Source organism: Nitrosospira sp. Nsp14 (genome assembly GCF_900113575.1).
In the GTDB taxonomy this organism is placed as follows: domain Bacteria; phylum Pseudomonadota; class Gammaproteobacteria; order Burkholderiales; family Nitrosomonadaceae; genus Nitrosospira.
In genome coordinates this window covers 115,343-172,315 of record NZ_FOPV01000005.1, presented here as the reverse complement: position 1 = coordinate 172,315, position 56,973 = coordinate 115,343, and the positions used below count along the sequence as shown (strand labels likewise).

The 56,973-nt window shown below is 57.0% G+C and carries 56 protein-coding genes and 1 pseudogene (2 of these 57 only partly in view); 15 read left to right on the top strand and 42 right to left on the bottom strand.

Going from position 1 to position 56,973, the window contains the following annotated elements:
• From BM022_RS05155 to BM022_RS15110, 20 genes are all read right to left on the bottom strand, one after another.
• Nucleotides 1–263, bottom strand: partial view of a glycoside hydrolase family protein gene (locus BM022_RS05155; protein ID WP_256208946.1) — the 5' portion only. Its footprint begins 301 nt before the window's first position; only the first 263 of its 564 coding nucleotides appear in the window; its start codon is at nt 261–263; its stop codon lies beyond the left edge, outside the window.
• Nucleotides 264–311: 48 nt separating this feature from the next.
• Complete coding sequence (locus BM022_RS05150) at nt 312–590, bottom strand: hypothetical protein (RefSeq protein ID WP_091137418.1); 279 nt, start codon at nt 588–590, stop codon at nt 312–314.
• Nucleotides 587–895, bottom strand: a complete 309-nt coding sequence (locus BM022_RS05145) for a hypothetical protein (RefSeq protein WP_091137416.1) — start codon at nt 893–895, stop codon at nt 587–589. Before BM022_RS05145 ends, BM022_RS05150 begins: the two co-directional genes overlap by 4 nt.
• Before the next feature lies 1 nt (nt 896).
• Nucleotides 897–1,088 (bottom strand): hypothetical protein, encoded by a 192-nt coding sequence (locus tag BM022_RS05140; RefSeq protein WP_091137415.1) that lies wholly within the window; start codon nt 1,086–1,088, stop codon nt 897–899.
• Between the two features lie 92 nt (nt 1,089–1,180).
• Nucleotides 1,181–1,759 carry a hypothetical protein gene (locus BM022_RS15695; protein WP_218146834.1) on the bottom strand — a complete coding sequence of 193 codons (579 nt, stop codon included), beginning with the start codon at nt 1,757–1,759 and terminating at the stop codon, nt 1,181–1,183.
• Nucleotides 1,750–2,097, bottom strand: a complete 348-nt coding sequence (locus BM022_RS05130; RefSeq protein ID WP_256208945.1) for a hypothetical protein — start codon at nt 2,095–2,097, stop codon at nt 1,750–1,752. Before BM022_RS05130 ends, BM022_RS15695 begins: the two co-directional genes overlap by 10 nt.
• Nucleotides 2,097–2,996, bottom strand: a complete 900-nt coding sequence (locus BM022_RS05125) for a hypothetical protein (protein ID WP_091137413.1) — start codon at nt 2,994–2,996, stop codon at nt 2,097–2,099. Before BM022_RS05125 ends, BM022_RS05130 begins: the two co-directional genes overlap by 1 nt.
• A 5-nt stretch (nt 2,997–3,001) precedes the next feature.
• A complete protein-coding gene (locus tag BM022_RS05120; RefSeq protein WP_091137412.1) occupies nt 3,002–3,625 on the bottom strand; it encodes a phage adaptor protein in 624 nt (207 codons plus the stop codon).
• On the bottom strand, nt 3,622–3,954 hold the full coding sequence (locus BM022_RS05115; protein WP_091137411.1) for a DUF6682 family protein: 333 nt from the start codon (nt 3,952–3,954) through the stop codon (nt 3,622–3,624). The genes BM022_RS05120 and BM022_RS05115 overlap by 4 nt, the downstream gene beginning before the upstream one ends.
• Entirely contained in the window at nt 3,954–4,322 is a 369-nt protein-coding gene (locus BM022_RS05110) for a hypothetical protein (RefSeq protein ID WP_091137409.1), read from the bottom strand. The genes BM022_RS05115 and BM022_RS05110 overlap by 1 nt, the downstream gene beginning before the upstream one ends.
• 73 nt (nt 4,323–4,395) lie before the next feature.
• Nucleotides 4,396–4,836 carry a hypothetical protein gene (locus tag BM022_RS05105; protein ID WP_091137407.1) on the bottom strand — a complete coding sequence of 147 codons (441 nt, stop codon included), beginning with the start codon at nt 4,834–4,836 and terminating at the stop codon, nt 4,396–4,398.
• 76 nt (nt 4,837–4,912) lie between these two features.
• A complete protein-coding gene (locus BM022_RS05100; protein WP_091137405.1) occupies nt 4,913–6,184 on the bottom strand; it encodes a phage capsid family protein in 1,272 nt (423 codons plus the stop codon).
• 12 nt (nt 6,185–6,196) lie between these two features.
• The gene (locus tag BM022_RS05095; protein ID WP_256208944.1) at nt 6,197–7,162 is read right to left on the bottom strand and encodes a hypothetical protein; all 966 of its coding nucleotides are present in this window, start codon (nt 7,160–7,162) and stop codon (nt 6,197–6,199) included.
• A 166-nt stretch (nt 7,163–7,328) separates the two neighbouring features.
• On the bottom strand, nt 7,329–8,552 hold the full coding sequence (locus tag BM022_RS05090) for a cellulase family glycosylhydrolase (RefSeq protein WP_091137402.1): 1,224 nt from the start codon (nt 8,550–8,552) through the stop codon (nt 7,329–7,331).
• 11 nt (nt 8,553–8,563) lie between these two features.
• The gene (locus tag BM022_RS05085; protein ID WP_091137401.1) at nt 8,564–9,169 is read right to left on the bottom strand and encodes a hypothetical protein; all 606 of its coding nucleotides are present in this window, start codon (nt 9,167–9,169) and stop codon (nt 8,564–8,566) included.
• Between the two features lie 15 nt (nt 9,170–9,184).
• Complete coding sequence (locus BM022_RS05080) at nt 9,185–10,990, bottom strand: portal protein (RefSeq protein WP_256208943.1); 1,806 nt, start codon at nt 10,988–10,990, stop codon at nt 9,185–9,187.
• Complete coding sequence (locus BM022_RS05075; RefSeq protein ID WP_091137399.1) at nt 10,990–12,243, bottom strand: PBSX family phage terminase large subunit; 1,254 nt, start codon at nt 12,241–12,243, stop codon at nt 10,990–10,992. The genes BM022_RS05080 and BM022_RS05075 overlap by 1 nt, the downstream gene beginning before the upstream one ends.
• Nucleotides 12,244–12,295: 52 nt before the next feature.
• Nucleotides 12,296–12,838 (bottom strand): terminase small subunit-like protein, encoded by a 543-nt coding sequence (locus tag BM022_RS05070; protein WP_091137398.1) that lies wholly within the window; start codon nt 12,836–12,838, stop codon nt 12,296–12,298.
• The gene (locus BM022_RS05065; protein WP_091137396.1) at nt 12,835–13,170 is read right to left on the bottom strand and encodes a hypothetical protein; all 336 of its coding nucleotides are present in this window, start codon (nt 13,168–13,170) and stop codon (nt 12,835–12,837) included. Before BM022_RS05065 ends, BM022_RS05070 begins: the two co-directional genes overlap by 4 nt.
• A 63-nt stretch (nt 13,171–13,233) precedes the next feature.
• A complete protein-coding gene (locus BM022_RS15110; protein WP_143079527.1) occupies nt 13,234–13,620 on the bottom strand; it encodes a hypothetical protein in 387 nt (128 codons plus the stop codon).
• A 702-nt stretch (nt 13,621–14,322) separates the two neighbouring features.
• Between BM022_RS15110 and BM022_RS15105 the strand changes: the two genes are divergently transcribed.
• From BM022_RS15105 to BM022_RS05045, 3 genes are read left to right on the top strand one after another with little or no spacing between them, the layout of a single operon-like run.
• Nucleotides 14,323–14,889, top strand: a complete 567-nt coding sequence (locus BM022_RS15105) for a hypothetical protein (protein ID WP_143079526.1) — start codon at nt 14,323–14,325, stop codon at nt 14,887–14,889.
• Between the two features lie 10 nt (nt 14,890–14,899).
• Nucleotides 14,900–15,307: a Bor/Iss family lipoprotein gene (locus BM022_RS05050; RefSeq protein ID WP_091137391.1), complete on the top strand. Its 408-nt coding sequence runs from the start codon at nt 14,900–14,902 to the stop codon at nt 15,305–15,307.
• 35 nt (nt 15,308–15,342) lie between these two features.
• On the top strand, nt 15,343–16,938 hold the full coding sequence (locus BM022_RS05045; protein ID WP_091137390.1) for an FAD-binding protein: 1,596 nt from the start codon (nt 15,343–15,345) through the stop codon (nt 16,936–16,938).
• Nucleotides 16,939–17,128: 190 nt separating this feature from the next.
• Here BM022_RS05045 and BM022_RS05040 read toward each other — a convergent pair whose 3' ends face one another.
• Entirely contained in the window at nt 17,129–18,895 is a 1,767-nt protein-coding gene (locus tag BM022_RS05040) for a thiamine pyrophosphate-requiring protein (protein ID WP_091137388.1), read from the bottom strand.
• Nucleotides 18,896–19,373: 478 nt separating this feature from the next.
• On the opposite strand from BM022_RS05040, the gene BM022_RS05035 reads away from it, so the two are divergent.
• Entirely contained in the window at nt 19,374–21,578 is a 2,205-nt protein-coding gene (locus BM022_RS05035) for a VTT domain-containing protein (protein WP_091137387.1), read from the top strand.
• On the top strand, nt 21,579–22,280 hold the full coding sequence (locus BM022_RS05030; protein ID WP_256208942.1) for an endonuclease/exonuclease/phosphatase family protein: 702 nt from the start codon (nt 21,579–21,581) through the stop codon (nt 22,278–22,280). It begins immediately after the preceding gene.
• A 54-nt stretch (nt 22,281–22,334) separates the two neighbouring features.
• Here the strand turns inward: BM022_RS05030 and BM022_RS05025 are convergent, their stop codons facing one another.
• The gene (locus tag BM022_RS05025; RefSeq protein ID WP_091137385.1) at nt 22,335–22,640 is read right to left on the bottom strand and encodes a hypothetical protein; all 306 of its coding nucleotides are present in this window, start codon (nt 22,638–22,640) and stop codon (nt 22,335–22,337) included.
• A gap of 103 nt (nt 22,641–22,743) precedes the next feature.
• Between BM022_RS05025 and BM022_RS05020 the strand changes: the two genes are divergently transcribed.
• On the top strand, nt 22,744–23,292 hold the full coding sequence (locus BM022_RS05020) for an SRPBCC family protein (protein WP_091137384.1): 549 nt from the start codon (nt 22,744–22,746) through the stop codon (nt 23,290–23,292).
• 51 nt (nt 23,293–23,343) lie between these two features.
• Here BM022_RS05020 and BM022_RS05015 read toward each other — a convergent pair whose 3' ends face one another.
• The 4 genes and pseudogenes from BM022_RS05015 to BM022_RS16355 all read right to left on the bottom strand — a co-directional run.
• The gene (locus BM022_RS05015) at nt 23,344–23,961 is read right to left on the bottom strand and encodes a hypothetical protein (protein WP_091137382.1); all 618 of its coding nucleotides are present in this window, start codon (nt 23,959–23,961) and stop codon (nt 23,344–23,346) included.
• Between the two features lie 70 nt (nt 23,962–24,031).
• Nucleotides 24,032–24,412 carry a hypothetical protein gene (locus tag BM022_RS05010; protein WP_091137381.1) on the bottom strand — a complete coding sequence of 127 codons (381 nt, stop codon included), beginning with the start codon at nt 24,410–24,412 and terminating at the stop codon, nt 24,032–24,034.
• A gap of 47 nt (nt 24,413–24,459) precedes the next feature.
• Nucleotides 24,460–24,735: an NADPH-dependent FMN reductase gene (locus BM022_RS16360; protein ID WP_371264295.1), complete on the bottom strand. Its 276-nt coding sequence runs from the start codon at nt 24,733–24,735 to the stop codon at nt 24,460–24,462.
• Between the two features lie 76 nt (nt 24,736–24,811).
• Nucleotides 24,812–25,024: pseudogene (locus tag BM022_RS16355) on the bottom strand (NADPH-dependent FMN reductase); the annotation flags it as partial.
• 153 nt (nt 25,025–25,177) lie between these two features.
• On the opposite strand from BM022_RS16355, the gene BM022_RS15420 reads away from it, so the two are divergent.
• The 6 genes from BM022_RS15420 (at nt 25,178) to BM022_RS04980 (ending at nt 32,646) form a co-directional block, all read left to right on the top strand.
• Complete coding sequence (locus BM022_RS15420; RefSeq protein ID WP_177191626.1) at nt 25,178–25,354, top strand: hypothetical protein; 177 nt, start codon at nt 25,178–25,180, stop codon at nt 25,352–25,354.
• A 38-nt stretch (nt 25,355–25,392) separates the two neighbouring features.
• Complete coding sequence (locus tag BM022_RS05000) at nt 25,393–25,797, top strand: DoxX family protein (RefSeq protein WP_091137380.1); 405 nt, start codon at nt 25,393–25,395, stop codon at nt 25,795–25,797.
• A 503-nt stretch (nt 25,798–26,300) separates the two neighbouring features.
• Complete coding sequence (locus BM022_RS04995; RefSeq protein WP_091137378.1) at nt 26,301–27,569, top strand: efflux RND transporter periplasmic adaptor subunit; 1,269 nt, start codon at nt 26,301–26,303, stop codon at nt 27,567–27,569.
• Nucleotides 27,566–30,814, top strand: coding sequence for an efflux RND transporter permease subunit (locus BM022_RS04990; RefSeq protein ID WP_091137377.1), 3,249 nt, complete (start codon nt 27,566–27,568; stop codon nt 30,812–30,814). Before BM022_RS04995 ends, BM022_RS04990 begins: the two co-directional genes overlap by 4 nt.
• Complete coding sequence (locus tag BM022_RS04985; protein WP_256208940.1) at nt 30,815–32,401, top strand: efflux transporter outer membrane subunit; 1,587 nt, start codon at nt 30,815–30,817, stop codon at nt 32,399–32,401.
• Complete coding sequence (locus BM022_RS04980) at nt 32,398–32,646, top strand: FAD-dependent oxidoreductase (RefSeq protein WP_218146833.1); 249 nt, start codon at nt 32,398–32,400, stop codon at nt 32,644–32,646. Before BM022_RS04985 ends, BM022_RS04980 begins: the two co-directional genes overlap by 4 nt.
• Nucleotides 32,647–33,072: 426 nt before the next feature.
• On the opposite strand, the gene BM022_RS04975 is transcribed toward BM022_RS04980, so the two are convergent.
• The 8 genes from BM022_RS04975 to BM022_RS04940 all read right to left on the bottom strand — a co-directional run bounded on the left by BM022_RS04975 (nt 33,073) and on the right by BM022_RS04940 (nt 43,469).
• Entirely contained in the window at nt 33,073–34,182 is a 1,110-nt protein-coding gene (locus BM022_RS04975; protein ID WP_091137375.1) for an NAD(P)-dependent alcohol dehydrogenase, read from the bottom strand.
• A 143-nt stretch (nt 34,183–34,325) separates the two neighbouring features.
• Nucleotides 34,326–35,873: an FAD-binding oxidoreductase gene (locus tag BM022_RS04970; protein WP_256208939.1), complete on the bottom strand. Its 1,548-nt coding sequence runs from the start codon at nt 35,871–35,873 to the stop codon at nt 34,326–34,328.
• Nucleotides 35,874–35,884: 11 nt separating this feature from the next.
• Complete coding sequence (locus BM022_RS04965; protein WP_091137372.1) at nt 35,885–36,925, bottom strand: hypothetical protein; 1,041 nt, start codon at nt 36,923–36,925, stop codon at nt 35,885–35,887.
• Between the two features lie 39 nt (nt 36,926–36,964).
• Nucleotides 36,965–37,306: a c-type cytochrome gene (locus BM022_RS04960; RefSeq protein ID WP_091137371.1), complete on the bottom strand. Its 342-nt coding sequence runs from the start codon at nt 37,304–37,306 to the stop codon at nt 36,965–36,967.
• Nucleotides 37,307–37,784: 478 nt separating this feature from the next.
• Complete coding sequence (locus tag BM022_RS04955; protein ID WP_177191625.1) at nt 37,785–40,145, bottom strand: hybrid sensor histidine kinase/response regulator; 2,361 nt, start codon at nt 40,143–40,145, stop codon at nt 37,785–37,787.
• A gap of 467 nt (nt 40,146–40,612) precedes the next feature.
• Nucleotides 40,613–40,972, bottom strand: a complete 360-nt coding sequence (locus BM022_RS04950; protein WP_091137457.1) for a BON domain-containing protein — start codon at nt 40,970–40,972, stop codon at nt 40,613–40,615.
• Nucleotides 40,973–41,313: 341 nt separating this feature from the next.
• Nucleotides 41,314–43,143: a cobalamin biosynthesis protein CbiX gene (locus tag BM022_RS04945; RefSeq protein ID WP_143079525.1), complete on the bottom strand. Its 1,830-nt coding sequence runs from the start codon at nt 43,141–43,143 to the stop codon at nt 41,314–41,316.
• 26 nt (nt 43,144–43,169) lie between these two features.
• Nucleotides 43,170–43,469, bottom strand: a complete 300-nt coding sequence (locus BM022_RS04940; protein WP_091137366.1) for a hypothetical protein — start codon at nt 43,467–43,469, stop codon at nt 43,170–43,172.
• Nucleotides 43,470–43,806: 337 nt separating this feature from the next.
• Between BM022_RS04940 and BM022_RS04935 the strand changes: the two genes are divergently transcribed.
• Entirely contained in the window at nt 43,807–44,937 is a 1,131-nt protein-coding gene (locus tag BM022_RS04935) for an endonuclease/exonuclease/phosphatase family protein (protein WP_256208948.1), read from the top strand.
• Nucleotides 44,938–45,044: 107 nt separating this feature from the next.
• On the opposite strand, the gene BM022_RS04930 is transcribed toward BM022_RS04935, so the two are convergent.
• Nucleotides 45,045–45,326, bottom strand: coding sequence for a hypothetical protein (locus tag BM022_RS04930; protein WP_143079524.1), 282 nt, complete (start codon nt 45,324–45,326; stop codon nt 45,045–45,047).
• A gap of 258 nt (nt 45,327–45,584) precedes the next feature.
• Between BM022_RS04930 and BM022_RS04925 the strand changes: the two genes are divergently transcribed.
• The gene (locus BM022_RS04925; protein ID WP_091137360.1) at nt 45,585–46,112 is read left to right on the top strand and encodes a DUF4142 domain-containing protein; all 528 of its coding nucleotides are present in this window, start codon (nt 45,585–45,587) and stop codon (nt 46,110–46,112) included.
• 310 nt (nt 46,113–46,422) lie between these two features.
• Here BM022_RS04925 and BM022_RS04915 read toward each other — a convergent pair whose 3' ends face one another.
• Together BM022_RS04915 and BM022_RS04910 are read right to left on the bottom strand one after the other, a co-directional pair.
• Entirely contained in the window at nt 46,423–48,252 is a 1,830-nt protein-coding gene (locus BM022_RS04915; protein ID WP_091137357.1) for an ABC transporter ATP-binding protein, read from the bottom strand.
• A gap of 158 nt (nt 48,253–48,410) precedes the next feature.
• A complete protein-coding gene (locus BM022_RS04910) occupies nt 48,411–50,687 on the bottom strand; it encodes a family 1 glycosylhydrolase (RefSeq protein ID WP_091137356.1) in 2,277 nt (758 codons plus the stop codon).
• Between the two features lie 678 nt (nt 50,688–51,365).
• On the opposite strand from BM022_RS04910, the gene BM022_RS04905 reads away from it, so the two are divergent.
• Nucleotides 51,366–51,857 carry a hemerythrin domain-containing protein gene (locus tag BM022_RS04905; RefSeq protein ID WP_091137354.1) on the top strand — a complete coding sequence of 164 codons (492 nt, stop codon included), beginning with the start codon at nt 51,366–51,368 and terminating at the stop codon, nt 51,855–51,857.
• A 442-nt stretch (nt 51,858–52,299) separates the two neighbouring features.
• Here BM022_RS04905 and BM022_RS04900 read toward each other — a convergent pair whose 3' ends face one another.
• The 5 genes from BM022_RS04900 to BM022_RS04875 form a co-directional block, all read right to left on the bottom strand.
• Nucleotides 52,300–52,668: a hypothetical protein gene (locus BM022_RS04900; RefSeq protein WP_091137353.1), complete on the bottom strand. Its 369-nt coding sequence runs from the start codon at nt 52,666–52,668 to the stop codon at nt 52,300–52,302.
• A gap of 246 nt (nt 52,669–52,914) precedes the next feature.
• Nucleotides 52,915–53,289 carry a KGG domain-containing protein gene (locus BM022_RS04895; protein WP_091137351.1) on the bottom strand — a complete coding sequence of 125 codons (375 nt, stop codon included), beginning with the start codon at nt 53,287–53,289 and terminating at the stop codon, nt 52,915–52,917.
• Between the two features lie 694 nt (nt 53,290–53,983).
• Nucleotides 53,984–54,244, bottom strand: coding sequence for a KGG domain-containing protein (locus BM022_RS04885; RefSeq protein WP_091137348.1), 261 nt, complete (start codon nt 54,242–54,244; stop codon nt 53,984–53,986).
• Between the two features lie 241 nt (nt 54,245–54,485).
• The gene (locus tag BM022_RS04880) at nt 54,486–55,373 is read right to left on the bottom strand and encodes an SDR family oxidoreductase (RefSeq protein ID WP_091137347.1); all 888 of its coding nucleotides are present in this window, start codon (nt 55,371–55,373) and stop codon (nt 54,486–54,488) included.
• Nucleotides 55,374–55,832: 459 nt separating this feature from the next.
• Nucleotides 55,833–56,973, bottom strand: the final stretch of a protein-coding gene (locus tag BM022_RS04875) for a hybrid sensor histidine kinase/response regulator (protein WP_091137345.1). 1,658 nt of this gene lie beyond the right edge of the window; the window shows 1,141 of its 2,799 coding nt (coding positions 1,659–2,799); the start codon falls outside the window, past its right edge — the gene reads right to left on this strand; it ends in the stop codon at nt 55,833–55,835.

Here is a 56,973-nt window from a genome sequence, read left to right as displayed (position 1 = left end):
GCCGTTACGCAACTTTTAACGCCGGCGGCGTAAATATCCTCGATCTCGCCGAGCAGACGGACAAGCGAGCGCTCCGGTGTCGTTCTATCGCCCATTCTGACGCCAGCGGTTGTGCCAAACCCGATGGTCGGTACATCGCCTGGTACCGGGATATAGGCCTGTTCTTTATAACCTTCGTGCAAGGCAATCCCCACCAGGGTTGAAGCAGTCAGCACCAGGGCCGCCAACGCGGAACGCGATTGGGTAACGGATGGTTTAATCACTTGTGCGCTCCTTTTTGTTCAGGGGTTCCCTGCAGCGGCACGCGAATATCATTTTGCGTTTTCGGAAATACAGTCAAGCTTGGCCTTAATGGTCTCCTTCAAATCTTCCATGTTTAGGTTCGCACACGACGATATTTCAGCTGCTGCGGGCGCGGGGGAAACCACCTTTGGTTTGGGCTTGCGTGTTTCCTGTTCTCCCTCCGGTAGCGGTGAAGCGGCGGCAGGGGCAGGCTCAGGGGCAGGCTGTTCGAGCGAGGCGTTTCCGGTTGGCGACGGTGTGAGCGCAGTGCATGAGGCGAGAAATACCGCTCCGAGTAGATATCTCATGGTTTTCTCCCCCGTGCCCACTGGTCGATGATTCGGTCGAGCTTCTCGTTGAACTCCCTCATTGTTTCCCGCTGCTCGACTCTTATCGATTTAATTTCGTCGCTCAGGCGTTCATTTGTCCTTTCCTGATACAACTCACCCCGTTTAAGGCTTGCAATATCGTTTTGCACTGCGTTATAGGTTGCGACACCTGATGCCGCGAGCCCTGCCACAGCAATAATTCCTCCAAAGGACAGCGTATAGGTGGAAGGACCGCGACGCCTCTCAGTCCGTTGCTCTCTATCCTCCCTATCCTCGGTAGACATATCAGAACAAACTCCACACCGCTGCAATCACAAACACGACAGCGACCAACAAGACGGCGGCCGATATCGCCCCGGTCCATTTCGACGCTATGAAGCGCTCGAGCAGGCTGTCCACATCGGCATCGGCTGTCGCGTTTTTCTTATCTATGGCTTCCTTGATCAATTGGATACGTTTGCGCTGGAACATGGTCATGATGATTCCTCCAAAAGTATGTAACGAGTAAAAATCGTGGAGTGGTTAAAAAAAAACGCGGCGAGGCCGCGTTTCGGGTATATGGTGCGTGTTCACCACTGAATCGCATCCAGCTGCTGCTGCGTCGGGTTGTCGCCGAGTGCAATGATTTCATCGCGCAGTTTTTGCCGTTTGCCCGTTAGCTGTCCGTGCGCCGGTGTGAACGAAGCGGCTTTCGCAATGATCTTGTTGATCAGCCCGGCCTTGTCTATGCCTCGCGCAGATGCGGCGGCATCGATAAAGGGCGTGCTTGCCTTCGCATCCGTTAACAAGGCCCGTGCCTCGGCCTCCTGTCGCGGCCAGCTCGCAACCTCGTCGAGCGGGTAATCCTGCGTTATCGACTTGACTTCAGCCGCATAGGCGCTATCGATTCTTGCCAGCGCGGCGGCTTTCATTGGCCCGGCGCTGGGAGAACCGGATGTTTGCATAGCGGCATTCCACAGGTCGACGAAAGGCTGGAAGGCCGCTAAATCATATAAAGTTGTGTTGGCGCCCTCGTCGTACTCGATATGTCCGCCCCCGCCGTTCCACTGCACAGCGCGGATTCCCTCCGGCAACGTCGACAGGTCAACCTGTCTGAATACGCCTTCTACCCCGACAACGCTGTCATCCCGAATAATCGTCACTCGCATATTTCGATCTGCTCCAGTGGTTTGTTGCCTTTTTCCCTGTTTGCCAGTTGCGCCGCAACCAGCAGCATTTGTTGTGTCTGCGCGCCTTGCTTCACGATTTCATTGCGGAAGGATTGAGTAGCGGCGACGCCTTTCCGCGACTCGTTTGCCGTATTGATCATCAGGGTAGGCATCCAGGCGATTGCGCATCCCCATGTGCCTGTCTCCTGGCCGGTATTCGGGTCCATGCCCAGAACTTGCACATACCATGGGCACCGGTAGAGAACAGACTTTCCTGTTTCCATCTTAAGTTCTTCGCACTTGGCCCCGAGGGGACACTCAGCCACGCAAATTTTCATCAGTCTTTGCTCGCTAAAATCATGTCGATATATTGCACTGCAAGGTTAACTGCTGTGCCGGTGAATGAGTGGGAATGTGAATTTCCGCCGCCAATGCTGTTATTTGTGGAGATGACACCTTGAGTATTATTGGTTGTGCCGACGGTATTGCCAGCATCGGCGCCAATAAAGCCGTAGGTAATGGCGTGGCTATGAGCGGGAATTTGTGCCGTTGTTAGGGTGGTGGCTCCGACGATTCCTCGGAGCTCTTGGGAAGCAAATGCAGCCGTAAAGGAAACCGAACCGCCGGAACCGCCGCCCGGGCCACCCACCACGCGCACGGCTTTGTTGTCATGCGTAGTGATCTGGGTCCAGCCAACCGGTGCCGCTGCCTGGAAAAAGGCCATGACGGTACCGGATGGGATGAGGGCTGCGATGGCTGATGGCAACCCAAGGGTTACCCTTGCCGCTGCCGCATCCGCGTCATCGAGCAGTGTCCGCATGAAGGGGGTCAGATCCGTCAGCGCTGCCGTGGAGCCGCCGGTGAAATACGGCAGCTTGCCCGCGGATGACGGCAGCGCCCCTAGCGCAATCAGGTTGGTATTGGAGAGCGATTCCTGCAGGGCGGCATTCGTCAGTCCGGCGACAAAATAATCTCCCGCCGCCCAGGTCCTGGCGATGGTGCCATCCAGTCCCCGGCCCCCCGCCGCAATAGTGAGACTATCGCTGCTGCGCGCCTCGACCTTCACAATTTCCCGATTGCCGGAAGCGTCCTTGAAAATTCCGTAGAAATAATCTCCCGTGCCCAGGACTGGAAAAAGAATTCCTTTCCCCGCCTCCACCGTAAAGCTCAGCCCAGCTGTTCCGCTTGGGGCCGAGGCGACGATAGCCTTGCCAAAATTTGAAAACCGTAGGCCCATGACACTTATCCTCTTCCCAGGATCGCCGTGCGTAACGGGGCGCGCGTGAAACTTCTTGCCGCCCGCGTCGCGGCCATCGCGGTTTCGATCAGGAATTGCTGCTGGTGATATTGCGCCAGCTGCGTATTGGTATATGGCTTCCTGGGCGAGAGCATCAGCCGCGCTAGCGCCCCGTGTATGATCGCTTCCCGATATTCATTGAATAGACGCTCATCGATACCGGCGGCCGATGCTGACGGCTTCAGCGCCACAATCATTGTCAGCATTCCAGCCTCATCAGGCTCCGGCACCAGCCGTAATGATGTAGCTCCTCCAAGTACATATTCGGGCCTGCCTGTCTGGTTGCGCCAATCCCTCGCCGGTATATCGAGTTCGCCGGTATGTGGGCTTATTTCCTTACTGTTGAACGTAGCATGCGTTATCGCATGTACCGCCGCACCAACGGGCGGGATAAACGAGTATTCCGCAGTGCCAGCCGCGACCGCAACCGGCGGGTGCTCATCCTTCCATGCCAGGGATTGTGCGCAAAAAACAATGGCTGACTGGCGCAGGGCGTTATTCACCGCAGCGAACGGACAACCCGGCAAGTCCGGCATTATCAGGTCGTATAGATCGCTCCACAGCTTCACGGTTGAGCCTCCGCGGCGAAAAGCTGCATGAACAATCCGGCGCGCCCAGAGTTTGCGTGCTCATCGTCAGTCATCTCGGCCCTTGCGGTTACGTAATCCGCCACGGTCTGGATATACGGGGCTGGAAGGGGAAAGGCATCGCCCAGCCCGCTTTGTCCCTCAACAGGATTCGCAAGCTGTCCTATGAACAGATCAGGCCGATGCTTGAGAATCTGCAGCAAGCCGTGATTGAGAAAGAGCAACAGGGTGCTGTCGGGATAGCGTGCCTGGTCCGCATCGTTAAGCGGTATTCGGGCCAGATCGACAACCGACTGATAGGTGAATGACATTACTCACCCATCTCGTTTTTGGTGAACAGGGAGATGACCTTGTGCCGGATTGTATCCTCAGTCAGACGCTTATCCAGCCGTTCGTTATACTTATGCTCGGCAAACTCAACCAGTGCCTTCTTGTCCATAGCGTGAAAGTCGATGACCGGGAGAGGTTCTTCAACCGGTTTTTCCGCCACCGCGAGGCCAACTGGGTCGGCATCAGGGGCTTTCCCTGTCTCTTCCCTCGCCCAGGTGTCGGTATAGGCCAGCAGCCGTTCGGCCACTTCCGCTGTCACATTGCGTACTTGGCCGGGTTCCCAGCGAAGACCGATTCCGTTGATGCTGTCGGTCTTGGCGCTCGAGCCGATATATTTCACTTGCGGCATTATTCTTTGACTCCATAAAAAAGAGCGACCCGCCTTTCGGCGAAGGTCGCTCATTTACGTGCAATACTGACTGCTATTTGACGCCGGTGGCGTCACCCGTCACGATGGCGATGATGTCGCCGCTGGTGAATGTGGCGGCTGCCAAGGTAACGGTAAAGTCCACGTAAACATCTTTCTCGAACTTGATTGGGTCGAATCGCAGGTCGGTAAGATTGGCTGCGGAAAGAATCGTCGTTCCGGCCGAGAAATAATCATCATCCCCAACCGGACCGTCAGCTGGACTGACAGGTGAATAGCCAATTTTCACCGCGAACGCCGTACCGCCCGTATCCAGGTCGTCATTGTTGATTTTAAGCCCCGTCACGGTCATGCCAGCCGGGATTCTGACTGGACGATAAACGCTCGCCAAAGCCCCGGAAGTAGGTGTAACCGACCCAAAAACAATTGCGGCATTGCCATACCCGCCCATGGGCAGGGCCTTTGTATTCAAATCGGGTGCGCTATGCGTAGCCATTTAAACTCCTTCAATTAGAGGCTTATTCTAGATATTTAAAGTTCAATATCAATTAAGACACGATTGATTATATGAATTACAGCGGTACGGCCGAATCGACTGCGATGACGCCAAAATCGGTGGGGACCCGGGAGCCAGTGCCGTCATCCATCGAGAAGCGGGTTTTCATGTGCCCACATACGACTTCACCCATGACTTCCAGATTGCTTTCAAAGTTGTACCAGTGCTCCTTCCAGCCATATTGCATGCCGCTGACTTTGGTCTTGCCGTAAGCGATGCCCAGCGCCTGTGCCCCAAGCAGCAGCCCGCGTTCTACCGCAAAGCCGGAGGCTAGCGCGAGGTTCACCATCTGGTCGCTTTCGGTCGCGGTCGCCGCGTTAGACGTAATAACAATCTTGGTGGATTCGCCGGGTTGAAAGCGGATAGCGCGCTCATTCTTGATTACAAGGATGCCATTCCACATCCCGACCTCACCAGCGAATAGCGGATGCCGGATGTCGAGATAAGCGGCGCGGTTAACCGCATTTTGCTGAAATGCACGTAGCGAACCTTCCGACAGCAGGATGGAATACTGGTTGGGCGTAGCCAGGAAGACCCACATTTTCGAGGTCTGGGCCGCCCGGTCCCCAGCCAGTTTCACCGCTTGCAGGGGTTGATCCATGTCGTCGATCTTTTTGCGAAGGAGATCGAGATGCGCCAGCTTAAGCGCATCGGTGGAAACGATCGAGCCGAGCTGCTGCCCCCCTTGCGTCAGGTTGGCTCCATTGACCACGTAATGCCGGTTATAGGTTGGCGCCTTGACAGGATTCACCATCACCGAGGAGAAATTTGTGGCCGATTGCAGCGGAATCACCCAGTCGCTTCCAGTCTGCGAACCCCGGGCGCCGGCAAGGTGTACCAGCGCGGTTTGGGCGCTTAGCCTGGGAAAATAGCCGGATAGCTGGGCCAGGGCAATCTCGCGCAATTGATGTTTAGTGCGTTGCTGCGACATGCTCCCGCCTGCGTCGATGACCTTACTCGACAGATCGATCTTGATTTCCATCGAGGAAAACGAGAGCGCGCTACCGCGGCCTTCACGGTTGACATCGCCCATCAGTGGTTCGCCGCCGATGGTATCCACCAGATCGAGGGAGACAGCGTCGCCCGCGCCTTTCATCAAATTGTCGATCCTGACCAGCGGCATGCCGGGTTGTGTCTGGCCCGCGATATTTTGCATTGCCGCGTTGGGCTCGACCGGCCCCACCAGATTTTCCATTGCGGAGGCGCCCTTCAGCGTGTTGGCGAAGAGGGCGGCACTGTAATGCTTCACTGCCAGCGAATTGCCGCTTGCTACGTTTGTTTCAGCCATTGCAAAAAATCCTTATTCAAGTTCGGCTCTCAGGGCTGCCGACTGGTGCGGGGGCATTTTCATGAGTCTTTGAGTCAATTCAAATGGACTTAAATTCTCGAGCCGCTCCCGTTCAGAGGCTGGATTAGCTCCACCCTGGATATCCGATAGGGTTGTGGGTTTCCTCACCGGAGCAGCGTCAAGCTTTGCTTTCGCATCGGCCTTGATCTTTTCCGGATCGACTGCTTTCTTTGGGGGTGACGCTTCGGGCATGATGGCTCTGACGCGACGGACGACCTCATCGAACCGTTCAGCGTAAGGCTTGTTTATCCACCTGCTATTGGTTCGCAGAATTTCGTCCTGCTTCAAGGCTTCATCCCAGGCTTCGGGGTCGTTGATCTCCCAGTGCACCAGATCGGGGTTGTTGTCCTTGGCTTCGGCGACCTGCTCGGCGACGCTTAATTCACTCGCACGTTCGGATTCCTCCTTTTCGCGTTTGAGTTCTTCAAGCGTTTTTTCGAGCTTTTCGCTTTGCTTGCGGTTTCCTTCGAGAACGGTGTTGATTACCTGGTGGAGTTCAGGCATATCCTGTTTCAACATTTCGAGGTGCTTTGCAATCGCATCATCCGCTGCCGCAATTTCTTCTCCTTTCGCTTTGTCCTTTTGGCCCAGAAGCGTTTCGAGCTTGCCTTGCGCAGCCTGTAGCTGTTCGCGGAGCGTTGAATTTTCCACCCTCAGTTGCTTGTGCTTCTCATAAGGAATTACTCCCTTCCCGCTCTTGTTGAGGACAACCGGTTCATGTTCCCCTTCCTTGTCGCTGGAAACCTCAAGTTCGCTTCCTTCCTCTCCCCGCTCAGGTTTTTCGTTGCCGGTTTCTCCTGATGCAGGTTTTGAGCCGAGAATCTCAATGAGCTGGTCTGGATCATTCTCGAGCAGTTCGATCTGTTCCCGCGTAAGGTTTGCGATTTGTTCATCCGTAAGCTGTTCAACTTCCATCATTCCTCCTACTGCTTAACCCAGTGAGCGGGCCCTGCCGGAGCAGGGGGTTGATAAAACTGCGGTCTCGCCGTGAGCGCGTCTCAGTTGTACGAAAATCCGTAAACCGGATCTGGAATAAAAAAAGCCGCTCGAAAGCGGCTTCGCATATCAAGTCTCTCCGTATAGATTAAATAATTTTAAGTCCAGAACGTGTGTAATATCCGACCCGTCCATCTGTGAATCGCGAAGCCGTGAGAATAGTTCCGCTCATTAACAGCGTGCGTATTGCTTCGCGGTAGGCGGCAACAACCGGTCTATCTTTAAAGCCATAGCCGTCCGCACGGTCCCACTGGTACCAGTTGCTGCGTGCTATACCCTTTGCTGCCGCTGTTATCATAAAACGTGCCATATGGGCGCAGACTTGTGCGTCGATTTTGGAGCCTGCCGAGGGAGACTCCATTGAACTTTCCGTGTCCCACGTCGGCAAGACGGATACGCCAGCGGCGGTCTTGGATGCATTAATGCGATCGATCATTCCGGCTAAGTCCTGTACCCGGTTGGATGTGGGTAGGTACAGATGGACCCCGATGATGTCTACCCAATCTTTCATGGTGGTTGACCCATCGCCGGTCGAGGCCGACATCATCCCGGCGAAATAGGTATCGGTCGCGCCTGATGAAGTCGTCCATCCTTGAGTATTGGGGCAGATAATTTTAGCGGCAGGGTCGACGGCTTTGATCGCTTGATTCGCACGCCGCACCATTTCCGCCAGCTTCGCATAAGTACCGGAGAAATAACACGCAGTCCCGACCGTGCCGGCTCCATCACTTTGGTGATTGACCTCGTTCCAGACCTCGTAATAACGAATCTTACCTGTGTAGCGGACAGCCACCGCCCTGCAAAAATCGTCCCACTTTGTCATATCTGAAGGTTCCGCGCCGATTCCGCGGTTGAACTCGATCGCGCTACCCGGCTGATCAGAGTACGCATTCCGCTCTGTTGGTCTAGCAGAGGCCCATTGAGGCGTACCGAATAACTGGAATATCATATCCCGTCCGGCTGCATGATGCGTGTTCACCAACGCGTCAAGATCAGCCCAATCCCAGGTTGTTGGTGTTGGTTGAATGAATTGCCACCGCGCTTTTCCACCTTGCATATCATGGATACGCAGGGTTTTATACGATGTGCCAAGCGATGAATCATTGGCGCGGTAATAAACATGCGTTCCGAAAAACTCTTCAGCGACCGAAACCGGCGAAGCTGATAAAACAGTTATGGGCAAATTCGGTATTGCCAATATGTTGGAACTCAGTCCTGCAAAATCGGAGGTTTCGCAGAAGGTTGCACGACTCCCGATAATGTGACCGCCATAATGTGCTAACGGGTAAGCGGAGCTGCGCCCATTGGTCATTATATAATCCGTCATAGCGCTGGGTAGTGCCAAATGGAATAACCAAGCAAGGTTATGGTTTCCGTGCCTGCGCTATTCGCTGACCACTTGCATTTGAAATCTATCGCGACATCGATTGATGTATCAATTGACGTGGCAAGCCGTGGTACCGCTTGCGTTTGATATGAGCTTCCGTTAAGGGTTTTTTGTGAGGATAGGCTATTAAGGTTCTGGATCTCAGCTAACCCCTTAAAAGTGATCATTGTGCCCGATAGCGCCGCCCCAAACACGTTTGAACCGCCAAAATCGACAGCCACCGTCTTGGTATTCCCCGTAGTCAGCACATCCCAGTCAGTGACAATTACCAGTTTGCTGTTCGGTCCCATAGTCCCGCCTCGAAGCGGGACGGAAGTCAGGACGGCGTATACCCCATCCGTAGAGTTGTTAGATGAGCGTGTTACCGGCGCGAAAGACTGAGCGATACACTGCGGAAGCAAGCCACTTGACGCAAAATTTATTGCCCTGGTGGCATCGCCTTCTGCGATTAGCCCATCCTCCAGCGCCGAATCAAGTTCGACAAGTGCGCCCTGCCCAAACCTCACGCCGCCAATAGTCGTGTCATACAGTAATCGAATCATCGTGTAGCCATCCCGTTAGTTTGTGATTGCCTTTGCTTCCGCATCACTGCCTTGCGGATTTGGTTCCGTTACACCCGCCACCTGTCGCAACTGATCCGCCAACTCATGCCGGTTGGGCACATCGGATAATTCGAGCATTGCGGGATACAGAACCTTCTGATAAGCCGGCGGGGCCGACTGGACCACCTGGCTGAACGCCTGCAGTTGCTGCGCCCTGAAGCTGGGCGTGGCCGGAATATCCTCCAGCACCACCTTCACCTGTGCGGTGGTGACATCGTTGTCCAGTGCCGGCCCGGCATCCGTCATCACCTGCCGGTTGAAGTACACCAGCTTTCGGCTTGCCCCCTGGTTTATGGCGATCGCGGAGGTCTTGCCCGCCAGGTCGGCAATAAGGATAGCCAGGAGCTGTTGCCCGACCAACCGCCGCGCGTAGCGGAAATTATCGTTGGGCTCCGCCAACACTGTCGATCCCTGCTCAACCAGATTGCTGATGGCAATCCCGCTGCTCGCCTCGGTCGAAGCCCCGAGCATGGCGCGGTAGACGCCACCGACCTCTTCAATGCGCCGCTTGCGTTCTTGAACAAGCTGAAACACTTGCGATGCCAGCGCGTGTTCGCGCGTTACCCTGAACCCGTTCGCGTTGCGGCGGTTTGCATTCAATACCGTCATTGAACGCAGGCTGCTGATGTTCCGCGCCACTTCCTGATAGGTGTTCTGGCTCAAATCCAGGGCGTCGTTATCGATCTCCACCTTGACCGAGTTGAGAATCTCGTAGAGGAGAATGTCCAGATCGATGATTTGATCCTGGGGCCCACGCATGTCGCGGATCAGACCATAAGGGGCGCGGCTTCTATCCTTGCGGAAGCACCAGAAGGGAACATAGGGAAAATTCCCGTGAGGAAAGGGCGAAGGAGCATCCATCAGCTTATGCGGTCCCAGCCAGATCGACACCCTCACTCTTTGCAATAACGCTTTTTGCACCTGCACCAGACCTTGTGTCAGCGCCGCCGCGTGGTAGGGATTGTCCTCGCGATATTCCAGCGCGCGTCCATCCGGCAGCGCCAGCACATGTGCATCCTCATAGTGCCGGTACCATAACTCTGAAAGCTGCACCATGCCCGCATTGCGGTTCAGGTAGTCGTCCTGGTTCCGCCCCCAGGCTTGCTCGACTTCGTATGCGCGCGCCATGTGGGTATCGCTGCCGTCGTAAACGTCGGTGTTTGCCCATCCGTTCCATGAGTTTTCCAACAGCGCGGACTGATCGGGAAACATCATCGCCGCCTGAACCCGGTCCACCCACTTATCCCGGCGGAGGTAGCGTGCATCGGACAAGTCCGGTTCCCGTGACGTCCAGTCCCAGTAGATATCGTTGCGGTGCACCTCGCGTACCCGGAACGGGTATTTAAGCGGGTCAAACTCGCGTGACACCTCAACCCAGCCGATACCGGCGCGAATCATGCTCGAATAGGCATCGGACATGGCCCGGTCCGCGCGCGATTCAGTCTCAACCTCCTTGATTTTGGCAGAGAGCGCTTGCGCTATTTCAGCTTGGCTCTCGTCATCGGAGGTGATGCGGTAGTCGGTGCGGCTACGGGCTTCAAGGCCCAGCACTGCGTTAACCGTTGGCTTGATCAGGTTTGAATCCTGCTGCGGGATGCTGGCATTCTTCAGCCGCTGCATGACTTCCGCACTGATTTGCGCACCATCGTAATAATCGCAATCCATATCCGCGTCCGCACGCCACTTGGGTTGCTCGCGAATGTCGCGGCAAATCGCGCCATATGCTTCGACCGATATGTCCCTGGTAATCTGCGCTCCCATCAGCCGCGCCATCCTGTCATGCGCAGGCCACGGATATTGAGCGCGGGCCGGTCCTCTTCGATCGATAGCGCAAAGTAGCGGAAAGCATCGGCCGCATGGCTGTGATAGTCGTGCAACGGGCGCCCGCTAAACTGTTTCGTGTCGCCGTCAACCTCATAGCGGTAATGCCTCAAGCTCTGCAATCCTTCAGCGCATCGCTGCTCGTCGAAATAACAACGATTAAATATCGTTCTTGCCGCGTTTATTCCATCCGCCACGGAAAGGTTCGGCGCTATCCTCACCTTGCGGCCCGCGGCAAGCATGATTTCCTCGACACTTCGTCCCGTCGCGAGCGTTTTGGCTTTCGCATCGTGTGGCAGCCAGTCTGTACCGTACATATATCCCTTGTTTTGCAGCACGTTGATGTAATGTTGTATCGGCATTTGATTATTGCTGTAATAATCGATCAGCCTGAGTTCATTTCCGACTGTCTGGGCGAACCATATGGTTGTGTTGTCAGCCCAGCCCAAGTCAAAGAAGGTATGAACGGGCCTCGCTGCATCATGCGGCACGTTCCTGATGCGTCCTTCCTCCTGAGCCAGTCTCAGCTCCCGTGCGTAGATGGCGCCGTCGAGCGTTACCCGGCAGTTGCCTTCCCATATGTTTAGGTAGGCATCCGGATCGCGCGCCTTGAGTTCATCCTTTTCCCGTCGCAAGGTTTCGGGGAACCATGGGTTGTCGCTCCAATTGATCTTGACCACTATGGCGCCAGCTGGAGGATAAATGACGAACCGCTGATGTGTTTCGTCCGTGGCCAGTTCCGGGTTATACGTGACCCAGATTTCAGAGTGTTCCTTCCGGACGGTGGGAATGAGTGTTTCCCAACTCGGCTTGCTCACGCTCTGGGCCTCTTCCACCCACACCCGGTCCACACCCTCGAACGATTTTATTTTTGTCACGTTGTTGCGCAGCCCGGCGAACACGAATTCGGAGCCATTGGCTCCGCGTATCATGCTGTTCTGCACCTCATAAAAGGAGGTCAGATTGAGTGCCTTGATCTGGGCCTGCAACAAATGATGTACGGATTCGATAATCGAACTCTGATACTCCCGTGCGCATAGGATACGCAGCGGCGTTGCCGCAGCCTGTATCAATAATGCCCGTGCAACCCCCCAACTTTTTGCCCCCCCTCTTCCCCCATATAAAACCTTGTAACGTGCAGGTTGGAACAAAAACCTGAGCTTTTCCGGAAACTCCGCTCTATTCACGGCCATGCACGGACAAAACGCAACATCGGATAAGCGAGGGTAGTCATGATTTGCGGGATTATGGAGTAGTACTATTGCTGGCGTTGGCCGGCGCCACGAAGGTCACCTCCACGCTGTGCACCACGGTCTTCTTTGCATCGGCGGCGTCAAGCGTTACCGGCAATTTATCGCCATATTTTTTTGGCGCCAGGCGCGCCGCGTACCACTTCCGTGCATCGATCCGCAATTGGGCGCGCGCGATTACCTCGCGGTTGACGACCTCCCTCCCTTTTTCGTCGAGGTAGGTATCGCGTGAGCCGTTGTCGGAAATCTCAATGATCTCCTCGGCATAGGCATCCACGCATAATTCCTTGGCACGCAGATAATTACGCATGAGGTCCTGGTCATTCGCCAGCCAGTTCCACAAAACCCTTTGGCTGATGCCGACTTCAATGCACATTATACGAGCCGATTTTCCGAGGGAGATGCCGGCCAGGATTGCCTCCAGTATCTCCGGCGTTTTTATTGTCGGGGCGCCTTTTCTGCCTGCTGGCCTGCTGGCTGTGTTTACGAAATTTTTAAGCGGTTTTTTTGCAGGCGCTTCGTTTTCCCGTTCGCTCATAGTCCGCTGTGTTCAATCTCTGGCGCGGTTTGTATTCCCCTGTTGCATCCTCTGACTGCTGCGAGCAGCTTGATTTCGCACGCCCATCGTTCCTCTATCTCGGCGCGCAGCGCCCTGTTTATGGTCAAGGCATCGTCCTTTACCGAAAGTCGGTCTGTTGCATACAATGATTTGCACTCGGACGGGGTTTGCACGGCACAAGGCACGGCCACTGGTCTTTCAACGATTTCGGTTCGTATTATTGGTTTATCCGCGCACCCGCCCAGCAATGCGGCCAACAAAACCGAAACCGCAAGCGCTGGTGTCGAGGCCAGTCTAATGTCGGATTTCATGAATCAAACCTCACGAATAAGCAAGAAAATTCAAAATTGCCATTGGCGCCCTTCCAGTCACTTTCATTGCTCATCCTGACGGCGGGTTTGAATATAGGCTGCTTGTTCCCGCATGATGGCCTCGCACTGGTACTGGGGCGCCACAGGCGGGCGCGAGCGTATATCTTTCGCCCTGTTTGCATGTTTTGCCGCTGCCGCGCCGGCATGCCGCATCGCCACGGCGGCGTTTTTTTCTCTCGTCATGGAGGCCGTCGTTAGCGCATCCATCGCCGCGCGTACCGACTGGATATCCGACGCGCATTTATTGTTCGATGCCGACAGCATGGCGTTATCCGAATTGAGCCGTCGTATCTCCGCTGCCGAACGCCAGTCGCTTACCGCAAATCCGCCGGTAAAAGCAACGGCGGCTAGCACCGCGATGATTATTGCTGTGATTGCTGGACTGATCATTTATTGAAATGGTTCGGTAGAGATCCGCTTGCGCAAAAAGCCCGCCCATGCATGCTTGAGGGGTAAGCGTTCACGGGACGTCCTGCGGACGGACATTCGTTTGTTTATATGGTAGAAATAAAAAAACCCGCTCGCGGCGGGTTTTGACAGCTACCAGGTTAATTTTATTTCCTGTTTCCTCCTATCCGAGCCGGAAAGAGCGGCGTCCTAGAGAAGAAGTGACCCAAGGAGGGAATTAACAGGCAATAAAAAACCCGCTGTCGCGGGTTAGGTCTATTATGGCTCGATATGCCTGAATAATGCAATGTGCACAACAATCCACAATATGGAATCGAATTATACAGCGTTACCGAGGAATGTCAAGAGATTCTTACGGGGAAAATCGAACGGAAGGACGGGAATGTTAATACCGTGTAAATTCAAACTCATCCAGTGTCGAAACTACCGTTCCAACCCGTTCATTTCTGTTCGATTACGCAAGAAAGAGCGATTAAAGGCAAGTATTGAGGAACAGCTTTCTTTTTCGCATCGAGCTTATTTCCGCGGAGTTGTGATTTCAATAGTTCAGGCACAACCAAGATTGATTATTTCCACACGAATGCTATAAATAGGATCAATATATAGTCGTTATTTGTATTTGTCTTCCCTATTGCAATCCGGCTTGATTGCGCCATCGTGATAAAAGTTTTCGCACCAGTATTTATGATTGGTCTGGCTTATTCCAGCCAGGCATTTGCGCAGGAAACGGATTCTTTTGTAAGCCCCGCGCTCTCGGCGGATGTCGCGCGCGGAACGATGGGGTCCAGCCCTTATATGGGGCAACTGCCGCCTGGTCAGTTCGTGCCGCCCCCGTCTCAGCCCCATGCCGCCTCCCCCTATGGAATTCATCAAGAGGGGCAATGGTCAGGCAGGCCACTTGTTGTGCTGCCGGTGCCGCTACCCATGAATAATGCGTCCACGCTTAATAATGCCTATGGATTCCAGTATCCCGGAAGTTATATGCCGCGAGAGACGCCTCTTCACAGATTCAACGGTTACGTCGTCTGCGATCCTCCCAACTTGACGGAGGCCGTTACCGCCGGTAAGGCTACGTCTCCACCAGCACGGCGATTGGTCAAGATCACTTCAACACGCTCGCTGGCTGCGCCGGGCTCCTCGCAGCCCTGCCCCATCTATACAATCGATGGCCAGCCGCCGAAGCAGAAGAACCACGTGACGACAAACGTGCCTCCGCCACCAAATTTACCCCCTCCCACAACAAGACCATAAGGAGTGCGGCATGCGATTCCGGAGCAAGCGTGTCCAGGTCATCAAGGAATCTCTTCGCTCGGGTTGGCTGGCGATATGCCTCGCTGGCCTTCTTGTCCTGCCCGGTTGCGCGAGCTATCACGTTACGATCCCGGATTCCGACCCGATCCGGTCCGAGGGTCAGACCGCCGAGTACCAGTCGAAAACCATGCATGCGTTTTTCTGGGGACTGCTGCTCCAGCCCCAGGTCCTTTCCGCCGAGTGTCAGGGTCAGGGCATCAACGACGTAGTTGTCTTCCGTACCTGGCTGCACGATTACGTCGGGGTCATCACACTCGGGATATGGATGCCGACACAGGTGCGTTTCCGCTGCAAAGCGCCTCCTACCCGTCCGGGCATCCTGCCGGGAGCGCGAAAAAGATCACGTGGAATTACATGACATTAACATGACGTTAAGCAAATAAGGGGCCCCTTATGCCAGACGGAAACGGAAACGCAAACGGAAGGGGTGCCGGGAGCGGACGAAGCTTCTTCGTGCAGAGAAATTTGGAAACGGGAAGGCACGAGGCCTACGAACAGGTAATAGACGGGGAATATGTTTTTCGCGTCGACCGGGGCGGCAAGGCGCCTTTTGACACCTATAACGATGCCACTGCGGAATTGCAAGGCATTATCCGGGCATGCGTTGACGACGGCAAGTCGCTCAGAGCGCACGGCGCGCTGTGGTCCCTAAGCACGGTCGCAGTTACACCCGGTCGTCTCCTCGATAATATCGCACTGCGGCTGGCGTTCGAGGTTCCCGCAAATCTTACGAACCCCGCCTATGCTGGCGATGCCTCTAAACTACGTTTCGTCGAGTGCGGAAACTCGGTTGCTGCGCTGAATGATTACCTCTTTGCCGCCGGCTTGTCGATCAAGGGTTGCGGATCCAACAACGGGCAAACACTCGCGGGGGCGCTTTCGACCGGTACCCACGGCGGCGCCTTCAACTTCGGCGCGATGCAGGAGATGGTCGTGGGGCTGCATCTCCTCACCGGTCCCAACCGCTCCGTGTATCTGGAACGCAAGACCTCTCCCGTCATGCGTCCGGATTTTGCCGCCAGCATCGGCGCGGAATTCATCCAGGACGACACATTATTCAATGCCGCGTTGGTGAGTCTCGGCTCTTTCGGAATCATTCACGGCATCATGATCGAGACGCGCGATCTTTTCGCGCTGAACGCCATCCGCTTCCGGCATCCCTATGATGCCACGCTCAAGGCAGCGATCGCGGCGTGCGATCCAACCCTTATTCCCTTGCCAGCAGAGGCGCGCGATATTCCCAGAGACAAGCCCTACCATTTTGAGATTTTCTTCAACCCTAACGAAGGAACGCCCCCTGATGAGGCCATCGTCCTCGTCATGTATGAAACCGCCTACGACCCTGCCTCATACGTTCCGCCACCTTGGAATACCGGGGAGCCGGGCCTTGGCGCTTCGGGCTTGGACGTGATGGGCGCGCTCGTGGGACGTATCCCGAGCCCGCTCAACAAGCTTGCGGTGCCATTGCTGAACAGCCAGGTAAACCAGGAATTTGCGCCCTATTTCAAGAAAGCAATCATCCGCGACCTCTTTCGCGGCGAAAAGACGCTCGGCAAGACCTTGGCCTGCGGCGTGGGAATGCCAGTGGCAAGAGCGGTTGAGGCAATGGAGGTCGCGTTCAAGATTTACAATGAGTCTGACGTTGTTCTGCCGCTCATCCTGTCCCATCGTTTTGTCAAGGGCACCAAAGCAACGCTCGGCTTCACCCGCTTCGATACCACCGCGGTACTCGAAATGGATGCGGTGAACACACCAGAAACACGTGCATTCTATAACACGGTCTGGAAGGAACTTGATGCCGTCGGCATTCCCTTTACCCTGCACTGGGGAAAATACAACGACTTTCTCACCCCCGAGCGTGTGCGTAATCGCTACAGCGCCGAAAGGGTCGATCAATGGCTCGCCGCGCGTGAATCACTAATGGGAGATGCGGCGGTGCGGCAAATCTTTAATAATGATTTCACCGCAGGGTTGGGACTGGCTAATTGAGCCCAGCCGTGCTGTCTCCATCGCTTGATAAAATTGCTTTAAGTAGTTATTGAGATATCGGCCTATGCCATTGGCTCGCGGGGCAACAGCCGAGCGCAATTTGCGTCGATAACAGCTTTCGTTCCAAAGGGATCAATAATACGGACGAACCCTGGCGTATGCAGCGTCCACCCTCCCACCCTCCGCTCCATCAGGCAAAAATCTGCTTTACCGTGGCCCGGATAATATCGGCGGAGCCCGAATCGCCGCGCATGATGGCCGACGCGTACGCTCGCGCCTGTTCAAGCGTGATATGAGGCGGAAGGGGCGGTACGTTTGGGTCCGTATAGGCATCCACCACTACCGGACGATCAGCGCGAAAGGCAAAGTCCCAGGCGATCGTAAGATCATCGGGCTGATCGACACGAATTCCGTGCAGGCCGATCAGTTTCGCATAGCTTGCGTAGGGGAAATCGGGAAGATTCTGTGCCTCATCAAATTTCGGATCGCCTTCGGTCGCGCGCTGTTCCCACGTCACCAGATTCAGGTCCCGGTTATTCAATACCAGTACGATCAGACGGGGATCGCTCCAGCGCCGCCAGTATTTGCCGATCGTAATGAGTTCATTCAGCCCATTCATTTGCATTGCGCCATCGCCAGCCATGGCGACGACCACCCTGCCCGGATGAGCGAACTTGGCGGCAATCGCATAGGGAACCGCGGACCCCATGGTTGCAAGGCCGCCTGAAAGCGAAGCCATCATCCCCCGGCGAAGCTTTACATCCCGGGCATACCAATAAGTGGAAGAGCCGGAATCGCCCGTCAGGATGCAGTTATCCGGCAGGTGGCGCGACAACTCACGGAATACTCTCTGCGGATTGATTGGGTTCGCTGGCTCCAGTGCCCGTGCATCAACCGTTTTCCACCATTCTGTAATACTCCGTTCTAGTGTCTCGCGCCACTTGCGATCCTCTTTTCTCTTCAGCAACGGAATCAGAAGCTTCAATGTTTCCGCGCTGCCCCCCACCAGATTCACCTCCATCGGGTAGCGGATACTTACCATGCGGCCGCTGATGTCGATTTGCACTCCCCGTGCCTGCCCTTCTTCCGGTAAAAATTCGGAGTAGGGAAAGCTCGACCCGATCATCAGGAGCGTGTCGCACCCCATCATCATCTGATAGCTCGGCTTCGTTCCCAGCTGACCGATTGCGCCCGTTACATATGGCAGATCATCGGGCACAGCGGCCTTGCCCAGCAGCGCTTTCGCGATGCCGGCACCCAGCAGATCGGCGGCCTCAATGATTTCATTGGTCGCGTCCAACGCGCCGGCGCCGACCAGGATGGCGACCTTCGAGCCCGCGTTGAGCACATCCGCGGCGCGTTGCAAATCCGCGGGCCGCGGAACGATGCGAGGGGCGCTATAACCCGCTCCGGAATGGACAGTCCCATGCTCGTGCGGAGGATGCTCGAAATCCATATCCTGAAGATCGTTGGGAACGATCACGCAGCACACGGTCCGCTCCGCCTGCGCAATACGCATTGCCTGATCCAGTACGTGGCGCGTTTGCGCCGGCGTAGTTACAATATGGACGTATTCATGCGCGACATCCTTGAACAGGGAGACGAGATCGACTTCCTGCTGATAACTGCCCCCCAGCGCCGTGCGTTTTTGCTGACCGACAATGGCGACCACCGGCTGGTGATCGAGCTTGGCGTCGTACAGCCCGTTCAATAGATGAATCGCACCCGGCCCCGACGTGGCTAGGCAAATGCCAACCTCGCCAGTAAATTTCGCATGCCCGCAGGCCATGAACGCGGCCATCTCCTCGTGTCTTACCTGGATGAATTCAAGCTTGTCCTGGACTCGGCTAATCGCGCCCATGATCCCATTGATGCCATCGCCAGGAAGCCCAAACACACGTTTGACGCCCCATTCCAACAGCCGGTTGACGAGAAAATCGGCGACGTTTTGTTTCATGGTGGACTCCGTTAGGTTGCTGGATAGCTAATACTTCACGCCGGTTTACCAAACCGGAGCGGAACCGTTAACTGTCCCGCTGGGAAAAGTTTGTCCTGTGCCAGTTTCGCAACCTTCCCACATTCGCTTGGGCACCCGCTGTGCGCTAGGGAACAGAGCGCATAGCTCGCCTTCCGGCCGTCGTGCTGCTACAGCGGTTTGCCAATCCGTGGTTGAGTTCAGGGAGTCGTTCCATGCCTGCTATGTATGACTTCGTACAGAAACACATGTCGTGTAGCCCGCATACTTAAGAAAGGGCAGACTGTGCCTCTCTCTGTTTGTCTCTGTCTATATCTGTGGCAATCTTTGACAGCGATACAGGCCGTGTAGGGGTCTTGAGGGACCCAGGCGCTTGGGGCGATCCAAATAAACGATGAAGCGGGAACATAGGGCCGTTTTTCTACCCAAAAGGGTATGTACGCTACGGTGCGAATATAAGATGGAACAGTTTTCCCAGAAAATCGACATTGACAAAGAAAACGGCGGGGATCGCGGGGGAAACGGCGCCGGCGCATTCTCGATCCTCAAACCAGGCAGAAACTGCTGGCGCATCGAGCACGCCGACCGCATCGCGTTTCTGGTGGATGGCGCCGCGTATTTCCGTGCTTTTCGGGAGGTGGTCAAGCAGGCGCAGCGTTCCGTTCTGATTATGGCGTGGGATATCGATAGCCGCGTCGAGCTGGTGCGGGAGCACGAGCCCGATGGCTTTCCCGTAAAGCTGAGCGAATTCCTCCACAGTGTGCTCGAGCGCAACCCACAACTGCATATTCATGTGCTGGATTGGGATTTCCCCATGCTCATGGCAGCAGATCGCGAATGGCTGCCGCTCCTCAAGGAAGAATGGACAGGTCACGCGCGACTGCATTTCCACCTGGATGACCGGTACCCCCCCGGTGCATCCCATCATCAGAAGATTGTAGTGGTGGACGATGCGGTTGCTTTCGTCGGCGGCCTGGACTTGACGTCGGGCCGTTGGGATACGCCCGAGCATCGGCCTGATGACCGCCGCCGCTGTGATCTTGGCTCAGGACCTGTGCCACAACCATATCACGATATCCAGATGATCGTGCGTGGCCCGATCGCTGCAAAGCTCGGCGATATGGCGCGTGAGCGCTGGCGGCTCGCCACCCAGGAAGTCTTGGAGGTACCTGATGTTTCCCCCGGTCCCAGCTATTGGCCGGAATATCTCTCCCCGGATCTGGAGGATGCTCAGGTTGCGATAGCCCGCACAATACCAAAGTATGAGAACCAGGCCGAGGTCCGCGAAATAGAACCACTCCTGTTGGATGCCATAGCTGCTGCGCGGAAGTCCATCTATATCGAGGCGCAGTATTTTACGGCTCACAAAGTCGTATTTGCCTTGCTGCACCGGTTGGAAGAAGCAAACGGCCCCGAAATCGTCATCGTGCTTCCCGTGCATACAGCCGGATGGTTATCTCAAAGCACAATGGACGTAGTGCGAGAGCGTATGTTCAAGACGTTGCTCGATGCCGACCGTTACAACCGCTTGCGCCTCTACTGGCCAGAGGTGCCGGGTCTCGACGATGAGTGTGTCAACGTTCACTCCAAGATCATCATCATCGATGACGAATTGCTGCGGATCGGCTCGGCCAACCTCAACAATCGTTCCATGGGCCTTGATACAGAATGCGATCTCGTACTCGAGGCGCAGGGCGAAGCGCGCGTTCAGAACGTGATCCGTGCTTTCCGCAACCGCCTCCTGGGGGAACACCTTGGCAAGGAAATCGCGGAAGTTGCCGCCGCGTACGAAGGTGCAGGCGCGCTAATCAAGACCATCGAATCCCTTATCGGCGTCGGCCGCACCCTCCGGCCGGTGGAACTGCGCGTTACGCCCGAGATGGACACACTCGTGCCCGATACCCAGCTGATCGACCCCGACCAGCCGATTGATACCAACGAACTGATCAACGGGTTTGTTCCTGAGGAACACCGCGAGCCGGCGCGCAGCCACGTCACGCTCATAATTTCCCTATTGGCCGCGATACTGGCGCTGGCAATGGCGTGGCGCTGGTCGCCGCTCAAGGAATGGGTCGATGTGGATACGCTGACCGCCTTGGGCGTTGAGCTCAAACAAGCCCCCGGCGCGCCATTTCTGGCGCTGGGCACTTTCATCATTGCCGGTCTGGTTGCATTTCCGCTCACCGTGCTCATTATTGTATGCGGCCTTGTATTCGGTCCGTGGCAGGGATTCCTTTATTCTCTCCTCGGCGCATTATTAAGCGCGATGCTGACCTTCGCCCTGGGGCATCTGCTTGGCCGTAACACAGTGCGTCGATTCGCCGGCAGAAAACTGGGCGAGCTGAACAGGCGTCTGGCGCGCCGCGGGCTGATGACCATCATCCTCGTCCGGATCATTCCGCTTGCGCCATTCACGGTTATAAATATGGTTGCCGGCGCATCGCGCATCCGCTTTCGCGATTTCATGATTGGCAGCGCCATCGGGCTTCTGCCCGGCATTACCGGTATGTCCATCTTTACGGATCGCCTGGCCGCCGCCATTGAGAAACCCACCGTTCTGGCGTTTGCCGTACTGGCAGCGGTGGTCAGCCTTCTTATCGTGAGCGGCTGGGCCCTCTGGCGCTGGGACGAGCGCCGCAAGTTCACGCCTCCGCGCGGAAACTGATTGAGCCGCGAAATGGGACTCACTGTCGCTACCTACAACATTCATGCCTGTGTCGGCACCGACGGCCGCTTTGAGCCGGGACGCATCGTTGACGTGCTGCAGGAACTGGATGTGGACGTGGTGGCCCTGCAAGAGGTGGAGCACCATGATGTCGAGGGATACGATCTGCTGGATTACCTCGCAGCCAAAACCGGGCTCACGCCTATTGCCGGCCCAAATCTCCTGCGTGGAAGCAGGCATTATGGCAATGCGATATTGACGCGGCTTCCTATCCTGGCCTCAAAGCCGGTGGATCTGAGCCTGCCGGGACACGAACCCCGCGGGGCGATCGATGTCACCCTCGATGGCAACGGGCGGCGTGTGCAGGTGGTGGCGACACATCTGGGACTGATGCCTGGCGAGCGCCGTCATCAGGTACGCGAGCTTCTCAAGTTGTTTGACATCGGTCTCACAGATATATATATATTGCTGGGCGACCTGAATGAATGGTTTCTGTGGGGACGCCCCCTGCGCTGGCTGCATGCACACTTTAAATCCACGCCGCATTGTCCGACGTTCCCCTCGCGTTGGCCCTTCATGGCCCTGGACCGCCTATGGGTGCATCCGCGCCGTCGGTTGCAAAAAGTGGAGGCTCATACAAGCAAACTCGCACGTATCGCATCCGATCACCTGCCGCTGAAAGCTGTTATCAAAATCGATTGACTGTCAGCCGCTGCGGTGACCCGGTTGTATCTGCCTTAGGCGCTGCAGGTAGGGTCATGCGATTGAATGGCCCGCGCTCAGGCTAGGGCGTACGATGCGCTTCCCAAACGTGTCGGACACTGCTGTTTCAACCCAGGCCGGAACTGTCTCATTCGCCACGGTAACAATTTCGTTCGTCCCGTTGCCGCGAGCCGGAAACGGCGCATGCGGGTAGCGGCCAAAAGTAACCTGAAGCTGGTCGCAAGGTATTTCTTTTCCCCCTAAACTTGCGTTACGTTGACCACCGCACAGATAATGTAGGCAGGGCAGCATATTATTTATCCCCAGGTTGGATTTGTCGCATTTTACTTTTGTTGTCATTGCCCGTTCATAAGTAGGCGGGGCGGAAGGGTCCATGCTCCCAGGTCCAAATACTAAATCAGGGTGTTGGTATGCAGAGGATACAGAGGATAAGGAGACACAAATGTTAGGAAAAATTGTAACGCTGGCTGCGGTAGCCGCCGGCGGGGTCATGTTATCCAAGCAGCTCAGAAAAACACGCGAGCCCGGACATAACATGTCCACAATGGAAGAGACCATCGAAATCGATGTGCCGGTGAGCACGGCATATAACCAGTGGACTCAATTCGAGGAGTTTCCCAAGTTCATGGAAGGGGTGCGCGAAGTTCGGCAACTGGACGATACGCACCTGCACTGGCGCGCCGAGATAGGGGGAAAAGAGGAAGAATGGGACGCCGAAATTACCGAGCAGGTTCCCGACACGCGGATTGCCTGGCGCAGTACCGGCGGGGTGCAGAATAGCGGCACCGTAAGCTTCTATGACCTATCTGATGCCAGGACTCGGATCGTGCTCAAAATGGAATATGGCCCCAAGGGGTTCATCGAAGAAGTCGGGGATGCGCTTGGTATTGTAAAGATGCGCACAAGCGGCGATCTCAGGCGTTTCAAGGAATTTCTCGAACACCGGGGCGAAGAAACCGGCGCCTGGAGAGGCTCGATTCCTCAGCACTGAGTTACCGTACCGCCGGGCTGCGTTATCCACGCAGCCGGATGTTATGGGATGTTATGCCGAAACAGGCGTAACGTGTATCACGCGCGGATCATCCGCGAATTCGAGCAACAGCCGCCGGACGCGCGCTTGCCACGCATTGGCAAATGCCTCCCGCTGGGATGCATCCGCGCGGTCCTGAAGGATGGCCATCAATCGTCCCCCCTGGGCCGGGTCCCCTGGTACCAGCGAAACATCGAGTTCCACCGCCACTGCTGCGCCGGTGTCGAGGCGTTTGAAGATGATCGCCTCCCCCTCGCGGCTGTCCGCGAAGCTGAGCAACCCCTTCCGCCTGAAACGTCCCTGAATCCCGTGAAAACCGTTATCAGCCGCGGCTCCCGTGAGCAAGGTCAGCACCTGGGCCATCACCCCCGTGGTGCCCTCGTCTTCCGGCGCGGGCATATGCACCGAAACAGCGCCTCGTTCGGCGGGACCTTTCGGATATAAAGCCGCCAAAGCCGCGCGGCCAATCAGGAAGGCGCCAGCAACCGTGGGACACGAATGTCCCGCCAGACGCACCGCATCCACGTAGTTGTATTCCAGCAGGCCATCTTGCGCCGCGCCTAGCGTCGCCGCAAACGCATCGCGCGTGGGCACGACAGGAGCCAGTTCATAAAAATCAGGGAATTTCATGCGTTATCACCTTCTTTATTTCTGATGCAATTGTTCGGTCTGGATCTAAACGAGTCGGCTGCAATGCGCCTTAAACATGCAGCTGAAGCTGTGGAAAAAATATGCGTTCTTCGTAGCGTACGTGCGCGCTGACCAGCTCGCCGAACCGGCTCAGCCGCGCTTGCGGCTCAAGCGGACAAGATTCTGCAGCGAGCACGCGCAGTTCAGCATGTTCGGAAAGAATGCGTGCCACGGCGTCAGCGTCGAGCTTCTCCCTGGCAAGACTTATCAGCCGTTCCTCCTCGACGAAGTGCGCCGCCATGCTCAAGCGCCAGTGCTCTTCCACGCGTGCGAGGGTTTCCAACCAAACCACCCTGTCATTCCCGGCTCCGGCGCGCCTGGCGTCGCGGCCAATAACCAGAGCGCCGTGATGATCGTGCGATAGCGCAAGCAAAGGCCCGATGCGCGGCATAAATCAGTGGTAATGCGAAGCGACAGTCAAGCGAGTGCCCGGCTTGCTCACTGCCTCATCGTTTTTAGCGCCTGCGCCCATTTGTATAATTCGTTCAATAGCGATTCCGCCCCATGCAGGTGATGCTCGTTCGGTAGGAAATTGTTGTTCGCATCGATACGGGTGGCAATATTCTTCACGCTGACGGACTGGACCATCGGCATCATTTTCAATGTGGTCAGCGTGATTTTTTCCACCAACGCGGAACGTACGCCACCTGAAACTCCTCCATAACTGACAATGCCCGCCGGTTTGTAGTTCCACTCCTTGTATACGTAATTCATTGCGTTCAGCAGAGGGGGCAGGGGGTCCGAAGTTATATTCGGGGGTGACGAACACATACGCATCTGCCGCATTCACGCTTGCGGCCCAGCGCTTGGTATGATCGTGCCGGTAGCGCTGCAGCACGGGATGCTCCGGCTCGTCGAACAGGGGGAGATTGACTTCCGCAAGATCAACCAGAGCCGCGTCGAACCCGTTGTGCTGCCGGGCAAGCTGGTGAAACCACTGGGCGACAACGGGACCGCGCGGGCCGGGACGGGTGCTGCAAATGATGGTGTGCAGCTTAAGCATCATCCGTAATCCTCCCTACTTCGCATGTGGCTGAAAAATGAAGCACATGGCGTCGGATGCCTCCCGCTTGCTTGTTACTCGCTGGTTTGACGGATGAAAAGACGCGTGTCGCGCGTCTTTATCATAGGTTTGAGTTAGTATGACGCGGTGGCATTGCCAAAGCAAGATGAGGCATGGATATCATGGCGTGGCAACAGCGGGCGGCTGATGGGCTTGGCCGCCCCATGGGGCTGCGTGGCGAAGACAACAGCAAGGGCTGCCGTAAGGAGTACCGGCGAACCAGAGTTTTACATCAACACGGAAATCGTCGAAGATAATGACGGGCAGTAGTGACACAGGTTTTTATCAAATCGAAGGAAATCACACCAATGCTCAAGCTATCTCGCTATGATGACCTAGGCAAACTGATCGTGCGCCTGATGGTGGGCGTCCTGATACTGCTTCACGGCGTACACAAAGTACTGAACCCGGGGTCCCTCGATTCCATCCGCAAAATGCTCATATCCGCCAACCTGCCATCGTTGCTGGCTTACGGAGTTTATCTCGGCGAGGTTTTCGGAGCCTTGATGGTTATTCTGGGTGCCTACTCGCGTATTGGTGGCCTGCTCATTGTCGGCAACATGTTATTTGCACTCGGGCTGGCTCACCGGGCCCAGGTATTCTCGCTGACAAACACGGGAGGCTGGTCATTGGAACTGCAGGCGTTTTTTCTTTTATCCGGACTTGCGATCATATTCCTCGGCAGCGGCCGCCTGGCTCTGAAACCGGACTGACGAAACCCGGCTGCCCTTCGGCGCAACGCATTTGACTTATTGCCCCGCTCCGGTCGGGGGCGATTTGGACTTCACGACCCGTTACATACGGTTATTCCCTACTCTTTCCATTCTTCGCGCCTACCCTGCCCTCGGGCTTGAGGTGGCTGAACGTGCAACTGCAATTGCTTGGGGGGCCTTGTGCTCCCTTGTTTCGCCCCTTTTGCTCCCTTGTTTCGCCCCTTTGTACCCGCTTATACCCGTTTGGGCCCTTGCCCCTCGTTCGCTCTCCTCTGGATAGCGCGTTTTACCTGTCGTCGCAGCCCAAGCTCATATGTGGGGAACCGTACCGATATCGCTTTTAAAAAGTTCAACAATATGGCTGGGCCTGTTGCGACCTTTTTCTGTCGAAACCGCATGACGCTGCGTGGTTTTATGTTTCGTATGACTTTTAGATAACGTTCTTCCTGTATCGAATGACCTCAAACCGACCAAAAGCCCCTCTGCATTATCCTGCGCGTCCCATGGGGTGGGCCAGCCGCACTGCGCTCACCTTGTGGCTGGTCACCATGATTTTGACACTGCTGGTTGCTTGCAGCAAGCAGCCGACAGTAACCGCCCCGCCGCCGGTAGAGGTGACCACCATGACAGTCGAGCCCCGGGATATCCCGATCGAACTGGAATTTGTCGCGGACACCCGCAGCTCGCGCCAGGTCGAGATCCGCGCCCGGGTCGAGGGCTTCCTCGAAAAACGGCTTTATAGCGAAGGCGAAGTGGTGAAAGCCGGGCAGAAAATGTTCCAGATGGACCGAAAGCCCTTTGAGGCTGCGCTACAGTTTGCAAAAGGCCAATTGGCGGAGCGCGAGGCCGCCCTCTCGGTCGCCCGCGCTAACCTGGCACGGGTACAACCCCTGGCGGAGAAAAATGCGCTGAGCAAAAAAAACCTCGACGATTCCGTTGGAATGGTGCAGCAGTCGCAAGCAGCGGTATTTTCCGCCCAGGGAGAGGTTACCACCGCCGAACTGAATCTCAGTTACACCACCCTCTACTCGCCCCTCGACGGCCTGTCCAGTTTCAGCAAAAAGCATGAGGGCAGTTATCTGAGCATTGGGGAAGGCGGTTTGCTGACCTATGTCACCCAGCTCGACCCCATATGGGTTAACTTCAGCGTTTCGGAAAACCAGATGCTGAAGTATCGGGGGGAAATTGAACGGGGACTACTCAGGTTCCCCGCCCTCAATCTTTTCGAAGTGGCGGTAACGCTCGCCGATGGATCGCTATTTCCCCATCTTGGCCAAATCGACTTCAGTGAACCGTCTTTTTCTGAGGAAACTGGAACTTTTCTGGTGCGGACTCAGTTCGCCAACCCCGAAGGCGATTTACGGCCGGGGCAGTTTGTCCGTGTTCACCTGAGGGGTGCAATACGTCCCAACAGTATTCTCGTTCCGCAGCGTGCTTTGTTGCAGGGCGAAAAGGGCCACTACGTATGGGTCATAGACAAGGATGGCAAGGCCGCCCGGCGAGAAGTCGAAATCGGCGACTGGCAGGGCGACGGGTTGTTTATCAATCAAGGCCTGCTTCCCGGTGAGAGCGTCGTGGTCGATGGCGCCATCAGGCTATCGCCCGGTGCCATCGTAAAAGTCGTCGATGCGCCCGCCCCGGTCGGTGCTGCCGCAGGTGTTCCCTCCGGCGCTGCCCCCGGCACTGAACCAGCCCGCGCATCGGGCGCCGCGGTCGAAAGCAGGGTCGACACGAATCCGCGAAATAGCCCGGATACCGTGCAGCCGCCATGAAAATTTCCCATTTCTGCATTGACCGGCCGGTATTTGCTTCAGTACTCTCCATCGTCATCACGCTCGCCGGCGCCGTGGCACTGTATAACCTGCCCATTGCTCAGTACCCCGAAATCTCACCGGTCGAGATTTCGGTCACCGCGACTTATCCCGGCGCCTCGGCGGAGATTGCGGCGCAGAATGTTGCGTCGCCCATCGAGCAGCAGGTGAACGGCGCCGATAAGCTCATGTACATGTCCTCGTCCAGCTCATCCTCGGGAGACATGACGCTATCCGTTTATTTCGACATCGACGCCGACCCATCGCTGTCACAGGTAGAAGTGCAGAATCGCGTCAGCCTCGCATTGCCGCTATTACCTACCGCAGTGCAGGCACAGGGTGTCGCCGTGAAAAAGCAGTCGTCCTCCATGATGATGGTCATCGCGATTTACTCGCCAGATGAACGTTATCCACCCGTCTATGTTGCCAACTACGCAAGCATTTACCTGCTCGATGCCATCAAGCGCATCCCCGGCGCTGGACAGGCAACGGTCTTTGGCACGCCGGATTATGCCATACGCGTCTGGCTGAAGCCGGACCGGATGGCTGCGCTAGGGATCACGGCCACCGATGTCCGGCAAGCGGTCTCGCAACAGAATGAGCAATACGCGGTCGGCAGCATCGGCCAGTCTCCCACAGCCCATCCCGTCGAGCAGTCCTTTGCGATTACCTCCAAAAGCCGGCTGACTACCCCGGAGGAGTTCGACGATATCATTATTCGCGCTACCGGGGAGGGCGCGGCGATCGTACGGCTGAAAGACGTGGGATACGCGGAACTCGGGCAGAAAAGCTATTCCCTTCGAACCACACGCCAGGGTAAGCCGGCTACTGCGCTCGTGGTGTATCAGCAACCAGGCGCGAACGCACTCGAGGTGTCAAAAGGCGTGCGGGCGACGCTCGAGGAGATGAAAAAATCCTTTCCGCCAGGCATCGAGTATGAGATCGCCATGGATACCACGGCCTTCACCCGCGCGTCGATCGAGTCCGTGATTCATACTTTCTTTGAGGCGCTGGTGCTGGTCGTTTCGGTCGTTTTCCTGTTTCTGCAGAATCTTCGTGCCACGCTTATTCCGATCATTGCGGTCCCGATATCGGTTATTGGCGCGGCGAGCGGCATGGCTGCGCTGGGGTTTTCGCTCAACATGCTCACGATGTTCGGCATGATACTCACGATCGGCATCGTGGTGGATGATGCAATCGTGGTGGTGGAAGCTGTCGAACATAATATGACCAAGTTCGGCCTCTCCGCCCGGGACGCGGCAAAGAAGGCAATGGACGAGGTCGGCGGCGCCCTGATTGCGATCGTGCTCGTACTTTGCGCCGTGTTCATACCGGTTGCATTTATTCCGGGAATTACCGGCCAGCTTTACAAGCAGTTCGCCATCACGATTGCGATTTCGGTTGTGCTGTCGGGCGTGGTCGCGCTGACGCTCTCGCCGGCATTGGCCGCGCTTCTTCTCAAACCGCACCACGGCGAAAAGTGGGCATTTTTTAGATGGTTCGATGCGTGGTTTGCCAGGGTGACCGAAGGCTATGCAAGCAGCGTGCAGGTCGTCATCAAGCGCTTCGCCGTCGCCCTTCTGCTGTTTGCCGGCATGGTCGTCCTCTCCGTCGTGTTGCTGAAACGCATTCCCGGCTCATTTCTTCCGCCGGAGGATCAGGGCTATTTGCTGGGTGTTGTACTCATGCCCGACGCGGCGGGACTCGATCGTACCGGCGCGGTCAGCCGTCACGCCACCGATTATTTTATGAATCATCCCGCAACGCAATCGATCGCCGTTTTGGATGGCTACAGCTTGCTGGACGGGCAGATGAAGAGCAACGCTGCCACATTTTTCGTGGGCCTCAAGGATTTTAAGGAGCGTTATGCTGACAATAACGCCGATACCCAGAGCGTGCCGGCCCTGCTGAAGGACGCCGCCGAGAAGTTCGCGCGCGTCGGTGGAGGGATAATTCTCCCGGTCAATCCGCCATCGATCCCGGGGCTGGGCACGACAGGCGGCATGGAGATGTATATCCAGAGCAAGGGCGACAATGACAGCCAGCAGATCGCCCAGGTAATAGAGCGATACCTGGCACAGGCCAGAACGCGGCCGGAACTGTCCAAGATAACGTCGACCTACAATGCGAGCGCCCAGGTCCTCCGGTTGGACGTTGACCGCGCGAGGGCCGAGACATTGGGAGTACCAATCGAGGAGGTATACAGCACCATGCAGACGATGTTTGGCTCCTCGTATGTGTCGCAATTCACCAAGTTCAGCCGCCTGTTCCAGGTGATCATCCAGGGCGAACCTGCTTCGCGCCTGACACCGAAGGACATCGATTACGTCTATGTGCGCAGCCAGAATGGCAGCATGGTCCCGCTCAACGCGGTTGCAACCGTGCATTTTGACAAAGGACCGGATGTGGTGACGCGGTTCAATAACTTCACTGCCGTTAAACTCACCGCCGATGTCGCCCCCGGCTTCAGCTCCGGCGAAGCAATCAGTGCAATGGAAGAAACCGCGGCGCAGATACTGCCCAGCGATTACGGCATTTCGTGGAGCGGTCAGACCTTCGAGGAAAAAAAAGCCGGCGGATCATCCCTCATTGTGCTTGTGTTCGGCCTTATCATGGTGTTCCTCATCCTTGCGGCGCAATACGAGAAGTGGTCGCTGCCCCTTGGTGTGCTGTCCGCGGTTCCGTTCGCGCTGTTTGGCGCGCTGCTTGCCATCTTCATGCGCGGTCTCAGCAATGACATCTACTTCCAGATCGGGTTGACGATACTCATTGCCCTTGGGGCCAAGAACGCGATCCTGATCTTCGAGTACGCTGTAACGAACCGCGCGGCAGGTCAGTCGGTTTATGACGCAGCCGTCAATGCCGCGCGCGACCGCTTGCGGCCGATCATCATGACTTCGCTCGCTTTCACCCTGGGCTGCGTACCATTGGCGATAGCGGCCGGCGTTTCCGCCAACAGCAAGATTTCGATTGGTACAGGTGTCATTGGCGGAATGCTTGGTGCTACCGTAATCGCCATATTCTTTATCCCGATGTTCTACTGGGCGATCGAGATGGCCTCCGAGAAAATGAGAGGTAAGGACAAGTCTGCCGGGAATAGCGCGCAGGGTACCGGTACGGGTGAAGGAGAGCCGCCGGTGGAGCTGAATGGGGTAGTAGTAGACGCGTCGCCTGATAAGCCGCGCAATCAGACCGGGGAGAATTAATTGCCGCGTCTACCCGTATTTCATGCCCCTCTCCTGTTCCCCGTCTTGGCACTGGCCCTGGCGCTGAGCGGTTGCATGGTGGGCCCCGATTACCGGCAGCCTCAGGTAGAGGTGATGAACAAATACCGTTTCGACGACAAAACCTCCAGGGATATAGCCGGCAGCATGTGGTGGGAGCAATTCCGTGACCCGATCATGAATGAGCTGATCAGGACCGCCCTGGAGGAAAACAAGGATATCCGCATTGCGGCGGCCCGTATCGAGGAATTCCAGGGGCGCTACGGCGCCACCCGTTCAGCGTTGTTTCCCCAGATTAGCGGTAATGCGAGCGCAGACCGGTTGCGCCCGCCGGCGTTCAATTGGCCTCTTCCTGGGGAATCGGGGAGCAATGCCTTTCGTAACGTCTACCAGGTATCAATAAACGCCAATTGGGAACTCGACATCTGGGGCCGGGTCAGGCGCCTGACCGAGGCCGCCCGAGCTCAATTATTTGCGTCGGAGGCCCTCCGCCGCGCCACCATATTGACCCTGGTCTCTTCGGTTGCGTCCTCCTACATCAATTTGCTTATTTTTGACCGCCAGCTTGAAATCGCAATCGCGACGGCGGCCAGTCGCGCGGAGATGCTCAAGATATTCGAGATGCGGTATGAAGGGGGAATCATTTCACAGCTTGAGCTCGCCCAGATGCAATCGCAATTCGAGATCGCGGCAGCGGCGATCCCCCCGCTTGAAGCAGCAGTCGGCCAACAGGAAAATGCCATTTCGGTGCTTCTTGGCCGCAATCCGGGCTCCATCCGGCGCGGCCGTGCGCTCGCGCAGCTCGAGCTGCCCCGGGTCGCGGCTGGGCTTCCGGCGGAACTGCTGGCGCGCCGCCCCGACATCAGCGAGGCGGAGCAGAACCTCGTTGCCGCCAATGCCCAGATCGGCGCGGCGCGGGCCCTCTATTTCCCGAAAATTTCCCTGACCGGCATATTGGGGGTGGCAAGCACCCAGCTCTCTAACATGTTCATCGGGCCGGCGTACATGGCCGCCTTCGGTGTAGTGACGTCAGTACCGATTTTCACCGCGGGCGGCATCGCCGGGCAGGTAAAACAGGCGGAGTCGCGGCGTGAACAAGCGTTCCACAACTATCAGCAGGTCATCCTGGTCGCCCTGAAGGAGGTTGAAGACACACTGATTGGGCTGCAAAAAGCGCGCGAACAGCTCGACGCCTTGAACCGCCGCGTCGATGCGTCGCGCACCTATCTCGAAATGGCCGAACTGCGATACGACGAAGGATATGTCAGCTTTATCGAAGTGCTTGACGCCCAGCGGACCCTGTTCGAAGCTTCAACAACCCAGGCTGAGGTTCAGGGAGGAGTTTTCAATTCGCTCGTAAACCTCTACAAGGCCCTGGGCGGGGGTTGGGTCGTGGAAGCAGAGGACATGGCCTTGGGTGCGCCGGCGCGCGTCATCCCGGCGAGTACGCCGCCCGGCACATCTGATGGAGGGGCAAGCATTCTGCCTGTCTCCCCGCTGCCCGTGCCAGCACCCCAACCGGGCATAACCAATCCGTTCATACCCATCCCCCTCATGTCTCAACCATGAAGACAGGAATCGCGGTTATCGGCGGCGGATTCGCTGGCTTGAACCTGGTTAAGCATCTGGCCCAGGAGGAGAATTTTTGTATCACCCTGGTCGATGTGAATAACTATCATTTTTTTCCGCCGCTTCTGTATCAGGTCCTACCGGTTTCCTCGACGTGTCCAATATTGCGTATCCGTTCCGAAAATTGTTCCACGGCAATAAGAACATCCGCTTCCGAGAATCACCACGATCTAGACAGCCATTGAAGCAGTAATGGATAATGTGCAAATTGAGAGATCACGCTAAACTGAAATAACTGCGCACCGCCTTGAGGCTTCCGCTACGCCATCTGCATTAAACATAGCAGGCGGCGGGTTTTCGTACCTCTAGTGGATTTTTTCTTTAGACGGGACTAGCGGAGCCAGCGCGCCGCGCTCTGGCTTATTTCGCTGCTGCCCATAAACTGGATGTTGTGAGGAATGGCCGAGATGAAGATTGCCCGTTTCGAGCCGCCCCAGGCCGAGCCGCCATGCTGCCAAGGGGTAACGTTTCCTCGTGTCAAACGGGACAGAAGCCCTTGTCGGAACACCTTTGGTTCGGCAATGGTGAGAGAACGTCGGAAGCCTGCTGCAGGACAAGCATCCGGGGGAACGGCATGGCCGTGCCATGGCGGTTGCACCCAGTCTTTGCTGTTACGGCTGTAAACGCACGATGGGCTTGATGGTCACCCCCTTTTCGCTGTCCTGTGCTGCCTGGTTGATCTGATCGAGCGTATAGAATTTCACCAGCTTGTCGAAAGGAAATCTTCCCTGCGCATACAGCTCGACCAGGGCTGGAATGAAAAGATCAGGTTTGCTTTCGCCTTCGATAATCCCGATGATGTGCTTCCCGGCGGTCATCACGCCATTCACATCGAAGCTCGCCTCGGTGCCCAGGGCAGGTGCGCCGACGATGCCGCACGTACCGCCGATTGCAAGCGCGTCGATGGCCTGACGCAGCACGGCTGGCCTGCCGCTGGATTCAAGCGTGAAATCGGCGCCACCCCCGGTAATTTCACGCACCGCGGCCACCGGATCGGTTTCGCGACTATTGACGGAGTGGGTGGCGCCCAGCTCTTTCGCCAGTTGCAGCCGGGAGGGCACCACATCTGCAGCGATAATCGTCGTTGCGCCGGCCACCCGCGCCGCCATGATGGCGCTCAATCCCACCGCCCCACCGCCGAACGCGGCGAAACTGCTGCCTGGCGTGACTTTAAGGGCATTCATGACCGCCCCCGCTCCGGTCTGGATGCCGCAGCCTAGCGGGCCCAGCAACTCCAGGGGGGCGTCGCGCGGCACCCGGATAACGTTGCGCTCATGCACCACGGCAAACGTGCCAAACGAAGACTGCCCGAAGAAATGGTCGCGAACGGCCCTGCCTCCTGCTTCATGGGTGGCAGTGCTGCCATCCTCGCGCGCGCCGCCGAAATTGAGCGGGTAAAAATTTTCGCAGTAGGTCAGGTCGCCGCGCAGGCAGGGCTTGCAGTGACCGCACCACATATAGGTCAGCACCACGTGATCTCCCACCGCCACCTTTTTCACGCTGCTTCCAACCGCTTCGACCATCCCTGCCCCCTCATGCCCGAGCACGATCGGGAGCGGCACGTCGTAAAGCTGGTCGCGCGCCACCATGTCCGTATGGCACATCCCGGTTGCCACAACCTTGACCAACACCTCTTCCGGGCGGCAATCGTCCAGCGTCAACTTCTCGATTTTAAACGGCCCGCCCTTCTGGCGGACCACTGCCCCTGTGATTTCCTTCATTTGCGTCCTCTGGTGAGAGATATATGCGTGCGGCGACTGTTAATGGCGACTTTTAATGAATAAGAGGAGGCCGCCCGTGGGTCGGCTCATGCACGCGCAGGGCACCGATCGCATCGGTCCTTGGAGAGCCCCGACCCTCGGTTTCAGCGGATGCCAGACTTCCCTGGCGCCAGGATTCCATTTGGGTCCAGCGCATTCTTGAGCATCTTGTGCACATTGCGCTGCACCGGGCCATAGGTGTGCGCGACCTTATCCATGAATGCAGGGTTCACCCGATAGGTCCCATACCCCTTTTCCGAAAATACCGTCAGCAGTTCATCGAAGCACTGGTACGCCGCTTTTACCTGTTCCGGGTTGGTCTTGTCGTAAAGCACATCGACGATATGGTGCATGTCGCGCATGCCCACGATAAATTCGCCCGAATAATCCAGTCCGTATTTGCCGAGAATCTGCTTGGTAAGGGACATCTGCTTCAGGGTCTCGCTGCCGCGCGCTTGAGAGACAGGTGCAAACCACATCGAGCCGCCCCCGCCGCGCCAGTTATACAGCGCAAACTCCACCAGGTTCATACCCCCGCGCATGATTTCTGCCCGGTAGTTGAACGTGGGATCACCCGCCAACTCCTTCTCGGTCAGGATGGTAGCCCTGCCCGATCTGCCAAACGCTTGCGTCACGATCTTCCAGTTCACGTCAACCTGCTCCTGCGTGCCGTACAGGGCCGCGTAAACATTCCAGATGCCGAGGTTGTGATCCTTGGTAATCTTGCGTACCGCGGCGTCGGGAATGGCTCCGGCCCCAGTGAAATAATCGCTGCGTTTTGCCTTGGTAGGCGCATCGTACAATGCGTGCGCAATTACCGCCGCGTTCGGAATCACGTTGCCGATACGCAACGGACGGATCGTTTCCACAATATCGACAATATCGTCCTCATTCTGGTACTGGACGGTGAATGGCTTGTAGACCGGCGGCGCGGGCATGAGCCAGAAGCCGAGTTTGGTGACGATCCCATAATTGGACTGGGTGAAGATGCCGTCGAGGTAAGGACCGTATCCCCACTTGAAAACCTGCCAGGTATTGGAGCTGGGCAGCGATCCCATTCCCGTGCGCAACACTTCGCCATTTGCCAGCACGACCTCCATGCCGCAGGCGAACATGAAATGTTCTCCATAGGGCGTGTAGCCGACGCCGCGGTCCAGCGTGTTGCCGGTCGGGCCTGCTATCGCTGAGGGTGCGGGCACGGACAGCCATAATCCGAGGTTGTGCTCGGCAATATAGTCATGGAGCTGTTTATAGGTGACGCCCGGCTCCACCAGGGCATAGGCCAGGTCCTTGTCCACCTCGAGGATCTTGTTCATCCGTTTCAGATCGAGCACCACCTGTCCGCGCTCGGCGGGAGCAGCGGAGCCATATCCGAGATTTTTCCCGGTAGAGATGGTCCAGATGGGGACCTTGTATTGATTGCAGATGGCGAGGATCTTCTGGATCTGCTCCACAGTCGTGGCCAGCAGCGCGGCGGAGAGCGTGTAGTCCGCATCGGGCACCGGCATCATGGTTTTAATGTAGGGAGCAAGCTGCTTGGCGCTGACCAGCACAGCGGAGTCCCCCAGCACATTGCGAAAGGCGGTGATGGCGGCATCGAAAGTGTTTTCCGATATCCCTTTGGGCAGTGCAATATATTTTTCGGCCATCATCGCCCTCCAGGCTAAAGGTCTACCACGAAAGAAGTAAAGCCCGCTGCCCCGCCGGTCAAGCCATTCTTGCCCGCGCCCGGCTGATGCACATGCGCACGCGTGGAACAGGGCTGGTGAAAGGCGCCCGCGCCGAGCGCCGCGGCCATGACCGCATACCCGACCGCTTCCACCCAGGCCCCGGCTTGTGGCTGCATGCCTTCGGGCTTGCTTCCTGTTTTGTTTCCGTTTTTTCCGAGACCGGCGGATTCAGGCGGGGATTTCTGATAAACAGGCGTCCAGGAGAAAGCTCCATTCCAGCCGAGGAATTCACACCCCGCCGCTGGCGAAATGCCCGCACAATACAGGTAGGTTGGGTCTGGGTCTAGCTCTAGGTTGGAAGCCGTCCCATCGCGGCGCCACGCCAGGAAGCCGGGGAGAAACCCGTCTGTTCCGACGCTGTCGGTTGCCGCCTGGGTGGAAAAGAAATTCTCCACAATGGAAAAACCCCGCTCGCCGCCGGCGAGTCGCGTGGCGAGGATGCTGCCTGGGGCGTGGGCGGGCGACGCGGCAGCCCAAACATGCCGGAGCCCGGGAACATGTCGGCTGCCCGGAGTGATGGCATCCGCTGAGGCAACGTGCGAGCCCAGCAATACCATGCTGCCGCCGGCATTGCGCACCAGTTCCGTGAAAACCGCGGCACTGCCGTCATCCATCACCGCGATCCATCGGGTGTCGCGGAATGTTTCCAGCAAGTTCGCGACTTTTTCATATTCGTTGAGCAGGGCGCCCTTTAGCTTGACTACCTCGAGTGCGCCGTAGCCCGTTTTTGCACCGTTTCCAGCCGCAACGTCTGTGTGTGCAGGGGCGTGGCGAGCGTTAGCGGCAAAAGCGGTGCGCGCGCCCGCAGCAAATTCCGCGTCCGAAATATCGCTTCCAAGCAGCAGCCGGACTCTTCCACTTGGGCCAGGAGTGCCCGGAGCAGCGCCGGCGACCGCGGCTGGAGGAATGCCCAGCGCCAGCAGCGTGCTGCCCGTCAATACGCCTTTCATGAGATTACGTCTGTGAACGTCCATTGATCGCCCCCTGCGATAGCTAGCGGACTGCCAGCCGGTTCAGTTCGTCGAGATGTATTCAGCCACTTTTTTCAGCGACTCGTCATCGATCTCCGACGCGCGAAAAGCAGGCATTGCCCGGTTTCCGTTTCGCACCACGGCGCTGATATATGCGGGAGGAAGCGAACGGCCGCGAATGACGGGCCCGATCTGCTGATCATGGCAATAGGAGCAGACCTTGGCATAAACTTCCGGTCCGTCCTTCCACCTGAAATTGGACTGTGGCTCGGGCGGCGCAGCTGACGCGCCTGCGGCAATCAACGTGGAGATTAGTGCTGCGGAAGTGACCGTCATCGCCGGCATGGCCTGGCATGGCGTGTGTCCAGATAGCGTTTTCCTCATATCAATCCTTTCGAAAGATGAATATGAGAACGCGGCGCGATTGCGTCAGCCCCGTTCAATGTTCCTCACGTCTAGAAAAATCCCAGATCGACGTTGTAAAGCTTGCAAAATAAGAATAGATCATTTTGGGGGTTCTGCCACATTTACCGCAGTTTTCCCGTGGAATCGATGAAACGAGCCTCCTTCTAAGGGCAAATACTGTGCCCCATCCCTAGACGGGACATAACACGCCACGCCGGAGCCATAGGGCAGTCCGACCACACACTTATTGTTGGTGGGACTATACCCAAGCCTGCATGTACTATGGCGGGCGTCTCGCAAAATGGGCTCATCCGTGGTGCAATACGCGGCCGCGGCGCTAATCCAGCCGGTATCTCCGTGGCCGGATTTCCAACGGCATATCAACAGCGGGGGAGAAGAAAATAGGTGCGTCTGCATGCGGGCCGGAGCAGCGGAGCATAATCCGGCAACATGAAGTTTATTCGCCTGCGATCAACGCCAGCAGATCCTTGAAATTGATGGGCTTGGTAAGATGAGCGTCAAACCCGGCTTCCTCCGCCAGCTTCTTATCCTTATCCTGGCCCCAGCCGGTGGCGGCAATCAGCCGCATAGCCGAACCCCAGTCGGACGCGCGAATCCGGCGTGCGACCTCATAACCGGATAGATGAGGCATGCCGATATCCAGCAGAGCAATGGCGGGTCGAAACCTCTCGGCCTCCTGCACTGCAGACGCACCATCATTAACGATCAGTATCTCATGGCCGTCACGCTGCAGGAGCATTGAAATCGCCATCGCCGCCGCCTCGTTATCGTCAGCCACAAGGATGCGGAACCGGGTTTTTGCTTGAGATTCGGAGTATGGCTGGGGTGTCTGCGCGGCCTCCGGCAAAACCGGCGTCATTTCCGGCGTTACTTCCGATCGTGCTACCGGCAGTTCGACATGAAAGGCGCAACCCTGGCCCAGACCCTGGCTGGTGGCATAAGCCCGGCCGTCATGCAGTTGGGCGATCGCGCGCACGAGGGCCAACCCGATCCCCAGCCCGCCCGCCATCGCATGACGCGTGCCCTTTGCCTGCGAGAACATGCCGAAAATTTCCTCCAGGGACGATGGGTCGATGCCAATCCCATTATCGGTCACGCTTATCCGCACCCCTTCCGGGATGCGCTGTACGTCGAGGGCAATCTTCCCGCCGGCTTCGGTATACTTTGCCGCATTGGATAACAGGTTGGAAAAAACCTGCGTAAGCCGGATCGGGTCGGCACTAACCATCAGCGACGGCGGCGGTTTTGTAACTGACAGTGTGTGGTTAGCTTCATCCATGAGGGATTGCGTCGTTTCGACCGCGGAATCTATCAGTGATGCCAGTGTAAGCATTTGTTTCTTAAGGGTCACGCGGCCAAGCGTGAAGCGTGTCACATCCAGAAGGTCATCCAGCAGGATCTTCATCGTCCTGCATTGCCGTCGAACCACCTGAATGGTCCATTCACGCTTGGCACTGTCGAGTTGCGCGGATTCCAGCAACATGGCAGCACTGTCGATCGCCGCCAGTGGATTGCGTAATTCATGCGAAAGGGTAGCGATGAACTCATCTTTGCGTCGATCCGCATCTCGAAGCTGCTCGGTGATGCGGAGGCTTTCGATGAAATCTGCCGCCTGGCGCGCAAACAGATCCAGCATTCCTGAGCGCTGTTTGGCCGTGCGTGGAAACCTGAAATGGATCGAGAGAACGCCCAGCGGCTTACCCTCGCGGCTGAATAAGGGTGTGGTTTGAATGGCGCGGTATTGACCCAGTTCCGCGGCATGCAAGTCTATCGAGGACTGCTCCTCAGCGTGAATATCTTCAACCATCACGCGACGCTTGGAGCGAAGCGCGCGCGCGCAGGGCGAGTCGTCGCTGCCATCGACCGTTTTGAAACGGTCGATGAATACCTCGTCAAAACCTTGATGCACCTCAATCGAAAGGACTTTTCGTTCCGGATCGTACAAGCGGATGTATCCCATGTCGGCTTGGTTCAGATCGGTGGCCGCTTGCAGTATTTCCGTCAGCGCGGAGGATAGGTCAGGGATGGTTAGAAGAAGGGTGCTGAGCTCCTGCAACCGGTTCAGGGCGGCAACCTCAGCCTCAAGCTGTTTCTGCGTTTCGCGCAAGGTGGCATCGATCCGCTCGCGCTCGGATATCTGATATTGAAGCGTTCTGTTTGCCAGCGACAGCGCTTCGGTGCGCTGTTCCACATGCCTTCCAAGAGCATTGCGTATGTTGGTGCCCTCATCCATGGAACGCGTGAGTCTGTGCGCAGCCGAGGCAAAATTTGAGAGGCTGGTCATCAGGCGGAGGTCTTCCGTATCAAATGCCCGCTCTGCCGAATGGACCGTCCCCCATATTGTACCGGCGGGCTGTTCCTCATCGCAAAATGGCACCAGCAGGGCTTCCGTTACCGGTGGTTGGATCTGGAGAGAATCAGGAAACAGGCTGGCGGGGTTCTGTAACAGAACGGGTGTGTGACGAACGGCCATGATGCCGCATGGACTGTGGAAAGGACTTTCCGCACCATCGATGCATTCAGCCACAAGCCCGGCACAAGCATGCGAACGGCAAGTTCCATCCGGTTCAAAAATACTGACGCCGGCGGAATCAGCCCGGCAAAGCTCGCATGCGATCTCGGCTAATCTGGGCAACAGATTACGCGGATTATTCGCAAGCTCATGCGCGAGAATGGTAAGCGCTCGGTTTTCCGCCCTAAAATCTTCAACGCGTGACGCCCGCGCGGACAACGCTTCAATGCCGGGAAATCTGTCAGGCGGCGCGCCGCGCTCTGCTACGGAATCTCTGTCGGACATTGTTACTCCTGACGGAATATCCCTATATTGTGAGGGGCTTTCGTTCCGCGCACAAGACAAAATTGTGGCTGCGTATGAGCTCGGCAGTTCATCATGCCGGAACAGGCTGTCTACGCTTGACTGCAAAGGCATGCGTCAGGTGATATCGCAGGCGACGAGAGCGGCCCCATAAAGCGAAGGTGATTGAAAAGGGACAGGTTGGATGGCGCCAAGAACAACATGCCGATAGAAGGATCGGCGCACGACACGACCTGCCCGCCCGCCGTCCCAGCTGCCTTCCCGCGCACTCCGGCTTTCCCGGTATTATGCGGCGATGCCGATTCTTTATGGGGAGCAGTGCGGAGCGATTAATAGGACCATGGGTGTGCAACCCACCGGCCGTGGGAGGGAAAGCGAGAACTACCGGGCGGCCCCGCGAAACTTGCCGCCCGTCAGGGTCCCGCCAGGGACTGCAAAGCAGTTGCGAGCTACTTCTGCTGGACCTTGGTATTGTTGTACACCTTCTTTACGCCTTCAACCGAGTGGGCGATCTCATGCGCTTTATCGGCCTCCGCCTTGCTGTGGGCGGTGCCGCTCAGCACTACCATGCCGTCCTTGTCCGTATCAACCCTGATATGCGACGCGCTGACATCCCTATCCGCAGCCATCTTGCTTTTTATTTTGGCGGTTATAACCGAATCGCTTACATATTCACCGACCCCGGCGGGACGCTCGGAAGTGGTTTCGGCAGCACGCTCTTTTTTGGCGGCGCAACCGGAAATAGGACCAGCCAGGACACCGGCGATTAGGATTACTGCAAACTGCGCGAGGGATTTCGAGATTTTCATGGCGCCTCCTTTTTTGTCAATAAAATAGAATAGTAGAGTCATATTGGCGCGGCTGAGCATTGGCTGTCTGTTCGGTAACGAACGAAAACGAGACCTCGGCCGAATTGGACATCCGATTCAGTTGGACGAGGGTTATCCGGCAGTATGGGCTGCCGCGGAAGGGACAAGGAGGACACGGAGGATAGAGAAAAGCTGCGCAGCGAAATGGAGGTTGGAGTGCTCAGCTCCCTCCCCTGTTATTGAAAGCTTTGGTTACCGGTTTGCTTCTCCGGCGACTGATCATTATATTGACGTTATTGATTCGGCAAGTGCCGCACGCGAAATTCAAACCCGTCCAATATTCATAGCGCCCATTCGGGCGACCCGGCATCATCCTCGGCTTCAGCTGAGCTCCTTCCGCCGGATGCGGTATGGTTGAACTGCCTGATGCCGCTTTTGATCTGCTCCTCCATCCATTGCAGGAACTTCGGATGAGGTGCGAATCCGGTACCCAAGTCATATTCAAGACCGGAAAGAAATTTTCTCTCCGGCCCTTCTCCCACCGTTCGTGCCGGAATCACCAGTGCCCGTCCCCCTTGCCGCTCCGCATCCTCGACCATGGCACGTATTTTCTCGATTTGCGGAGCGCGCTTATCGGCCCAATCCTCACGCCAAGTCGCGGTGTGGATCGCCAGAAACTCGCCTCCCCCCGCCTTGCGCATGTGTTCCCCGATGGCTTCCAGATGCGCTTCCCATTGCTGGTTAAGGCGGTCGTCACCCGAACCATGCGCGACCACAATAATCGTTTCCCGTGCTGGGTTCCGGGACAACGCGCGCGCACGGTCAAGCAAAGCCGCGGCAAAAAGCGGGCTGGAGCCTAGGCCCCCCACTGTTTCGATCGGGAGGGTCGAGCGGATGCGAGGCGCCGGCCCGGCCGACACATCATGGCCGTGCCCCCCGTGCCCATGCCCGTGCTCATTGCCAGCACGCGCAAGGCCGGCGGCTATCGCGCCTTCTATATCCGCACCCGTCATGCGCTCCACTGGGCGGCGAAAGCTGTCTGCCAGCGCGAACAGGCGAACAATAACGGCGGCTTTGGCCCCTCGCTGCTCCAGCTTGCGGACGGCGCGTTCAATTATCGCCTGATCAGCCATCGAAAAGGCAAACTCGACCTTGTAGTCCTTGGTCAATGGCTCAACCGCCTCCCGCACCGATTGATTCCAGATGAAATCCGAACCATGCGATAAAACGATAATGCCGAAATCGTCCCTGGCAAGTTGCTGGCTGCGATTGGCAGCGTGCGCGAGCCATATTGTCAGGTTCGTGGCCGTCGCATCATCTGCGCCTTTGTTCTGAATAAACCGGATGCCGGGAGGAAGCTGTCGCTTCAACTGGGCATCGAATGACATCATGCTATCGAACCTGGGGCCGAAATGAAACGGCACCACGACGGGAGCGGGAGCGGGAGCCGGTGCGCTCCCGGCGCTGGCGGCGGCATCCGCCAGTTGACGCCGAAACCCTGCAGCCCGCTTTTCCCCTTCCTCATCCTTCACGTCATAGGCGATGACCACCTCGATGGACGTAAATCCGAAGCCGGCGCCAGCGCTTTCCGCGATGCGCCTCAAATCTGCTTGCATCGCCTGTTCGTTATCATTATCAGTCGCGCCGTAGCCGGCAATGATCAGTCTCGAATTCGACGGGTCGCGCACGAGGCGAAATCTATCCGCCAGATCCTCGACCGCGAAAAACGTTTCCCCATACAACGGCGCGTATGCGACAGGAACGGGCGGTTTTTCCTGCTCAAGCAACCTGCGCGCGAGGCGGTAGCGGGGTTCGGCGGCCGAGATGAACAAGGGAATAACCGCGATCCGCCTCGCGCCATGGTCCACGAGCTTGTCGAATCCCGATTTCACATGCTTGCTGCTGCGCTCGTCGGTGATGAACACCAGCGAGGCGTTTCGTCCTTTTGCGAATGCATCGAAGGCGTCCCCAATCTCTTCGTTTCCTGCAAAGCCACGATCGGGCGCAAGAACCAGGAAGCCGGCTTTGACATCCTTTACGTTTTTGTCCGCGTGCTCTCCCGCAAGAGCCGGGTAGATTGCTGCCGCCGACAATATTAGCGCGGCGGCCAGAAGGCACTGACGGAACAGGTGTCCCGCCGCCCCGCGTCCCACGTAGACTAGTTGTTGCATAATGGTAAAAAGGCTGGAATCCGGATTCAATGACGCCGCGCGGTACTGCCGGGAAAACGCGCAAGCAGGTCGGCTGCATCCATCCCAGCCCGGTCCGCCATGTAGATGCCGGCCTGGATATCGATGCTATCCGACGCCGGATGGAGCACCAGAAGATGAAAATGATGCGCGATCGCCAACCGGGTAGCCTGGTCCGCGTTGGCCCGACCCGTATTTGCCGTATTTGGGCGCGCGGCGATCGGCCCGGATCGGGTAGTCAGCCATGATAATACCGCCAGCAACAACCTGACTGGAGGTCCGTCGTTTTTTGTATCCTGTTTCGGCATGAGATTCTTTTCCCTGAATTTCCATGTTTATGGCACCACAGCGCCTGCTGTGCCTGCTAAGGGAGCAACACTCCCGCTCATATAGACTAGTGTTAATGAGAATGATTGTCAATCTTATTTGCGGGATGCATGCAGACGGCGGGCATACCGGAGCTCTTCCGGCTCTTCCGGCTGTCGCAGGGAGAAAAATGCAGGAGAAATACGAGCAGGAGAATAACACGAGGAGGTGGCCGCACGGTGAATGACAGGGAAATTCGTACGTGGGATTAACAAATGATGAGGTAGAACGCCCACTTTGGTACGTCAACAAAACTGCCAGGCTTTCAGTCACTTGACCATGCGCATCGCAACATTCAATCTCGAGAATCTGTTCCGTCGCGCCAAGGTCCTGAACCTGCGCGACTCGGAGAAAACGACGAAACTGCTGGATAAAATCCGCCAGCTTGCATCATTGCTCGATGAGCCGGCCTACACTGCTCCGCTCAGGGCCGAGGTGTTCAACCTTTCCGCGGAACTGAGGGAATATATCGACATCCGGAAGGATTTCGGCACGCTGGGCAGTTGGCGCAAGGATACTCATACCGAGCGCACGGGTTTCCGTGTCAGCCGCCAAGCCAAGGGCCGCAGCAGCTGGAGCGGCCAGATCGTATTCCGTTTCGAGGATTTCAGCGACCAGCAACGCATGAATACCGCGCTGGTAGTGAATTCCGTCAATGCTGACATTTTTTGCGCAATCGAAGTCGAGGGCATGGAAGCGCTGCGTGTTTTCAACCGCAGCGTCGCCGCGACGTCGTACAGCGAGTATATCGCCATCGACAGTCCCAATGACCCGCGGGGAATCGACATTGGCTGCCTCACCCGCTATCACATCTCAAGCCTCATTACCCATGTTTTCGATTTCGTGCCCGGCACCAAGCGCCGCATTTTCAGCCGCGACTGCCTGGAGCTTGCGATCGACCGCGACGAGGACACGCGCATCCACGTGCTCTGTAATCACTTCAAGAGCCAGATGGGGGCAGCGGATGAATCGGCCGCGAAACGGCTGGAGCAAGCCCGTGCGGTGGCGGCAATCCTTGACCGCTACGATTTGACGAAGCAATACGTCGTGGTAATGGGGGACTTGAATGAGGATATCAGCAGCACGTTCGGTTCACTGCACCCGCTCTTGCAAAAAAACGGTTTGTATCCCGTGGTCGACCCGGCCCTGCCCATGAACCAGCGCTATACCCACTATTATGAGGATGCCGGCGCCGGCAGGCCAAAATTGACCCAACTGGACTACATCTTTGTATCCGAAGCGCTACGGCACCGGATCACGGGCTATGGTTTCGAACGGCGGGGCATACATGGGATCGACGCCGTTGCGGCGAGAGAAGGCGCCGAGCCTATCACCCCATTTCCCACTGTCACTGGCCCGGATCTGTCAGCATCCGATCATGCGGCATTGTGGGTGGATCTCGATCTGTAGAAGAGATGTTCGCGGGACTCCGCGCCCCCATTTGAGCGTCAATCGGGGCGTACTGGAGTTGATCGCAGTGTTGCGATAAGGCAGCACTGCGCCGTCGCGAGGTTAAATCAATAACGGTCGAGCGGGGCCGGCCCCGAACCCGGACTCTCGTTTCTCGGATCGTGATGCGGCTCGGCGCCGGTAATGGATTTCGCCTCCTCGCGCGTTTCCTGTTTCTTCGAGGCGCGATTCTCTATCTTTTCTTCCACTCTGTTGCCGCGGGTCTCTTCGCTGACAGGGATGCCCTCGCTCGATTCATCCGCTGCCTGGTCCACCTGCTGCTCGGCGGGTTGGCCCACCGATTCTTCATCCTTCGATTCGCCCGCCTGTTTGTCTGAGGAATTTTCCATCCGGAGCTCCAGAAAATAATATAGATAATGGGCAATAGCGCCTGCCTGCATTCTCCCCCGCGCCCGGGCTCGATTTCGGTGCGGTAGCGCACAGCGGCACAGCACTAAAACCATGTTTTGATTGAGGTTAGTTTTGTATGCTAGCGTACAGAAACTGCTCAGCTATGAGTTATGATGGCCGGGCCGAAGCTTATTCCAGATAAGCGCCCGGCACATCCGCCGTCAATCGCGGCGTATCACATCAATAAGGAGATTGGAATGAAAAAAGTACTCGTGTTCGCAACCGTGCTGATGTTTCCCGCATTTGCCATGGCGGAAGCCGGTGGCAAAGGAGATCTCAATGATGCGCAAATCGCGCACATCGTAGTGACCGCGAATCAGGTAGATATTGAAAATGGCCAGCTCGGGAAGAAGAAAGCATCGAATGAAGACGTGCATGCTTATGCTCATCGCATGATCGGGGAACACACGGACGTCAACAAGCAGGCAACCGATCTGGCAGCCAAACTCAAAGTGACGCCGGAGGACAACCCGATCAGCAAGAGCCTGAAAGAGGATGGCAAGAAGAACCTGGACAAGCTGAAGAACCTGAGCGGCAAGGAATTCGATAAAGCCTATATAGACGCGGAGATCAAACTGCATCAGCAGGTCATCGATGTGGCCGATACGAAGCTTGTGCCGAGCGTCAAGAATGAAGAGTTGAAGGCATTGCTGGTCAAAGTGCGGCCCGCACTGGTCTCGCATCTTGAGCATGCCCAAAAAATCCAGGGCTCCGTTGGCAAATAGCGCTAACCGCACCTGAACGCAAGCCGGGGCCAAGTTCTGCCCGGGTTTTTCCCCGCGCCCGAGACGCAGGAAGAGGGAGAAATGTTGTGCTGATTTTCCGGCACAGCATTCCTCCCTCGCCGGATAAGCGCAGTGCGAATCTGAAGCCTCTGCTACCGGAATCGCACGCGGCGGGCCATGTCATCCTGTTCGCGACTGCATTTGGTCTCTGTTCCGCAACCTGCCTGCGGCGTCGATACGCAGGTACCCCGTTTCAGCATTTCCGACCGCAATACCGGGCGGCGCAATTCACGAAATATCACGAATTGGATCACAGGAACCCGCCCGACTGATGTCGCCAGAGCATGGCGTACTGGCCATTGAGTTGCAGGAGCTCCTCGTGGGTACCTTGCTCCACGATGCGTCCGTCATTCAGCACCAGCAGCCGGTCGAGGCAGGCGATGGTCGAGAGGCGGTGCGCGATGGCGATTACCGTCTTGCCCTCCATCAATCCGATCAACTGATCCTGAATGGCAAGCTCCACTTCACTATCCAACGCGGAGGTGGCTTCGTCGAGCACCAGGATGGGTGCATTCTTCAGCACCACGCGGGCAATTGCGATGCGCTGTCTTTGCCCCGCGCTGAGTTTTACGCCCCGTTCCCCCACGTGCGCGTCATAGCCCGTGCGCCCTTTCCAGTCCCGTTGGCTCAGGATGAACTCGTGCGCCTGCGCGCGGCGGGCGGCTGCCTCAATCTGCGCCTGCGTGGCGCCCGGGCTGCCATAAGCAATGTTCTCGGCTATGGAACGGTGCAGCAACGAGGTATCCTGGGCCACAACGCCAATCGCGCGCCGCAAGCTGTCCTGCGTCAGTTCGCGGATATCGTGCCCGTCGATCCGGATGGTGCCCTCCTCGATCTCGTAAAAGCGCAGCAACAGGTTGATCAAGGTGGACTTGCCCGCGCCTGAACTCCCTACCAATCCCACTCGCTCACCCGGGCGGATGGTGCAGTTGAGGCTGTCGAGCACTTTTCTGCCGTCACTGCGGCCATAAGTGAAGGTCAGCCTTTCGAGGCGGATCTCGCCATGGACTGTGCTGACGTCCAAGTTTCGTGCGGCAGGCTTGTCGGTCATGGTATTCGCCACCGCGATGGTTTGCATACCGTCCTGCACCACGCCAATGTTTTCGAAAGCCCTGTTCATCTCCCAACTGACCCATCCGGCCGTGTTCGCGATCGTCCAGGCCAGCGGCACCGCCATTGCCACGATTCCGGCTTCAATCAGGCCTTCCGACCATAGCACGAGCCCAATGGCGGAAGTGCTCGCCAGCAAAAGAGCGTTCAGCACCGCTAATGTGGTGGTAAATTTCGTTATCAAACGCATATGTGCGGCTATTGCGCCCTTGTGATCCTCGATCGCATCGCGCACGTAGGCGTCTTCGTCGGCCGCTCGCGAGAACAGTTTCACTGTGAGGATATTGGTATAGCTGTCCACCACCCGACCCATCAGTATCGAGCTGCGTTCGCTGCTATGCCGGGAGAGATCGCGCATGCGCGGCACGAAGTAGCTCAGAAAAAATATGTACGAAACCACCCACAGCGCGGTGGGAATGGCCAGGCGCCAATCCGCGGTACCCATGAGATACAGCGCGGAGACGCCGTATACGGCGATATACCAGACAGCATGTATGCTCGACACAACGCATTCACGCACCGCGTCGCTGGTGTTCATCACCCGGTTGGCGATACGCCCCGCGAAATCGTTCTGAAACAGCGTCCAGCTGTGCCTGATGACGTGCCAGTGGCTCTGCCAGCGGATCAGGCTGGTGACACCCGGCACGACCGCATTATGGCGGATGAAACTGTCTATCAGAATAGCCAGGGGTCTGCCGATCAGTACCAGCAGCGCCATGCCGATCAGCATCGGGATCGCATCGTGCAAAGCGGCGGAACGCGCGCTCGCCTCCATTATTTGCACGAGGCGGCCGATGAAGACAGGGACGAGGGTGTCGATCAGCGCCACCGCCAGGCCGGTGGCAAACAAAGCGGCATAAAGACCCTTCGTCTGGCTGACGAAGTGCCAGTAAAACGCCATCAAGCCTGAAGGCGGCGACTTCACGGGAACATCGGTTGGCCGTACAAGCTGTTCAAAGAATGCGAACATAATGTTGCCTCTTTTTGACTAGATTAAAGTTGAACTGCGATGTGATCTTGGCCCAGGCGCAGGCGTTGCAGCCGTGCTTTCCATGACGACGGGTACTTGCGGAGGTTGCGGGGGCCGCCTTGAGTGTCAGAAGCAAGCGTCAAAAGCGTGCACATCCGTCAGTCCCTGATTTTTCTTGTTCCAGTCATTTTTTCCGGGGGTTCCACTGGCATTTCATGCCGTCTCGTCGCAAGGTAACGGTCGAGCGCATCTTCAAGTGCGGGAAGAATGATGCCTCTTTCGCTGGAAAGCGCACTATAGGCCGGACGGACTGCGGCATAGCCAAACTCCTGACTGGCCCGCGCATCAAGACCGGAGTTGTCGACGCCGGCCTTTTCAGCAGCCATGACAGCAAGCTCCAACCAGGTAAGCGCATGCGCGTTTGCCAGGTGCCAGATTCCCGCTGCCCGGTCGATCAGCAGATCAAGACTTGCATGCACCAGGTCGGGTACATAAGTAGGTGAAACCGTGATATCTGTTGAAACAGCAAACCGCTGGCCTTTCGTCAGGGCGCTCAAGGCGAGCGTGACGAAGTTATAGTTGTCCCAGGGTCCGAAGAACGCGCTGGTGCGGACCATCAGTGCCTCGGGACAGGTATCAAGGACCCGGCGCTCCGCCTCTGCCTTGCTCCTGCCATAGTTGTTCAATGGCCGGATGGGATCACTCTCAAGGTAGGGAGACTGCCTGCAGCCGTCGAATACGAGATCGCTCGAGAAAGTGAGCAGCTGTATGCCTCGCGCCGCGCAGACTGTCGCCAGGATCGCGGGCCCAAGGGCATTCTCTCGAAAGCAGCGGTCGAATTCGCGTTCCGCGTTATCCACGTTCACATAACCGCTGGCATTTATAACAGCCCATGGCTGATACCGCGACACGGCCGATTCGACCGAAGGCTGTACCGCTATATCCATCTCCTGACGGCTAAGCAGCTTATAAGTGAGATTCCGTTCCTCGCAAATTTTTGCAAAGGCCCTCCCCAGCGTACCGCTCGCGCCCGTAATGAGAATCGGCTGTGTGCTCTCGTCACACACATCATTGTGTTCCCGATAAAGGGAGCCAACGACGGTGGGGGTCGCAACCGGAGGACAGGTGAGACGTCCCGGCCGGCGCCACCAGCCCTGCCCCTTCAGGGCCGGATGGGTTAATATGCGCCCTGCAGCGAGATCCTGCATGAGGCCGGCAACGGCCGTGGGCCGCGGCGGGCTTGAGCGCACGTCAAAAGGGCCGGGTTCGTAATACCCTCTGCATTGCGTAACGAGGCAGTTCCAGTCATAGGAGCCCAGTAATGCCCAAACGGTGACCGCGCGCACATCAATGCCCTGCTGTTTTGCTATCCTGGCGGCCTGCCAGATTTCAACCAGCCAGCGCATCTGATCCTCCCGGTGCGCGTCGATATGCGCCTCGGTAATCGCCAGCGGCAGCCGGTACCGGTCCCACGCCTCCTGCAGCAAGGAGCCCACGCCGGGTGTCGGTGTCGCGAGCACGCGGGTGGATTCAACGTCGACAAAGCGTTGGCCGCGATAATCGGTGACGTGGTGGCCAGGATACCGCTCCACGCGCTCATCCAGCCACCGCTCGCTGGTGATGTAATAATTGATCCCGATGATATCCGGCGGGCACGGGTTGTCCTTGAACCAGAGCAGTCTTTCAGCAGCGATGCCGGTGCTGGTGAGATACGCCCACAATGCATGCTCCGGGTCCACCATTCCGCATAGCAGGTCCCAGGCAAGCCAGCGCCGCGCATTGTAGAAGTCGGCCAACCCGGACATTTGCGCCGTGCTGTAGCTCTTGCCCAGATCATCCGTTTGCACGAGCTTCGCCTGCGGGTTGACCCGACGAATGGCGCGCATGGCTAACACCACACCTTGGCACTGGTTGAGCAAGGCCTCGACAAAAATCGAGTCGTCGCGTCCGTGGGGATACCACAAGCCATACAAGCCGCTGAAGCGGGCTGTCGTGAGCGGCTCGTTCACCGGTGTGTAATACTCCACCCACGGGTATCGCCGAGCCACCAGGGCGGCAAAAGCCGCCAGTTCGCCGGGGAAGTTCGAATCGGTCAGGCTGGTATATTTCGGACCGCTACCATGGTGGACAAGGCCCACGATAGGCGTGATACCGCGCGCCCGCAACTCGGGCAAGCGCGCGTCCGACCATTCCCAGTTGACCCGATCCAGTCCGTCGGGGGCCATATGCTCCCACAGCACCGGATATCGTATTGCCCGGATGCCAAGACCGGCGAACCGCTCCAGATCGCATAAGCGCCCGGCGTGCCCGTTGCGCTCGAGCTGGCTAAAATACTCGTCCGCCACCCGGTTCACGGTACACTCGAGCCCGCCCCAAAGCGCCAGTTCTTTGCCATGCGCGGATAGCTCCGCAACGGGGTTTTTCCTTTCCTTCATGATCGGTTTCACTCGAGAAAATTTAAATATTCGTCGTGCCGCGCGTGGGGATGGGAGCGGTACCGGGAGATCGGATATGGGGGTTATAAACTGTTCTGGATGAAGGGAAGAGTGTGCCGGGCAGAAAACCTTGGCAAGGAGGACCTGAAGCAACGCAGCCGACCGGGGACCAAGACCCGGTATTTAAACCAGAACTAACCTTCGGACTGGCAAATTTATAGATCCCTATGCCGTTAGATGTTTGATTGGGGCCCGACCGCGTCAGGGTAATCGTAGGAACCTGGAGTTGAACGACGCGACCCCAAGGCGAAAACTCACCGCATTGTACCCGTGAAATGGTGGATCCTCTGTTCGCCAGCATACATTCGGACGTAAAAATGATCCGCTTCCGTTTCATTCTCCCTCCTTAACGTAGACAGGCACGAAAAGTTACATTTTCGAAAAAATCTGGCGTTCGAGACGTCAGCACCGAGGAAGAGTTGCGCAGTAAATACTCTCCGCGCCCCAGAAACGAACCGGAGTGTGGCTTGGCGAACAGAAAGTTCAGCTGGCAGTGGGTATTCTTCCCGTCATCGGATACATGTTCGTCATAGACCATTTACCCGAGGAACAGGCAATCGGCAATTCGCAGCCATTTGCAGCCGACTCTATAACCAACCACACCAATGGAGAAATACCATGCCCACAGCACAAACCAGCACTGGAAAAACGGCCACGCGCCGCACCAAAAATGACGCTATCAAGCTACTGACGGCCGATCACGCCAAAGTAAAGAAAATGTTCAAGGAATTCGAGAAACTGAGTAAAAAGGACGACGAGGAAGGTAAGCAGGAACTGGCGACGCAGATCTGCCAGGAACTGATGGTACATGCGCAATTGGAAGAGGAAATTTTCTACCCCGCGGCGCGCGAAGCCATTGAGGATGAGGAATTGATGAACGAAGCCGTGGTCGAGCACAATTCAGCCAAGGAGCTGATCGCGCAGGTCCAGTCGATGGGCGCATCGGACCCGATGTTCGATGCAACCGTAAAGGTGCTGGGCGAGTATGTCAACCATCACATCGAGGAAGAGCAGAACGAGATATTTCCCAAGGTCGAGAAAGCCAAGGTAGATCTTGAGGAAATCGGCGCTGAAATCGCGCAGCGAAAAGAGGAGTTGATGGAGGAATAAGGTCCAAGTCCGGCGGCGGCACGAGATAGCGCCGCCGGTGAACGTTTTTAAGGAGCAAACAAAACCCGCAAGGAGATGACCTTGCGGGTTTTTCTTTTCCTGCATCTTTTTCCTGTACTTTTCTGTACCCTCGGCGCTGCAACGCGTCTTGGGGTGGCGGCGTGGTGGCGTGGCTTGAGGAGGAGGTGCGCTTTTCCCATAGCCGCATGGCGTTGTCATGTGACATAGTCAAACAGCGCGTCATTGCAGACTGCTGAGGACCGAGTGCTATCCACGCTCATGCCGTCATATTCAGGCAGCATTAATGATAAAGAAACCCCGCCACGGGGTATTTATGGTCACCCCCACATCGCAACTCAAGGAGGTCCCGTGGGGCCTCCTTGCCCGCCCCCATTTTATCCCTTCAAGCCTATCGCCCCGCCGGGATTTGTTCGGAGATGCCTTAGTACCCTCCTCCCGATCCTCCGGATGACCCCGTTCCGCCCGACCCCTGTCCCTGACCGGTGGATGAACCGCCGGAAGGAGTGCCGGGCTGCCCCGATGCACCTTGGCCAGAGCGCGTTTCACCCGGTTTTTGTCCTTGGCCGCCCTGCATCGATGAGGACCCGCCTTGCTGCATCGAAGAGGAACCCTGGCCGGGCTGCCCTGACTTGGAGCGATCTACAGGTCCGCCATGCCCGGACATGTCACCGTGCTGACCGGTTTGGTCTCCCGCACCCGCCGCATACGCCGCGCCGCTGATGCCAAGCACAATAACGCTTGCCAGAGTCGCAATTCGGGCCGTATTTTTGAAAAGAGGAATATGTCTCATGATGTGCCTCCAGTAATTTCAGCGACATTGCTGTAGCTTCTATGCTACTCAGAACAGGTGGTTGTTCCGTACGCTTACGCACAGAGCACAGGTAACGACCATCAAGGAAGCCGCACGACCATGCGCCGTCCGGGTTGGGGAGGGCAATTCCTGCGAGCCGAGCGTCATGGCCGCAGCACCTCCATTTGCTCTCTGCGCGCCGGCTTTAGCTGCCGGTGAACCAGTGCGAACCGGCGAGTGAATACCCTAAGCGCTGCTTCGGTTGCCGCTCTTGCCGCTGCGGGAAGCCTCGCCGCCCTTGCGGCCCGCTACGCGAGCCTCTGCGGAATCGAACTCGTGCGCGGTGCCTCTTTCATGGGCCGCCTTGCCACCTTTGCGGCCCGCTTCACGGGCCTGTTCGGAATCGAACTTGTGCGCTGTGCCTTTCTCATGAGCAGCCCGGCCAGCCTCCCGGGCTTCTTCAGAATTGAACTCGTGCGCGGTTCCCTTCTCATGAGCGGCCTTGCCCCCCTTGCTGGCAATCGCACGCTGCTTTTCCTCATCCATGGAAGCAAAACCCCGCTTGCTGGCACCCGCATTGCGATCCCCCCCGCTGCTTCCTTTATCCTTGCTTGAAGCCATGATGGATCTCCTCATTGGGAACATTCAATACTCAATAAAGCCCCTTTGTTGGGCAAATGAGTGGGCAAAATAAGCGATCTCATTTCGACGTTTCCGGTTTCTGATCTCAGCCAAGGAAAGACGGAGACTGATTCATCGTAATTATCCATATTAATTTTCTCTGTTCGTCAGCGCACATCTGCTCCTCTTGCTTTCCCGGATGGATTGTGTAGCTGAAGCCGATGCGCGATGTAGTCAGCGAGGGTGGTGGGAGGAAAATGAGTCAGGGTCCATATGCTGCTGCATACAGGAAGCGGAAGAAGGAGAAAGCGAAGCCGCAAAAAGGACAGCAACGGGATTGGGCCGGCGAGCGCGAGCGGCCAGAACATATAATGCCATCCGCATGCACCGCGCATTCGCGCATTCGAATTTCAGCCGCAAGTGTTTATGCGTTTCGGTCGGGGGTGGTGGGAAAAAACAAAAAATATGGCCTCTTGACTGGCAGGATTACCCGCTGGGGACTTGTCTCCTGCACTTGTCTTTTGTATGAGCAACGGCAGCGATCGATACGTCCTGTGGAAAAAGGGTTGAACACAGGTTGAACGTTGCAAAACGCTAACACAGCTGGGGGGAGAGGTTGCGGCGAAGCGAAACGAAAAAAGGTGAGTGTCCTCACCTTTTTTCTTGCGGTTCCTACACAATCATTTATCGACAATCACTTATGGCTTTGGCTGCCGGACTTCGCATGGGCCGCGGAAGAGCCGCCACGAGATGCAGAACCGCTGCTTCTGCCGCCATGGGAAGCCTCTCCCCCTTTCCGGCCAGCCTCGCGCGCCTCTGCGGAAGTGAACTCATGCGCCGTCCCTTTTTCATGGGCCGCTTTGCCGCCCTTGCTGGCTATTTCCCGTTGCTTGTCCTCATCCATGGAAGCAAAACCTCGTTTGCTTTGGCCACCGCCGCTTTTTGTTGAGGCCATGTCGATCTCCTGTATCCAGATTTAAGATTTTTCCGTCGACACCCGGACGGCGCCCTGAGTGCCGCCATCAATAATGCCTGCGGAAGCCCGTCCGGCTGTACAAGCCCAGACTTGATCCCATCTTAGTAAGCAGCAAGGCGCTTTTATGTACGGAGGCACACATAAACCGAAAATAATCGATTCATTTGTACTTATGCTGCTCCATGGCATATGAATTAACGCACAGCTTTCGTCATGATGCCTAGGTGGGTGGCTGATCGCGGCGACTTTCCTCTTCTCCCGGCTGGAATAATGTGCCTTCCGGATGAAGCGGCGGCATATCGTCCATCTGGCTCATGCCCCGCTTGACGGACATTTTGTCGCCAAGTCCGGGCAACATTGTGGACATCGCGGTATTCACCACTGCCATCGCGCCGACCTTGACGTCCCTTCCGCCCGCCGTAGCTGCTTTCAGAATGGCCTCCGCGACCCGATCCGGTTCGATAACCGGCGGAGGCAATTTGGGTTCCCTGTCCATGTAGTTTTTCGCGTGATGCGGAAAAGGGGTGTTGACGGCGGTCGGCTGGATCAGCGTTATGGAAACCGGCTCTGCGTCCATCTCCTCGATTTCCACACGCAGCGCATCGGTAAACCCCTTGACAGCATGCTTCGATGCGGCGTACATGCCGATAAAAGGCGCAACGGATTCCGATACCTCGCTGCCCAGGTTGATGAGCGCCCCGCCGCTACGTTTAAGATGAGGCAGAGCCGCAAGCGAGCCATTCACGACGCCCCAGAAGTTGACGTCGAACAAGCGCCTGCTGTCGGTTTCGCTTACTTTATCGAGGCGCCCATAAATGGAAACGCCGGCGTTGTTTACCCATGTATCGATCCGGCCGAAGCGACTCACGGCCTCCTGGGCTGCCTCTTCCATTTTCTGCCGGTCCGCGACATCCGCCGCTACATGCAATGCCTCTCCCCCGTCTGCGACGATCCGTCCTACCAGCGCCTTGAGTGTTTCCGCGCTCCGTGCAATGAGGACCAGCCTGGCCCCCTGGCGGGACGCGTGCAATGCCGTCGTCCGTCCAATCCCGCTGGAGGCCCCGGTAATAACAATAACTTGTTCGTTTAGAGGTTTATGTGAAGCCATGGATTGTCTCCTCAAAAAATCGATCTCTCGATACCGCCGAGTAAGCGCCAAGTAAGCGCCAAGTAAGCTTGCCGAAGTAAAATCCTAGGGAATTCAAGCAACGCCTGAGACACCGGGCCGCAAGGGCAGCTTTGCAGGATGAAATTGGAATTGGGTAGAGGAAATAACGCGTCGCCTTCGTGCATGCCACGTACCATGCCATTCGTAAGTTTCGCCGCAAAAGGCACCGTCGCGCCAAGGACTGGGGGGCTCGGGACCGGGGACTCGTTCAGAGTTTCCTATCACCGGTTCTAACAGACAGTGCAGTAGCGCACAGAACGTTCATTCGCCCCTGAAAGGCGCCCCCGTTTGCGTTTGCGTTGGCACAGCGATGAAGGAAAAGCATGACGGGGCAACCCGCGACGGCCAGCCATCTAACCGTGGGATTGTCCCGGGGAAAGGATAGAGGAACTGGGGAGTTTATAGCGAGGTGATCAAGCTCTTCAGGACCTTGAAATCGACTGGCTTGGTAAGGTGATGGTCAAAGCCGCTCTCGCGCGAGAGGCGGCGGTCCTTTTCCTGTCCCCAGCCCGTGAGCGCGACCAGCTTGATATGTTCGTACTGAGGCTGTTCCCGAATGTGCCGTGCCACGTCGTACCCGCTCATACCCGGCATGCCGATATCCATCAGGATCACGTTCGGCTGGTAGTCCGGCAGGGCCGCAAGAGCCGCCGGCCCGCTATCGACGGCTCGGGCTCCGAAGCCCATCGACTCAAGCAGCATCGCCAGAACCTCGCCCGCATCATGATTATCGTCCACTACCAGCACGCGTATGTCGCGGGACGCGGAAGCCCTGCTCCCCGGCGCCGTCGTGCTGGCGGGCGCCGCGGTGATTGCAGAGGTTTGTGTTTGTGACAGGGGCAGGCGCACGACGATCTCCGTGCCTTGATCCTTGCCGCCGCTGTGGGCCTCGACGGAGCCGCCATGCATCTTGACCAGCCGCTCGACCAGATGGAGACCGATGCCCAGACCCTCCTGCGCCCCGGCGCCCATCCGGCGCTCCTGCGCGAACATATCGAACAGGCGCGGGAGCATGTCGGGCAATATGCCGATGCCATTATCCCGAACCGATATGATGGCGCTATCCCCATCCCGGCGGGCGTTCATCCAGATCTGGCCGCCTCTTGGCGTATATCTCGCCGCATTATTGAGCAGATTGGTAAATATCTGCTCAAGTCGAACCGTGTCGCCGTAAACCATCAGCGAGGTCTCTGGAAGCGACAGGCTTAGCTTATGTTGGTTCTCATCGATCAGCGCCCTGCTCGCCTCGACCGCGTTGCGCAGCACCGTGTTCAGATCCACCGCCCCGCGCCGTAATTCCACCTTGCCGCTGGTGATCCGCGATATCTCCAGCAGATCATCCACCAGCCGGACCATATAATCGACTTGGCGGGTAATCACCGGCAACAGATGAGGGAGAGCCGCCTCGCCATCCGGGCGGGCGATCAGCGCCAGCGCGTTCGAAATCGGTGCCAGCGGGTTTCGCAGCTCATGCGCAAGCGTGGCCAGGAACTCATCCTTGCGCCGGTCGGCGTCCAGCAGCGCGGTGATATCGATGGAC

Excerpts from the sequence above, each read along its gene's own strand:
- BM022_RS05150 (WP_091137418.1), bottom strand. The coding sequence starts at position 590 with ATGAGATATCTACTCGGAGCGGTATTTCTCGCCTCATGCACTGCGCTC.
- BM022_RS05145 (WP_091137416.1), bottom strand. The coding sequence starts at position 895 with ATGTCTACCGAGGATAGGGAGGATAGAGAGCAACGGACTGAGAGGCGT.
- BM022_RS05140 (WP_091137415.1), bottom strand. The coding sequence starts at position 1,088 with ATGACCATGTTCCAGCGCAAACGTATCCAATTGATCAAGGAAGCCATA.
- BM022_RS15695 (WP_218146834.1), bottom strand. The coding sequence starts at position 1,759 with ATGCGAGTGACGATTATTCGGGATGACAGCGTTGTCGGGGTAGAAGGC.
- BM022_RS05130 (WP_256208945.1), bottom strand. The coding sequence starts at position 2,097 with ATGAAAATTTGCGTGGCTGAGTGTCCCCTCGGGGCCAAGTGCGAAGAA.
- BM022_RS05125 (WP_091137413.1), bottom strand. The coding sequence starts at position 2,996 with ATGGGCCTACGGTTTTCAAATTTTGGCAAGGCTATCGTCGCCTCGGCC.
- BM022_RS05115 (WP_091137411.1), bottom strand. The coding sequence starts at position 3,954 with ATGTCATTCACCTATCAGTCGGTTGTCGATCTGGCCCGAATACCGCTT.
- BM022_RS05110 (WP_091137409.1), bottom strand. The coding sequence starts at position 4,322 with ATGCCGCAAGTGAAATATATCGGCTCGAGCGCCAAGACCGACAGCATC.
- BM022_RS05105 (WP_091137407.1), bottom strand. The coding sequence starts at position 4,836 with ATGGCTACGCATAGCGCACCCGATTTGAATACAAAGGCCCTGCCCATG.
- BM022_RS05100 (WP_091137405.1), bottom strand. The coding sequence starts at position 6,184 with ATGGCTGAAACAAACGTAGCAAGCGGCAATTCGCTGGCAGTGAAGCAT.
- BM022_RS05095 (WP_256208944.1), bottom strand. The coding sequence starts at position 7,162 with ATGATGGAAGTTGAACAGCTTACGGATGAACAAATCGCAAACCTTACG.
- BM022_RS05090 (WP_091137402.1), bottom strand. The coding sequence starts at position 8,552 with ATGACCAATGGGCGCAGCTCCGCTTACCCGTTAGCACATTATGGCGGT.
- BM022_RS05085 (WP_091137401.1), bottom strand. The coding sequence starts at position 9,169 with ATGATTCGATTACTGTATGACACGACTATTGGCGGCGTGAGGTTTGGG.
- BM022_RS05080 (WP_256208943.1), bottom strand. The coding sequence starts at position 10,990 with ATGGGAGCGCAGATTACCAGGGACATATCGGTCGAAGCATATGGCGCG.
- BM022_RS05075 (WP_091137399.1), bottom strand. The coding sequence starts at position 12,243 with ATGGCCGTGAATAGAGCGGAGTTTCCGGAAAAGCTCAGGTTTTTGTTC.
- BM022_RS05070 (WP_091137398.1), bottom strand. The coding sequence starts at position 12,838 with ATGAGCGAACGGGAAAACGAAGCGCCTGCAAAAAAACCGCTTAAAAAT.
- BM022_RS05065 (WP_091137396.1), bottom strand. The coding sequence starts at position 13,170 with ATGAAATCCGACATTAGACTGGCCTCGACACCAGCGCTTGCGGTTTCG.
- BM022_RS15110 (WP_143079527.1), bottom strand. The coding sequence starts at position 13,620 with ATGATCAGTCCAGCAATCACAGCAATAATCATCGCGGTGCTAGCCGCC.
- BM022_RS15105 (WP_143079526.1), top strand. The coding sequence starts at position 14,323 with ATGATTGGTCTGGCTTATTCCAGCCAGGCATTTGCGCAGGAAACGGAT.
- BM022_RS05050 (WP_091137391.1), top strand. The coding sequence starts at position 14,900 with ATGCGATTCCGGAGCAAGCGTGTCCAGGTCATCAAGGAATCTCTTCGC.
- BM022_RS05045 (WP_091137390.1), top strand. The coding sequence starts at position 15,343 with ATGCCAGACGGAAACGGAAACGCAAACGGAAGGGGTGCCGGGAGCGGA.
- BM022_RS05040 (WP_091137388.1), bottom strand. The coding sequence starts at position 18,895 with ATGAAACAAAACGTCGCCGATTTTCTCGTCAACCGGCTGTTGGAATGG.
- BM022_RS05035 (WP_091137387.1), top strand. The coding sequence starts at position 19,374 with ATGGAACAGTTTTCCCAGAAAATCGACATTGACAAAGAAAACGGCGGG.
- BM022_RS05025 (WP_091137385.1), bottom strand. The coding sequence starts at position 22,640 with ATGACAACAAAAGTAAAATGCGACAAATCCAACCTGGGGATAAATAAT.
- BM022_RS05020 (WP_091137384.1), top strand. The coding sequence starts at position 22,744 with ATGTTAGGAAAAATTGTAACGCTGGCTGCGGTAGCCGCCGGCGGGGTC.
- BM022_RS05015 (WP_091137382.1), bottom strand. The coding sequence starts at position 23,961 with ATGAAATTCCCTGATTTTTATGAACTGGCTCCTGTCGTGCCCACGCGC.
- BM022_RS05010 (WP_091137381.1), bottom strand. The coding sequence starts at position 24,412 with ATGCCGCGCATCGGGCCTTTGCTTGCGCTATCGCACGATCATCACGGC.
- BM022_RS16360 (WP_371264295.1), bottom strand. The coding sequence starts at position 24,735 with ATGAATTACGTATACAAGGAGTGGAACTACAAACCGGCGGGCATTGTC.
- BM022_RS05000 (WP_091137380.1), top strand. The coding sequence starts at position 25,393 with ATGCTCAAGCTATCTCGCTATGATGACCTAGGCAAACTGATCGTGCGC.
- BM022_RS04995 (WP_091137378.1), top strand. The coding sequence starts at position 26,301 with ATGGGGTGGGCCAGCCGCACTGCGCTCACCTTGTGGCTGGTCACCATG.
- BM022_RS04990 (WP_091137377.1), top strand. The coding sequence starts at position 27,566 with ATGAAAATTTCCCATTTCTGCATTGACCGGCCGGTATTTGCTTCAGTA.
- BM022_RS04980 (WP_218146833.1), top strand. The coding sequence starts at position 32,398 with ATGAAGACAGGAATCGCGGTTATCGGCGGCGGATTCGCTGGCTTGAAC.
- BM022_RS04975 (WP_091137375.1), bottom strand. The coding sequence starts at position 34,182 with ATGAAGGAAATCACAGGGGCAGTGGTCCGCCAGAAGGGCGGGCCGTTT.
- BM022_RS04970 (WP_256208939.1), bottom strand. The coding sequence starts at position 35,873 with ATGATGGCCGAAAAATATATTGCACTGCCCAAAGGGATATCGGAAAAC.
- BM022_RS04965 (WP_091137372.1), bottom strand. The coding sequence starts at position 36,925 with ATGGACGTTCACAGACGTAATCTCATGAAAGGCGTATTGACGGGCAGC.
- BM022_RS04960 (WP_091137371.1), bottom strand. The coding sequence starts at position 37,306 with ATGAGGAAAACGCTATCTGGACACACGCCATGCCAGGCCATGCCGGCG.
- BM022_RS04955 (WP_177191625.1), bottom strand. The coding sequence starts at position 40,145 with ATGTCCGACAGAGATTCCGTAGCAGAGCGCGGCGCGCCGCCTGACAGA.
- BM022_RS04950 (WP_091137457.1), bottom strand. The coding sequence starts at position 40,972 with ATGAAAATCTCGAAATCCCTCGCGCAGTTTGCAGTAATCCTAATCGCC.
- BM022_RS04945 (WP_143079525.1), bottom strand. The coding sequence starts at position 43,143 with ATGCAACAACTAGTCTACGTGGGACGCGGGGCGGCGGGACACCTGTTC.
- BM022_RS04940 (WP_091137366.1), bottom strand. The coding sequence starts at position 43,469 with ATGCCGAAACAGGATACAAAAAACGACGGACCTCCAGTCAGGTTGTTG.
- BM022_RS04935 (WP_256208948.1), top strand. The coding sequence starts at position 43,807 with ATGCGCATCGCAACATTCAATCTCGAGAATCTGTTCCGTCGCGCCAAG.
- BM022_RS04930 (WP_143079524.1), bottom strand. The coding sequence starts at position 45,326 with ATGGAAAATTCCTCAGACAAACAGGCGGGCGAATCGAAGGATGAAGAA.
- BM022_RS04925 (WP_091137360.1), top strand. The coding sequence starts at position 45,585 with ATGAAAAAAGTACTCGTGTTCGCAACCGTGCTGATGTTTCCCGCATTT.
- BM022_RS04915 (WP_091137357.1), bottom strand. The coding sequence starts at position 48,252 with ATGTTCGCATTCTTTGAACAGCTTGTACGGCCAACCGATGTTCCCGTG.
- BM022_RS04910 (WP_091137356.1), bottom strand. The coding sequence starts at position 50,687 with ATGAAGGAAAGGAAAAACCCCGTTGCGGAGCTATCCGCGCATGGCAAA.
- BM022_RS04905 (WP_091137354.1), top strand. The coding sequence starts at position 51,366 with ATGCCCACAGCACAAACCAGCACTGGAAAAACGGCCACGCGCCGCACC.
- BM022_RS04900 (WP_091137353.1), bottom strand. The coding sequence starts at position 52,668 with ATGAGACATATTCCTCTTTTCAAAAATACGGCCCGAATTGCGACTCTG.
- BM022_RS04895 (WP_091137351.1), bottom strand. The coding sequence starts at position 53,289 with ATGGCTTCAAGCAAGGATAAAGGAAGCAGCGGGGGGGATCGCAATGCG.
- BM022_RS04885 (WP_091137348.1), bottom strand. The coding sequence starts at position 54,244 with ATGGCCTCAACAAAAAGCGGCGGTGGCCAAAGCAAACGAGGTTTTGCT.
- BM022_RS04880 (WP_091137347.1), bottom strand. The coding sequence starts at position 55,373 with ATGGCTTCACATAAACCTCTAAACGAACAAGTTATTGTTATTACCGGG.